Annotated in this window: 57 protein-coding genes (1 of these 57 cut by a window edge); 26 read left to right on the top strand and 31 right to left on the bottom strand. The window is 63.7% G+C overall.

The features are described from left to right. Window positions 1-245: the end of an exodeoxyribonuclease VII large subunit gene (xseA, locus tag FHR70_RS10315; protein ID WP_183449723.1), read on the top strand. 1,330 nt of this gene lie to the left of the window's left edge; 245 of the gene's 1,575 nt are visible here — the last part of the coding sequence; its start codon lies off the left edge, out of view; it ends in the stop codon at window positions 243-245. Between the two features lie 119 nt (window positions 246-364). Then, window positions 365-586: a DUF2093 domain-containing protein gene (locus FHR70_RS10310; RefSeq protein WP_183449721.1), complete on the top strand. Its 222-nt coding sequence runs from the start codon at window positions 365-367 to the stop codon at window positions 584-586. Window positions 587-594: 8 nt separating this feature from the next. Here FHR70_RS10310 and lpxK read toward each other — a convergent pair whose 3' ends face one another. The 7 genes from lpxK to FHR70_RS10275 all read right to left on the bottom strand — a co-directional run bounded on the left by lpxK (window position 595) and on the right by FHR70_RS10275 (window position 6,278). Further along, window positions 595-1,602, bottom strand: coding sequence for a tetraacyldisaccharide 4'-kinase (gene lpxK / locus FHR70_RS10305; RefSeq protein WP_183449719.1), 1,008 nt, complete (start codon window positions 1,600-1,602; stop codon window positions 595-597). After that, window positions 1,602-2,891, bottom strand: coding sequence for a 3-deoxy-D-manno-octulosonic acid transferase (locus FHR70_RS10300; RefSeq protein WP_183449717.1), 1,290 nt, complete (start codon window positions 2,889-2,891; stop codon window positions 1,602-1,604). Before FHR70_RS10300 ends, lpxK begins: the two co-directional genes overlap by 1 nt. Further along, entirely contained in the window at window positions 2,888-3,622 is a 735-nt protein-coding gene (locus FHR70_RS10295) for a lysophospholipid acyltransferase family protein (protein ID WP_183449715.1), read from the bottom strand. The genes FHR70_RS10300 and FHR70_RS10295 overlap by 4 nt, the downstream gene beginning before the upstream one ends. Before the next feature lie 10 nt (window positions 3,623-3,632). Then, window positions 3,633-3,866, bottom strand: a complete 234-nt coding sequence (locus tag FHR70_RS10290) for a DUF4170 domain-containing protein (protein ID WP_183449713.1) — start codon at window positions 3,864-3,866, stop codon at window positions 3,633-3,635. A gap of 60 nt (window positions 3,867-3,926) precedes the next feature. Beyond that, window positions 3,927-4,733, bottom strand: coding sequence for an inositol monophosphatase family protein (locus FHR70_RS10285; RefSeq protein WP_183449711.1), 807 nt, complete (start codon window positions 4,731-4,733; stop codon window positions 3,927-3,929). 87 nt (window positions 4,734-4,820) lie between these two features. Then, window positions 4,821-5,768, bottom strand: a complete 948-nt coding sequence (gene ubiA, locus FHR70_RS10280) for a 4-hydroxybenzoate octaprenyltransferase (RefSeq protein WP_183449709.1) — start codon at window positions 5,766-5,768, stop codon at window positions 4,821-4,823. 18 nt (window positions 5,769-5,786) lie between these two features. After that, the gene (locus FHR70_RS10275) at window positions 5,787-6,278 is read right to left on the bottom strand and encodes a hypothetical protein (protein WP_183449707.1); all 492 of its coding nucleotides are present in this window, start codon (window positions 6,276-6,278) and stop codon (window positions 5,787-5,789) included. A gap of 206 nt (window positions 6,279-6,484) precedes the next feature. On the opposite strand from FHR70_RS10275, the gene FHR70_RS10270 reads away from it, so the two are divergent. The 3 genes from FHR70_RS10270 to FHR70_RS10260 all read left to right on the top strand — a co-directional run bounded on the left by FHR70_RS10270 (window position 6,485) and on the right by FHR70_RS10260 (window position 10,064). Further along, window positions 6,485-7,231 (top strand): 16S rRNA (uracil(1498)-N(3))-methyltransferase, encoded by a 747-nt coding sequence (locus FHR70_RS10270; protein ID WP_183449705.1) that lies wholly within the window; start codon window positions 6,485-6,487, stop codon window positions 7,229-7,231. 171 nt (window positions 7,232-7,402) lie between these two features. Beyond that, window positions 7,403-8,542: a carboxylate-amine ligase gene (locus FHR70_RS10265; RefSeq protein ID WP_183449703.1), complete on the top strand. Its 1,140-nt coding sequence runs from the start codon at window positions 7,403-7,405 to the stop codon at window positions 8,540-8,542. 151 nt (window positions 8,543-8,693) lie between these two features. Continuing rightward, window positions 8,694-10,064, top strand: coding sequence for a glutamate--cysteine ligase (locus tag FHR70_RS10260; protein WP_183449701.1), 1,371 nt, complete (start codon window positions 8,694-8,696; stop codon window positions 10,062-10,064). A 14-nt stretch (window positions 10,065-10,078) separates the two neighbouring features. Here FHR70_RS10260 and FHR70_RS10255 read toward each other — a convergent pair whose 3' ends face one another. From FHR70_RS10255 to ilvD, 5 genes are all read right to left on the bottom strand, one after another. Beyond that, entirely contained in the window at window positions 10,079-11,572 is a 1,494-nt protein-coding gene (locus FHR70_RS10255) for a sensor domain-containing diguanylate cyclase (protein WP_183449699.1), read from the bottom strand. Between the two features lie 25 nt (window positions 11,573-11,597). Continuing rightward, window positions 11,598-11,915 carry a quaternary ammonium compound efflux SMR transporter SugE gene (sugE, locus tag FHR70_RS10250; protein WP_183449697.1) on the bottom strand — a complete coding sequence of 106 codons (318 nt, stop codon included), beginning with the start codon at window positions 11,913-11,915 and terminating at the stop codon, window positions 11,598-11,600. A gap of 140 nt (window positions 11,916-12,055) precedes the next feature. Next, complete coding sequence (locus tag FHR70_RS10245; RefSeq protein ID WP_183449695.1) at window positions 12,056-12,373, bottom strand: hypothetical protein; 318 nt, start codon at window positions 12,371-12,373, stop codon at window positions 12,056-12,058. A gap of 126 nt (window positions 12,374-12,499) precedes the next feature. Beyond that, on the bottom strand, window positions 12,500-15,208 hold the full coding sequence (locus FHR70_RS24505) for an autotransporter family protein (RefSeq protein WP_210277557.1): 2,709 nt from the start codon (window positions 15,206-15,208) through the stop codon (window positions 12,500-12,502). Window positions 15,209-15,586: 378 nt separating this feature from the next. Next, window positions 15,587-17,416: a dihydroxy-acid dehydratase gene (gene ilvD, locus FHR70_RS10235; RefSeq protein WP_183449691.1), complete on the bottom strand. Its 1,830-nt coding sequence runs from the start codon at window positions 17,414-17,416 to the stop codon at window positions 15,587-15,589. 303 nt (window positions 17,417-17,719) lie between these two features. Here ilvD and FHR70_RS10230 point away from each other — a divergent pair, with 303 nt between their 5' ends. Both FHR70_RS10230 and FHR70_RS10225 read left to right on the top strand, forming a co-directional pair. Next, window positions 17,720-18,322: a cation efflux transmembrane domain-containing protein gene (locus FHR70_RS10230; RefSeq protein ID WP_183449689.1), complete on the top strand. Its 603-nt coding sequence runs from the start codon at window positions 17,720-17,722 to the stop codon at window positions 18,320-18,322. Continuing rightward, window positions 18,319-18,603 carry a hypothetical protein gene (locus FHR70_RS10225; protein ID WP_183449687.1) on the top strand — a complete coding sequence of 95 codons (285 nt, stop codon included), beginning with the start codon at window positions 18,319-18,321 and terminating at the stop codon, window positions 18,601-18,603. The genes FHR70_RS10230 and FHR70_RS10225 overlap by 4 nt, the downstream gene beginning before the upstream one ends. A 105-nt stretch (window positions 18,604-18,708) precedes the next feature. Here the strand turns inward: FHR70_RS10225 and FHR70_RS10220 are convergent, their stop codons facing one another. Beyond that, window positions 18,709-19,146: a YqaA family protein gene (locus FHR70_RS10220; protein WP_183449685.1), complete on the bottom strand. Its 438-nt coding sequence runs from the start codon at window positions 19,144-19,146 to the stop codon at window positions 18,709-18,711. 157 nt (window positions 19,147-19,303) lie between these two features. Further along, window positions 19,304-19,777, bottom strand: a complete 474-nt coding sequence (locus FHR70_RS10215) for an aminoacyl-tRNA deacylase (RefSeq protein ID WP_183449683.1) — start codon at window positions 19,775-19,777, stop codon at window positions 19,304-19,306. 253 nt (window positions 19,778-20,030) lie between these two features. Between FHR70_RS10215 and FHR70_RS10210 the strand changes: the two genes are divergently transcribed. Further along, window positions 20,031-21,209, top strand: coding sequence for a BaiN/RdsA family NAD(P)/FAD-dependent oxidoreductase (locus tag FHR70_RS10210; protein WP_183449681.1), 1,179 nt, complete (start codon window positions 20,031-20,033; stop codon window positions 21,207-21,209). Between the two features lie 22 nt (window positions 21,210-21,231). Here FHR70_RS10210 and FHR70_RS10205 read toward each other — a convergent pair whose 3' ends face one another. Then, window positions 21,232-21,699, bottom strand: coding sequence for an AAC(3)-I family aminoglycoside N-acetyltransferase (locus FHR70_RS10205; RefSeq protein ID WP_183449679.1), 468 nt, complete (start codon window positions 21,697-21,699; stop codon window positions 21,232-21,234). Between the two features lie 209 nt (window positions 21,700-21,908). Here FHR70_RS10205 and FHR70_RS10200 point away from each other — a divergent pair, with 209 nt between their 5' ends. From FHR70_RS10200 to FHR70_RS10185, 4 genes are all read left to right on the top strand, one after another. After that, a complete protein-coding gene (locus tag FHR70_RS10200; RefSeq protein ID WP_183449677.1) occupies window positions 21,909-22,115 on the top strand; it encodes a hypothetical protein in 207 nt (68 codons plus the stop codon). Window positions 22,116-22,185: 70 nt separating this feature from the next. Further along, a complete protein-coding gene (locus FHR70_RS10195) occupies window positions 22,186-22,968 on the top strand; it encodes an ADYC domain-containing protein (protein ID WP_183449675.1) in 783 nt (260 codons plus the stop codon). A gap of 41 nt (window positions 22,969-23,009) precedes the next feature. Further along, window positions 23,010-23,294, top strand: coding sequence for a hypothetical protein (locus tag FHR70_RS10190; protein ID WP_183449673.1), 285 nt, complete (start codon window positions 23,010-23,012; stop codon window positions 23,292-23,294). A gap of 100 nt (window positions 23,295-23,394) precedes the next feature. Further along, window positions 23,395-24,375 (top strand): aldo/keto reductase, encoded by a 981-nt coding sequence (locus FHR70_RS10185; RefSeq protein WP_183449671.1) that lies wholly within the window; start codon window positions 23,395-23,397, stop codon window positions 24,373-24,375. A gap of 3 nt (window positions 24,376-24,378) precedes the next feature. Here FHR70_RS10185 and FHR70_RS10180 read toward each other — a convergent pair whose 3' ends face one another. Next, a complete protein-coding gene (locus FHR70_RS10180) occupies window positions 24,379-25,572 on the bottom strand; it encodes an aminotransferase class V-fold PLP-dependent enzyme (protein WP_183449669.1) in 1,194 nt (397 codons plus the stop codon). A gap of 17 nt (window positions 25,573-25,589) precedes the next feature. Further along, window positions 25,590-26,414 (bottom strand): tryptophan 2,3-dioxygenase, encoded by an 825-nt coding sequence (gene kynA, locus FHR70_RS10175; RefSeq protein ID WP_281381310.1) that lies wholly within the window; start codon window positions 26,412-26,414, stop codon window positions 25,590-25,592. 174 nt (window positions 26,415-26,588) lie between these two features. Between kynA and FHR70_RS10170 the strand changes: the two genes are divergently transcribed. Together FHR70_RS10170 and FHR70_RS10165 are read left to right on the top strand one after the other, a co-directional pair. Continuing rightward, window positions 26,589-26,825, top strand: a complete 237-nt coding sequence (locus tag FHR70_RS10170; RefSeq protein WP_183449667.1) for a DUF3297 family protein — start codon at window positions 26,589-26,591, stop codon at window positions 26,823-26,825. Window positions 26,826-26,943: 118 nt separating this feature from the next. After that, complete coding sequence (locus FHR70_RS10165) at window positions 26,944-27,234, top strand: hypothetical protein (RefSeq protein ID WP_183449666.1); 291 nt, start codon at window positions 26,944-26,946, stop codon at window positions 27,232-27,234. Window positions 27,235-27,626: 392 nt separating this feature from the next. Here FHR70_RS10165 and FHR70_RS10160 read toward each other — a convergent pair whose 3' ends face one another. From FHR70_RS10160 to FHR70_RS10140, 5 genes are all read right to left on the bottom strand, one after another. Beyond that, window positions 27,627-27,893 (bottom strand): DUF7696 family protein, encoded by a 267-nt coding sequence (locus tag FHR70_RS10160; RefSeq protein WP_183449665.1) that lies wholly within the window; start codon window positions 27,891-27,893, stop codon window positions 27,627-27,629. Between the two features lie 53 nt (window positions 27,894-27,946). Continuing rightward, complete coding sequence (locus FHR70_RS10155; RefSeq protein ID WP_183449664.1) at window positions 27,947-28,207, bottom strand: PilZ domain-containing protein; 261 nt, start codon at window positions 28,205-28,207, stop codon at window positions 27,947-27,949. A gap of 100 nt (window positions 28,208-28,307) precedes the next feature. Further along, window positions 28,308-29,078 (bottom strand): ABC transporter ATP-binding protein, encoded by a 771-nt coding sequence (locus tag FHR70_RS10150; protein ID WP_183449663.1) that lies wholly within the window; start codon window positions 29,076-29,078, stop codon window positions 28,308-28,310. Then, the gene (locus FHR70_RS10145; protein WP_183450227.1) at window positions 29,072-30,112 is read right to left on the bottom strand and encodes a FecCD family ABC transporter permease; all 1,041 of its coding nucleotides are present in this window, start codon (window positions 30,110-30,112) and stop codon (window positions 29,072-29,074) included. Before FHR70_RS10145 ends, FHR70_RS10150 begins: the two co-directional genes overlap by 7 nt. A 28-nt stretch (window positions 30,113-30,140) precedes the next feature. Next, a complete protein-coding gene (locus FHR70_RS10140) occupies window positions 30,141-31,262 on the bottom strand; it encodes an ABC transporter substrate-binding protein (RefSeq protein WP_246408067.1) in 1,122 nt (373 codons plus the stop codon). Between the two features lie 225 nt (window positions 31,263-31,487). Between FHR70_RS10140 and FHR70_RS10135 the strand changes: the two genes are divergently transcribed. Continuing rightward, complete coding sequence (locus tag FHR70_RS10135) at window positions 31,488-32,270, top strand: class I SAM-dependent methyltransferase (protein ID WP_183449662.1); 783 nt, start codon at window positions 31,488-31,490, stop codon at window positions 32,268-32,270. Window positions 32,271-32,329: 59 nt separating this feature from the next. Next, the gene (locus tag FHR70_RS10130) at window positions 32,330-32,998 is read left to right on the top strand and encodes a hypothetical protein (protein WP_183449660.1); all 669 of its coding nucleotides are present in this window, start codon (window positions 32,330-32,332) and stop codon (window positions 32,996-32,998) included. A 3-nt stretch (window positions 32,999-33,001) separates the two neighbouring features. On the opposite strand, the gene FHR70_RS10125 is transcribed toward FHR70_RS10130, so the two are convergent. After that, window positions 33,002-34,003 (bottom strand): threo-3-hydroxy-L-aspartate ammonia-lyase, encoded by a 1,002-nt coding sequence (locus FHR70_RS10125; protein WP_183449658.1) that lies wholly within the window; start codon window positions 34,001-34,003, stop codon window positions 33,002-33,004. Window positions 34,004-34,229: 226 nt separating this feature from the next. Here FHR70_RS10125 and FHR70_RS10120 point away from each other — a divergent pair, with 226 nt between their 5' ends. The 7 genes from FHR70_RS10120 to FHR70_RS10090 all read left to right on the top strand — a co-directional run bounded on the left by FHR70_RS10120 (window position 34,230) and on the right by FHR70_RS10090 (window position 43,156). Continuing rightward, window positions 34,230-35,288: a hemerythrin domain-containing protein gene (locus FHR70_RS10120; protein ID WP_183449656.1), complete on the top strand. Its 1,059-nt coding sequence runs from the start codon at window positions 34,230-34,232 to the stop codon at window positions 35,286-35,288. A gap of 512 nt (window positions 35,289-35,800) precedes the next feature. Next, on the top strand, window positions 35,801-37,660 hold the full coding sequence (locus tag FHR70_RS10115) for an Ig-like domain-containing protein (protein ID WP_183449654.1): 1,860 nt from the start codon (window positions 35,801-35,803) through the stop codon (window positions 37,658-37,660). 277 nt (window positions 37,661-37,937) lie between these two features. Beyond that, a complete protein-coding gene (gene minD / locus FHR70_RS10110) occupies window positions 37,938-38,747 on the top strand; it encodes a septum site-determining protein MinD (RefSeq protein ID WP_183449652.1) in 810 nt (269 codons plus the stop codon). Then, complete coding sequence (gene minE, locus FHR70_RS10105) at window positions 38,744-39,022, top strand: cell division topological specificity factor MinE (protein WP_183449650.1); 279 nt, start codon at window positions 38,744-38,746, stop codon at window positions 39,020-39,022. Before minD ends, minE begins: the two co-directional genes overlap by 4 nt. A gap of 87 nt (window positions 39,023-39,109) precedes the next feature. Further along, the gene (locus tag FHR70_RS10100) at window positions 39,110-40,045 is read left to right on the top strand and encodes a DUF5996 family protein (protein ID WP_183449648.1); all 936 of its coding nucleotides are present in this window, start codon (window positions 39,110-39,112) and stop codon (window positions 40,043-40,045) included. A gap of 228 nt (window positions 40,046-40,273) precedes the next feature. Continuing rightward, complete coding sequence (locus FHR70_RS23965; protein ID WP_246407997.1) at window positions 40,274-40,972, top strand: ComEA family DNA-binding protein; 699 nt, start codon at window positions 40,274-40,276, stop codon at window positions 40,970-40,972. 363 nt (window positions 40,973-41,335) lie between these two features. Further along, window positions 41,336-43,156, top strand: a complete 1,821-nt coding sequence (locus tag FHR70_RS10090) for a PAS domain-containing sensor histidine kinase (RefSeq protein ID WP_183449646.1) — start codon at window positions 41,336-41,338, stop codon at window positions 43,154-43,156. A gap of 12 nt (window positions 43,157-43,168) precedes the next feature. On the opposite strand, the gene FHR70_RS10085 is transcribed toward FHR70_RS10090, so the two are convergent. The 5 genes from FHR70_RS10085 to kce all read right to left on the bottom strand — a co-directional run bounded on the left by FHR70_RS10085 (window position 43,169) and on the right by kce (window position 48,040). Continuing rightward, window positions 43,169-43,561: a GFA family protein gene (locus FHR70_RS10085; RefSeq protein WP_183449644.1), complete on the bottom strand. Its 393-nt coding sequence runs from the start codon at window positions 43,559-43,561 to the stop codon at window positions 43,169-43,171. 84 nt (window positions 43,562-43,645) lie between these two features. Next, a complete protein-coding gene (locus FHR70_RS10080) occupies window positions 43,646-44,818 on the bottom strand; it encodes an ABC transporter substrate-binding protein (protein ID WP_183449642.1) in 1,173 nt (390 codons plus the stop codon). Window positions 44,819-44,942: 124 nt separating this feature from the next. Next, complete coding sequence (locus tag FHR70_RS10075; RefSeq protein WP_183449641.1) at window positions 44,943-45,719, bottom strand: SDR family oxidoreductase; 777 nt, start codon at window positions 45,717-45,719, stop codon at window positions 44,943-44,945. 75 nt (window positions 45,720-45,794) lie between these two features. After that, window positions 45,795-46,994 (bottom strand): ABC transporter substrate-binding protein, encoded by a 1,200-nt coding sequence (locus FHR70_RS10070; protein WP_183449639.1) that lies wholly within the window; start codon window positions 46,992-46,994, stop codon window positions 45,795-45,797. A 113-nt stretch (window positions 46,995-47,107) separates the two neighbouring features. Continuing rightward, the gene (gene kce, locus FHR70_RS10065) at window positions 47,108-48,040 is read right to left on the bottom strand and encodes a 3,5-dioxohexanoate:acetyl-CoA acetone transferase (protein ID WP_183449637.1); all 933 of its coding nucleotides are present in this window, start codon (window positions 48,038-48,040) and stop codon (window positions 47,108-47,110) included. A gap of 281 nt (window positions 48,041-48,321) precedes the next feature. On the opposite strand from kce, the gene FHR70_RS10060 reads away from it, so the two are divergent. From FHR70_RS10060 to FHR70_RS10050, 3 genes are all read left to right on the top strand, one after another. Then, window positions 48,322-50,004, top strand: coding sequence for a methyl-accepting chemotaxis protein (locus tag FHR70_RS10060; protein WP_343058776.1), 1,683 nt, complete (start codon window positions 48,322-48,324; stop codon window positions 50,002-50,004). A gap of 165 nt (window positions 50,005-50,169) precedes the next feature. Next, a complete protein-coding gene (gene pepT, locus FHR70_RS10055) occupies window positions 50,170-51,405 on the top strand; it encodes a peptidase T (RefSeq protein ID WP_183449635.1) in 1,236 nt (411 codons plus the stop codon). A gap of 155 nt (window positions 51,406-51,560) precedes the next feature. After that, window positions 51,561-51,797, top strand: a complete 237-nt coding sequence (locus FHR70_RS10050; protein WP_183449634.1) for a hypothetical protein — start codon at window positions 51,561-51,563, stop codon at window positions 51,795-51,797. A gap of 32 nt (window positions 51,798-51,829) precedes the next feature. On the opposite strand, the gene FHR70_RS10045 is transcribed toward FHR70_RS10050, so the two are convergent. The 3 genes from FHR70_RS10045 to FHR70_RS10035 form a co-directional block, all read right to left on the bottom strand. Further along, a complete protein-coding gene (locus FHR70_RS10045; RefSeq protein WP_183449632.1) occupies window positions 51,830-53,320 on the bottom strand; it encodes a TrkH family potassium uptake protein in 1,491 nt (496 codons plus the stop codon). A gap of 3 nt (window positions 53,321-53,323) precedes the next feature. Beyond that, on the bottom strand, window positions 53,324-54,715 hold the full coding sequence (trkA, locus tag FHR70_RS10040; protein ID WP_183449630.1) for a Trk system potassium transporter TrkA: 1,392 nt from the start codon (window positions 54,713-54,715) through the stop codon (window positions 53,324-53,326). A gap of 120 nt (window positions 54,716-54,835) precedes the next feature. Continuing rightward, window positions 54,836-54,982, bottom strand: coding sequence for a hypothetical protein (locus FHR70_RS10035; protein ID WP_183449628.1), 147 nt, complete (start codon window positions 54,980-54,982; stop codon window positions 54,836-54,838). Window positions 54,983-55,374: the final 392 nt, after the last annotated feature.

The raw sequence follows: 55,374 nt of genomic DNA, 5'->3' as shown, positions 1-55,374 counted from the left end.
TCGAAGCCGTCTCGAAGCTCTTCGACAGCCTGAGCTACAAATCCGTGCTCAGGCGCGGCTTCGCCCTCGTGCGCGATGCGGACGGGCGGCCCATGAACTCCGCCGAGGCCGTGCATGACGGCCAGGCGCTGGTGCTCGAATTCGCCGATGGGAAGGCAGATGCTACCGGCGGGCGCATCGGCTCTCGGCCGAAACCGGCGAAGCCGAGGGTTATGGCGGTGGAGGAGCAGGGCGCCCTGTTCTGAGCCAGGGTTGGGCGAGGGTTGGGCGAGGGTTGGGCGAGGGTTGGGAATGTGCGGGTGGCAATCCGCCGGCTCAGCCCTTATGTGTGGGATCAGCGCAACGCATTCCGTCGATGTCCTTCATGTTGAACAAGTTCGAACGCAGCGGCGGCGAAGCCGTGGTGCAATATCTCGACAGCAATCTCCGGGTGGTGAAGCCCGGAGCCTATGTGCGCTGCGCGGTAACGGGAGCCGAGATCCCCCTGGACGAGCTGAAGTACTGGAGCGTCGAGCATCAGGAAGCCTATGCTTCGCCCGAGGCGGTGATGATGCGCATCACCGGGAAAGCCCTGCCCAAGACATAGGCGGCGGTTCAAACGATCCGCAGGCGCCGCTCGTTGATGCGCCGCATGAGCAGGTTGCGAAGGCCTGTCTCGTTCTCGATCCGGAGCCGCACCGGCAGGGCCGTCAGGTCGGGCCAGGCCGCCGAAGCGTCGGGAATCCGCACAAGATCCTTTTCCGTCGTGACAGGCAGGAGTCCGAGACTTTCAGCCTCCTGCCGCAGGGCTGCCACTTCCTGGGGCTTGAAGGAATGGTGGTCGGGGAAGGCATGGGTCACATCCACGATGGCCCCGCAGGCGTGCAGGGTATCGAAGAATTTCTCCGGCCGCCCGATGCCGGCAAAGGCCATGACCCTCCGGCCCCTGAGTGCCTCGGCCGCCTCCGGCGCCGGTTCCAGCGATGCCGTGAAGGCGCGTTTGCCGTGTTCGTCCGCTGCCAGAGCGATCCGCCGTCCCGGCTCACCGTCACCGATCACCACAACCGCGTCGACCAGGGGCCATTGAGTCACCATAGGCGCCCGCAGCGGCCCGGCCGGCAGAGGCAGGCCGTTGCCGATGCCGGTAGTGCCATCGACCACCGCGATGGCGCAATCCTTGATGAGTGACGGATTCTGAAGTCCGTCATCCATGATGACGACCGTGGCGCCGATCTCGTACGCGAGCCGCGCTCCGGCAGGGCGGGAGCGGGACACGATGGTGCGGGCGGTGCGGGACAGGAGAACAGGCTCGTCGCCGACATCGGCAGCCCCGTGCTGCGGCTGGACCCTGATGGGACCCGCGAGACGGCCGCCGTAGCCCCGGGACAGAAAGATCGGATTCTCACCGGCCGCATCCAGGATCGCGGCAATCGCCATGGCGGTGGGCGTCTTGCCGGCTCCACCGGCCGTGAAGTTGCCGATGCATATGATGGGCAGTTCCACCTGCTCGCCGCGCCGCTTCATCCGCAATGCCGCAACGGAACCATAGGCCAAGCCGACCGGGCGCAGCAGGGTTGCCTGGAGCGAGGCAGAGGGTTGCCACCAGAAGCGTGGCGCGCGCATCAGCGACGCGCTCCGAGCTTGGCCTGCACGATGAAGGGCTCGACGGATTGCATCGTGCGGTCCACAGCACCGCCCAGCGCCTGAACGGCATCTCCGGCGGCGCGGGCCATGTCCCGGGTCAGGCTGGCGTTGCTCAGCATCTCGCTCACCGCCCGCGCGAGGGTGCTGCTGTCCTTCACCATCAGGGCACCGCGGGATCGGTCGAGCGCGTCGTAGATCTCGACGGCTGCGTGAACGTGAGGCCCATGCAGGATGGCGGCTCCCAGCTTGGCGGGTTCGATGGGGTTGTGCCCGCCGACCGGCACAAGGGTACCGCCCATGAGCACGATCGGGGATAGTCGATAAAACAATCCCATCTCGCCCACCGTGTCGACCACGTAGATGTCGGTCGCCCGGTCGGGATGGATGCCTTGTGAGCGACGTCCCGCCCGCAACCCGGCCTGCCCCGCCAGTGCGGCGACTTCAGGCCCTCTGTGTGGATGGCGGGGAGCGATGATGGTCAGGAGGTGCGGGTGACGTTTCGCCAAGGCACGGTGAACGGCGATGATGGCGCTTTCCTCACCCTGGTGGGTGCTGGCGGCAAGCCAGACGGGGCGTCCCGCGATCAGCCCGGAGAGCTGCGCCACCACACGGGGATCGGCCGGCGGCGGAGCCGCATCGAACTTGATATTGCCGGTCACGACCACACGAGGAGCCCCGAGGCGCGCGAGCCGCTCCGCATCCTCGGCGGTCTGGGTCAGGCAGAGGGCAAAGTGTTCGAGCAGTCCCTTGATGATGCCCGGCATCTTCTGCCAGCGCTGGTACGACCGATCTGACATGCGGCCATTCACCATGACGAGCGGGATGTCCCGCTCCGAGAGCGCCATGATCGTGTTGGGCCAGATTTCCGATTCAGCGATGAGGGCCAAGTCCGGCTGCCAATGGTCCAGGAAGCGCCTAATATAACGTGGCACGTCGAGCGGCACAAACTGATGGACGGCGCCGGGCGGGAGCCGCCGGGCGATCAGGGCAGCCGAGGTCTTGGTTCCCGAGGTCACCAGGACGGCGAGACCACGCTGGGTCATACGTTCCACGACTGGCAGGAGGGACAGGGTCTCGCCGATGCTGGCGCCATGGACCCAGATCAGGTGGCCCTTGGGCCTCTGCCGGCTGGGGTGGCCCTGGCGCTCGCCGAGCCGGGTCTTGTCCTCGCGGCCCTTGCGCTGACGCCAGTAGAGGAGGCCCAGAACGGCGGGTTCCAGGAGGGACACGACGGTCCGGTAGGTCCTGAAGGTGAATGGCAGCCTCATGCCCGGGAGCCTCCCGCAAGCATGGGGCTGGTCTTGGCCCCCGGGTCCCTGGAGCCGACCAGCGCATAGGCACGCTCGTGCACCCGGTCCAGCTCCCGCTCAACGGTCTGTCTCAGGCGTTCCAATGCAGGCTCGTCGGCATCTCTCGGCACCGAGACAGGCTCGCCCAGCACGATGGCGCCCCGACCGAATGGCAGGCCGATGCTGGCCCGGTCCCAGCTGTTGAAGTCGATGCGGCGGCTCGTGACGACTGCGACGGGTACGATCGGTCGTCCGGAGAGCTGCGCCAGGGTGACGATCCCTAAGCCGCACACGCGGGAGATCTTCGGGATGTCAGCGGTCATCACCACCATCTCGCCATCGCTCAAGGAGCGCAGCATGGCTCTCAGGGCCTGGGCGCCGCCCTTCTTGCGGATGTCGCGGCCGCGTGCGCCCGAGCCGCGGATCGCGCGGACTCCCAAGTGGCGCAAGGCGATGGCGTTGAACTCGCCGTCGCCCGAGCGGGAGACGAGACTCGCCGCCCGGTCCTGCGGCCGCTTGGCGAAGTGAATCATGAAATGCTGGCCGTGCCACATGGCGGCGATCACGGGCATCTCGATGCGGCCATAGGCATCCGCCGGCTCCATGACGAACCGGTTCGTGCGCTGCACGAGCTTCAGATAAGCCGCAACAAGAAAGCCCATGGCTTCCTGCACCGCACGGGAGCGGGTGATGCGCTTGACGAGACCCATCGCGTCCGGGTCAGCCCTGCTGCGGGTCCAGGAGGCGATGCAGGTGGACGATGAAATAACGCATCTGCGCGTTGTCCACGGTCGCCTGTGCCTTGGCTTTCCACGCGGCATGGGCCGAAGCGTAGTTCGGGAAGACTCCGACGATGTCGAGGTTGGACAAATCCTTGAACTCGGTGGCTTCGAGGCTGGTGAGCTCGCCGCCGAAAACCAGATGCAGGAGCTGCTTGCCAGGCGTGTCGGTCATGGTGATAGGGCTCTTCTGACGAGGGTTGTAACGGTTAAGGCTTGGGGAGCCGGTGATGTTTCAGGCTCTCATGGCTCCAATAGCACGAGGATGCAACCGTGACGAAACGGCAATCATCTCCTCGTGAGAAGGGGCCGGCTTGTTGTAGACCGGGGTCGAACCATCGAGCCCTGTCAGGCGACCTCCTGCCTCCTGGAGGATGAGATCGGCTGCGGCAATATCCCAGTCCTGGGCATGAGCCGAGACCAAGCCTACATCGATGGAGCCATCCGCCACCCGGGCAAGCCTGAGGGCCAGGGACGGGACCTTGGGCAGGCGCTCGACAGGCGTGATATGCCGCTCAAGCTGGTCGACGAGGGGCTTGGGACCTGCCACCCGGGCAGCGCCCGGGAAGGCCTCCATCTCCGGCAGTTGCAGCCTTAGGCCATTGCTCCACGCTCCTTCACCGAGCCTTGCTTCATAGAGACGGTCGTGGATTGGGGCATGCAGGATCCCGAGAACGGGCCTGCCGTCCCGCACCAGAGCAATGGAAATCGCCCAGTCCGGATGGCCGGAAGCGAAGGCTCGGGTGCCGTCGATGGGATCGACAATCCACACATAGCTTCGCCCCAGCCGCGCCGGATCGTCGATTGTTTCCTCGGAGAGCCAGCCTGCTTCGGGGAGCATTTCGGAGAGCTGGCCCTTCAGATAGGTGTCCAGAGCGATGTCCGCCTCGGTCACGGGGGAGCTATGACCCTTGTACCACAGCTTGGCGGCTGTCTGCGCGCCGGCCCGGAAATAGGGCACAGCCAGGTCACCCGCCCGGCGGGCGGCGTCGCGCACGCCGGAGGCGAGCGATGACAGGGAATGGGAGGAGGGGAGAAGCATCGAACCTGAGATGGGAACTCCTGGTGGGAGATACCATATCTCACCCCGCTCTTCCCGGTCTTTTCCAAGACCGATAGCCGCGATGTCTTAAAACAGCCTTGAGGGCTGGATCAGGCAATCCAGGGTCATGGCCGCGAACAGGATCAGGCCCGCATCCCGGTTCGAGCGGAAAAGCCGCAGCGCGCCCGCGCCATCGTTTCGATCCAGGCGCGCGACCTGCCACCCCAGGTGCAGGGCGAACAGGACAAGGCCAGCGAACGAGACGATCCCCGCTCCAGCCTGAAAAAATGCGGCAGCGATGAACGCGACGGTCAGGGCGTAGCAGATGCCGACCCCCGGCTTCACCTGCTCGCCAAAGAAGCGCGCGGAGGACTTGATCCCGACGACCTCGTCATCCTCGATGTCCTGAAGGGCATAGATCGTGTCGTAGCCCACCACCCAACTGATGCTGCCGAGATAGAGAAGGATCGGCGCCCAGGCCAGGGAGCCGAACGCGGCCGCCCAGCCCATCAGCGCCCCCCAGGCGAAGGCGAGGCCCAGCACGATCTGCGGCATCCAGAAGAAGCGCTTCATGAAGGGATAGAGGGCAACCACGCCCAGCGAGGCGAAGCCGGTGGCGATGGCGAAGCCGTTGAACTGGAGCAGAACCACAAGGCCGACGAGGCCCTGAAGGACGAGGAAGGCCAGGGCACCCTTGAGCGTGACCTGTCCCGAGGGGAGGGGGCGCTGGCGGGTCCGTTCGACCTTGGTGTCGAGATCCCGGTCGACGATGTCGTTGTAGGTGCACCCGGCCCCGCGCATGGCGATCGCGCCGATCAGGAAGAGCCCGCAATGGAGCGGGTTGGGCCAAGCTTGGCCGCCGTTGACAGCCGCAAGCGCCGCCGACCACCAGCAGGGGAGAAGCAACAGCCACCACCCGATGGGGCGCTCGATCCGGGCGAGGCGCAGGTATGGCTTGAGCGAGGGTGGCGCCCACCGCTCGGCCCAATGGCCCCTGACGGCATCAGGCAGGGAAGGCGCGGCAGGGCGCTGCATGGAGAATGAGTGCTAGGCTTAGAGAGCGCCCTTCGGAACGCTCAGCGTGCCGGTCAGGCCGCCGCCCATCTTGCCGGCCAGGCCACCCTGCTGGGCTTGCTGGGCCCGCTGCTTGGCGCGCTTTTCCATCTCGGCCATCTTGGCGGCGGCTCCGCAGGCTTGGCCCTTGATGGTCTGGATGCGCTTATGTTCCGCAGAGAAATCCTCAACGACCTTGTCAGGAACCTGACACCAGTCCTTGTTCTCGGTCATCCACTTCAAGCCGCTTTCGCCGTTGGCTGAGAATTTCGTGAAGAGGCTGCAGGCCGCGCGGGGATCCAGCTGCTTGTTCTTGCCGCCATTGCTGAGCTTCTGAAACTGCTCACCGAGGCTCCGCCGCTCGGCGATGATTTTCTGCCCTTGCTCACAGCCGCTTGCCTGGGCCAGGGCCGAGGACCCGATGGCATCGGCGCTGACGATGAGACCGGCAACGGCAAACGCAGCCAGAAGATGCGAACGGATATGCGTCATGCCTAAAATTCCCTCAAAAGCTTGCGACGTCTCGCGCGCCTGCCCTCTGTTAACAGCTGAAAGGCCCTTCGGCCAAGAGGCGAATGGTCGCCAGAGCCTCAAGCTGTGCCATAGGACACCTGAATTTCTCGTGACCAGAGCGGGCGCCCCTCTCCCTGGAGGCGCAGGAAATTGATACAGCATGGGCTGCTCAGTTCAAGGTTGCCATGGCCGGATACGATTTCAACGCTCCCCGCCTCTTCGTCGACGCACCCCTCCAGACCGGTGCCAGGATCGAGCTCGACCGGGGACAGGCCAACTATCTGCTGAATGTCCTGCGCCTGAAGAGCGAGGATTCGGTCCTGGTCTTCAACGGCCGGAACGGGGAGTGGAGAGCCGAGGTCTCGGTGGAGGGCCGCAAGGCCGCCGATCTCGTCTGTGTGGAGCAGACCCGCGAACAGAGCCCGGCACCCGACATCGTCTACGCCTTCGCGCCCCTCAAGCATGCCCGTCTCGACTACATGGTCCAGAAGGCGGTGGAGATGGGAGCGGGCGTTCTCCAGCCTGTCCTGACGCAGCGGACCCAGAGCTCCAGGGTCAACCTGGACCGGATGCGCAGCAATGCCGTCGAGGCCGCGGAGCAATGCGGCATCCTGTCGATTCCGGACGTGCGCGAGGAGCGTACTTTAGAGCGTTTTCTCAAGGACTTGGAGCCTGAGCGGCTGGTGATCTTCTGCGACGAGGATGCGCCTGTTTCGAACCCCGTCGAGGCTCTGGCCAAGCTTGGGAACAATCAAGATGGTCTGGTTGTTATCGTGGGACCCGAGGGAGGGTTTACCGATCAGGAGAGAGCGCTTGTCGCTGCCCGCGAAAGATGTGCTTGCGTATCGTTGGGACCGCGAATCCTGCGTGCCGACACAGCCGCTGTGGCCGCACTGGCAATCGTTCAGTCCGTGCTCGGCGATTGGAACTGATCTCATCGTCCGACGACGGCTCAAGCCAATCTGCCTCTAGCCTCAGAAGCTTAGCAGTTTTACGCCGATTCGCCCCATTCCGGCCCCATTGAGCCGGAGTTTGGGCTCGTCGCCGTAGGCCGGTCCGCACACGGATAAGATCATTTCTGCATAATAAGAGGACACAAGGAAATGAGCTGGGATTTCAAGTTCGGCATCGAGGAAGAGTACTTCGTCAACGATGCCCCCAGACGGGATGTCGCCAAAGGCAAGATCAAGGAGTTCTTCGCTGCCTGCCGGGATCAGGTCTCGGGCGATATCCAGCCCGAGATGCTCGAGCCGCAGATCGAAATCGCCACCAAGCCGTCCCTGGAGCTGGCCGAGGCCCGTGCCCAGCTGGCCGGTCTGAGAGCCTCCGTCGGTGCCGTGGCGCGCGACTTCAACCTGTCCATCATGGCCTCCGGCACCCATCCGCTCGCCGTCTGGTCGCGCGTGCGCCCGACCGCTCAGCCGCGTTACGGCAAGGTCATGCACGACCTGCAGATGCTCGGCAGCCGCAACGTGCTGTGCGGCATGCACGTGCACGTGGAGGTGCCCGATCTCGGGATGCGCGTCGACATCATGAACCGTATCCAGCCCTACCTGCCGCTTCTGCTGGCGCTCTCGACCTCCTCGCCGTTCTGGCAGGCGCAGCGCACAGGCCTTCTCGGCTACAGGCTGGCGGCCTATCGTGAGCTGCCGCGCACGGGCTTCCCGGACCTGTTCGAGAGCGAGCAGGACTACCAGCGCTACATCGATACGCTGGTGGCTGCCCGCGCCATCGAGAATTCCAGCTATGTCTGGTGGGTGATCCGGCCATCGCTGAAGCATCCGACCCTGGAGCTGCGCGTGGCCGACAGCTGCACGAGGGTGGATGACACCATCGCGATCGCCGCGCTCTATCGCTGCCTCGTGCGGCGCCTGAGCCTGGACACCACGCTCAATGCCGGCCAGACCGGCGCCTCGCGCGCGATCAACGACGAGAATGGCTGGCGCGCCCAGCGCTACGGCATCCACGGCAGCTTCGTCGATGAGAAGACCCGCACGGCCAAGCCGGTCCGCGAGCTTCTCGACGAGACCCTGGACCTCGTGGCCGAGGACGCCAGGGAGCTCGGCTGCCAGCGTGAGCTCGATCTCGCCCGCTGGATCGTCGCCCGCGGCACCAGTGCCGACCAGCAGCTGACCCTCTACACCGAGGCGGTCGGCCGCGGCCTGTCGAACCGGGATGCCCTGGCTGGCGTGGTCGACTGGCTCAGTGCGGAGACCATGGGAGAGCCGACCTTCCGGCATTGATGAGAGCGCATCGTGCGGCTTTACCCGCACGATGCGCGCTGCGCTCATCGTTTTGTGCACGGGTCCCGCATTGCACCTTGGCGTTAAGCCCCTTATTGAGTCCCGACTCTGAGTCGGCGCGCCTTGAACGCGCTTTTTGATGAGGTGATGCATGGCGCGGGACGTATCCGATACGACCCCCATTGGTGCGCGGTCGGAACTCGTGGAGTGGATCGCCTCCGGCGAGAAGCCGCGCGAGTCGTGGCGGCTCGGCACTGAGCACGAAAAGGTTCCCTTCTACAGAGCCGATCTGTCGCCCGTTCCCTATGATGGCGACCGGGGCATTCGGGCGCTGCTGGAGGGCATGCAGGAGCGCACCGGCTGGGCGCCGATCATGGAGAACGGCCACCCCATCGGCCTGGCCGATGACCGGGATGGCGGTGCGATTTCCCTGGAGCCCGGCGGCCAGTTCGAGCTGTCCGGCGCCCCGCTTGCCGACCTTCACGACACGGCCCGCGAGACGGCGCAGCATCTCGCCGACGTAAAGGCCGTGGGCGAAAAGCTCGGGATTGGGTTTCTCACGCTCGGCATGAGCCCGCTCTGGACCCGGGCTCAGACGCCCGTGATGCCGAAAGCCCGCTACCGCATCATGACCGACTACATGCCAAAGGTGGGCACCCTCGGGCTCGACATGATGTACCGCACCTCCACGGTGCAGGTGAACATGGACTATGCCTCCGAGGCCGACATGGTGAAGAAGCTGCGCGTCTCGCTGGCGCTGCAGCCGATCGCCACCGCGATTTTCGCCAACTCGCCCTTCACGGACGGCAAGCCCAATGGCTACCTCTCCATGCGGTCGAACATCTGGCTCGACACCGACCGGAACCGCACGGGCATGATGGCCTTCGCCTTCGAGGAAGGCTTCGGCTACGAGCAGTATGTGGATTGGGCACTCGACGTGCCGATGTATTTCGTCAAGCGCGACTCGACCTATCACGATGTGGCGGGAGCCTCCTTCCGCGACCTTTTCGCCGGCAAGCTCGCGCAGTTGCCCGGCGAGCGCGCCACGCGCTCCGATTGGGCCAACCATGTCTCGACCCTGTTCCCGGAGGTGCGTCTCAAGCGCTATCTCGAGATGCGCGGCGCGGATGTGGGCAATCTCGAACACATCATTGCGCTCTCAGCCTTCTGGACCGGCCTTCTCTACGACGAGACGGCCCTGGACGGGGCCTGGGAGCTGGTGAAGGCGTGGAGCGCCGAGCAGCGCGAGCAGCTGCGGGCGGATGTGCCGAAGCAGGCCCTTAAGGCAAGCATCGCCGGCCGCTCCGCTCAGGATGTGGCCCGGGACGCGCTGGCGCTGTCGCGCGCCGGCCTGCAGCGCCGCTCCTGTCGCGATGGCGCGGGTCAGGACGAGACCCGTCACCTCGCCTATGCGGAGGAGATCGTCGATTCAGGCCGTACGCAGGCAGAGCGGCTGCTGGAGCGGTACCATGGCGCGTGGGGTGGGTCGGTGAAGCCTGCCTTCACCGAATACGTGTTCTGATCAAGGAGATTTGATCAGGCGGCCTTCTCGCTGGCCACGCGGTTGCGCCCGTTCTGCTTGGCGCGATAGAGGGCGGCATCCGCCAGGGTGATCAGATCGTCCGGGCGGAGGCGGGAGCGATCCAGGCTCGGAATACGGGTCGCGCTGCCGATGCTGATCGTGAGAATGCAGCTCGGGGGATTGGCGTCGTGCCGCACGCGCAAGGACTCAACCTTCGCGCGCAGATCTTCCGCAATGGTTGCCGTAGCAGCTTCGTCTGCGTCCGGCAGGAGAATGGCAAGCTCTTCGCCGCCATAGCGCGCCGCCAGATCACCGGGCCGGCGGGCCGCTGCGGAGATGGTTTTCGCGATGGTCCGCAGGCATTCGTCTCCAGCCTGATGCCCATAGACGTCGTTGTACGCCTTGAACTGATCCACATCGATCAGGAGCAGGGACACCGGCGTTTTCTGGCGTGCGGCGCGAAGCCATTCCGTTTCGAGCTGCCTGTCGAAGGTTCGGCGGTTGGCGAGGCCCGTCAGGCCGTCGGTGGTGGCCAGGATGGCGAGTTCCGCCTCCGCATGTTCCCGTCGCCGAAGGGCTCCCGCGAGGATCCAGCCGAGTGAACCAATGACGAGAATGAGCAGGCCGATGATGCTGCTCCGGAACACAAACTCCTCGTTCCAGCGTGCGAGAGCTTCGTCGCGACCGACGGCCGCGATCACCCCGACGGGAAAAATGTGGTTGCGCTGATAGCCGCCGATGCGGAGCTGCTTGTCGATCGGAGAGGTGTAGTCGTAATTGCCGGAGCCTTTGGCATTCCTGAATTGCGGGTCGTCAAAGATATTGGATCCGATTGCACGCTCGATATAGGGATAGCGTGACAGGATCGTTCCGTTCTGGTGAAGCAGGGTGATCGAACCCTGCGAACCGACATCGAAGCGGCCGAAGAAATTTCCGAAATAGCGGGGCGGAATGCTCGCCTGGACAACGCCGCCGAAGCTTCCATCGGGCTTGTTGAAGCGTCGCGAGATGGTCAGCACCCAATCGCCGCCGAGCGGATCGCGGATCAAGGGGCCGACGAACCAGTCGCTGCTGGTTGAGGCTCTGTGCTGTTGAAACAGGGCAAGGGCGTTGACGTTTACGCGACCGCGGTGCCCGGGAAGCGAACTGCTCAGAAGATTGCCGTCCTCGCCGAAAATGGTCAGCGCCTTAATTCGCTGCAGCGATTGGACCCGCTCGACCAGGAAAATGTCCAGACGCGCGATGGTATCCGGCAGGAGCCCCCCAGTCTCGACCCGGTCCACGACATCCACCAGTAGCGCATCCGCAAGCTCGAAGGTGTCCTGGGCATGCTGGGTCAGAGACTTGGCCAGGTTCAGGGTCTCGGCCCGAATCCGCGTGATCTCATGATTCCGTTCATGCAGGTCGCGCCAACCCTCCAGGCCCAGGATGACAAGGCAGACCACCAGCACGAAGACCCGGAGGCCTCGCGCCGAGGATCTCGGCCTATCCTGAGCGAATGTGGTCATGACGCGTCTACCATACCGGCCCAAGCTAACCTGAGGCTAACTTCAGGCCGAGGATCCCGGAGACGATGAGGCCGATGCAGACCAGGCGCATCGCGGTGGCGGGTTCGCCGAAGAGATAGATGCCGAGCAGGGCGGTTCCAACGGTGCCGATCCCGGTCCAGACCGCATAGCCGGTTCCAACCGGCAAGGTCTTGAGCGCGATACCGAGAAGCACGACGCTGATCACCATGCTGATGCCGGTCAAAACGGATGGGACCAGCCGGGTGAAGCCTTCGGTATATTTCAGGCCGATGGCCCAGCCGATCTCGAACAAGCCGGCAAGTGTAAGCCAAGTCCATGCCATGACAGGACCTCCGTCATAGGCAGGGCCGTCCCTACCGTTTGTGTCATGAAGGCGAGGTCGTCCTCGACCTCCCTGGATATAGAGGGTCGGGAAAACCTTCTCAACAGAATCCGGGCGCGGCCAAAGGTCAGCCTGTGAAATTAGTTACCGGCTTCGTCGGCCGGCTGGGCGGGGGCGGCTGGTTGGGCAGGACGGCCCAGGGCGGCATAGGGGTCGAATGGGGCGTAGATCTGATGCTTCCACTCGTCGCCGCAATTGATGCAGATCGAGCGTACCATGTGATTGCTCCGCTCCAGGCGCCTGAGGAGCTTCTGCTGCCGCTCGATCGCCTCGTTAGCCTCAGGCTCGATCCCCGACGGGCGCACGGTGAGCCGGAGTGGCGTGTCTCCAGGCGTCACTTGAGCGAGGGCTGGACCCGTGAGCAAAAGGAGGCTGGCGGTCCATAGAAGGCGGTTCATCAGAAATCCTGCGGCTGATTTGGCACCTCCGACTGGACTCCAGGCGACACTGTTTCGTCAAGGCGGGATTGCTGCCCTGAGGCCTTTGGCTGCGGCGGCTTCCTTCGCCGCAGCCTGCCCGGATCGTCAGAACCGCACGCTCAGGCTCCCCCGCAGGGTATGCTCCTGGTCGCGCCGCCCGAGGGCACCGTCGTACATAAGGCCGACGGCGACCTTTTCGCTTACCTGCCAGTTCAAACCGGCCTCCACCACGAGGCTGTCGCGGTCGATGGGAGCGCCGACCACGAGAAACGGCGTGGGGAAGCCAGTGACGGTGAACCTGGCCTCGGGAGCCACGTCCCCGAAGGCATGGCGCCAGCCGAGCATGCCCTTGAAGGTGACGGTGCCGGCGCTTGTCGGCATGGTCGCAACAAGCCGCGCTCCCAGGGTGGAGTAGGTGGTGTCGAACGAGGCCACCTCGCCATTCGCCCGGAACGGGGAGGCGTTCTCCACCACGTCATGGCTGCTCACGTGCACATGGGCCAGACCCAGGAACGGCTCCAGGGTCACGCGCTCCGAGAGCAGGAACGTGTAGCCGACTTCCCCGAAGACCTGGACGGAATCGGCCGAGCTGTCCGTCTCGCCGCCCTGGAAGCGGCCGGCCACGGCGCCGCGGGCGAGGTCGATCTCGTGATGGGCATAGGCCACGCCGCCGCGCAGGGTCCAGGCTCCGAAAGCGGCCGACCCGTAGGCGCCGATATGGAAGCTGTCGATGTCGCCGGATGCCGCCGCCGCGTCGATGTCGAAGGACGTGGCGAGGTAGCCGGCCGCGACCCCGAGGCGATAGGGCGTGCCGAGGCCGCCATCCACGCCGACCACGATGCCGCCTGTGGTCCGCTCCATGGCGGCGGAGGTCGGCGTCGCGTCGGTCCGCCCGTAGGAGCCGAGGACCTTGCCCCACATGCCCCAGCCGGTTCCTTGCGAAGCGGGAGCAGCCACGGATGCGCCGCGCCCCGAAGCATCGGCCGGATCTTGAACCGGCACGGAATCGATCGCCACGAAGGACGGAACCGCCCCCATGGCATCGGAGGACGAGCAGCGCAGGCGGCAGAGGATCGCCGCGCGGAACAGGTTCTCGTGGTGCAGGATCGTGACCGGGGGCGTGGTCTCGGGCTGCAGCGGAGGGACAGGCCGCGGACGGGGATTGCCGGGATTGTCCGGATCCTGACCCGGACGAGGATCCGTTCCGGGGAAGACGGGGAGCAGCTCGAGATAGACGTTGTTGGCGTCCTTGGTGAGAAGCGGCTCGAAGAAGATCAGGTCGTCCACGCCACTGAACTGGCCTGTCACTCCCCGCTGCGCAGTCAGGATCGTCCAGCGCCCGGGCGAGTAGGTGGCTTGCTCCGCATGAACTTCCACCGTGCCGCCCCGGATGGTCGCCTGACCACCCGCCACGATCCGGTCGCTCTCGAAACGGTTGTTGAGATCGACCCGGTAGGTGGTGCCGGCGGCGATATTGACGTTACCCCGGACGTTCAGGGTGCGGATATCACCGACACCTGCGCGGCTTGTGGCACCGTCGACGCCGGGGGACAGGATGCTGCCCGGCAGTGCATCGATGCTGCCGACGGTGCCGGTGCCGCCGAGCGTGGCGCCGCGATGCACGGTCATGTCCGATCCGCCCATGCTGCCGGTCACGAGGAGCGTGCCTTCACGCACGGCCCAGGGCATGGCGGTGTTGTTGTCGTTTCTCGTGGTCCATGTCGAGGTGTCGACCTTCTCGAAGCGCTCGAAGTCGCGGTACTTGGCGTTCGCTCCGATCTCGCGCGCGTCGAAGGTGGCATTGGTCGAGCCTCCCAGCTTGAACGTATCGGTGCCTGTTCCCGCGCGGACGGTTCCCCGAATGTCGGAGCTGGCACCGATGAGAAGAGAGTCGTCGCCGGCACCCAGATCGATAGCGGCACCTCCCGATACTTCCGTGCGGATCAGGCCGAAATTTTCGATCATCTCGGATCCGAAGCGACCGCGTAAGCCGACGTCGTCGCGGCCGATGATCCGACCGTCCGCATGGTTGACGATCGTGTTGGTCTGGCCGGCATTGCTGATGACATAGAGGCCTTCGCCGTCATTGCCTAAGCCCTGAACGGTGCCGCGGTTGACGACGTCGTTGCCGTCACCCTCGATCTTGATGCCGCGTCCTTCGAGGCCCGAGGCTGTGATCGTGCCGTCATTGGTGATCGTGCCGTTGTTGCCGATCACGCGGATGCCGTCCGCGGTGAATCCGCTCGTCTCAATCGTGCCGCTGTTGGCGATCATGGCGTTCTCTGCCGGGCGCGTGGTGCCGCCGCCATCGGCCCGAATGCCTTCGCCACCGGCGCCTGTGGTGCGGATGACGCCCGTGTTGACGAAGGTGTTGTTGTTGCCCTCCGCGATCATGCCGCGGGCGGAGGAACCCGATGTCTCCAGCGTACCGCTGTTGCGCAGAATGTTGCTGTCGCCGCGTGCGATGATGGCTTCCGACGACGCTCCCAGGGTCGATACACGGCCCGTATTGGTGAGAATGTTCCTGCTGCCCGTGGCTTCCAGGCCGTCCACCGAGTTCTGATGCGTCGAGATCGAACCGTTGTTGGTGATCGTGCTGCCGTCATCTTCTGCGTAGATCGCATTGTAGGCCTGGTTCGCATTGCCGCCAGTCACGGTGACGGTTGCCCCATCGGCGATCGTCACCGTGCTGTTCCCCTCCACACGGATGGCAGCCTCGCTGGTGTTCATCGTGGTGCCGGTCTGCACCTCGACAGAGGAGGGCGTGTTCTCACGGGCCCAGTAATGATCGGTCGTCGTGCCTGAACACACCACGCGCGTCTGACCGCCCGAGGCACTCGTCGTGCAGGCTGCCTTCGCTGAGCCGGTGAAAGCCAGCGAAGCGAGGCTCAGGGCCAGCAGGCTCGTTGCAGACGGCCGATTGATAAAGGGAATAACCGGCTTGGCTGAGCAGGCCTTTGGCTGCTGCCGGCGGATTGAAGCAACGGACCCTGTGGCGCCTCGCCTCGACATGTCTCTTCCTCTCTGGCGTTATTGTGTAACTCTGCCAGCTAGGAAGAGAGAGGGGGCGGAGTACTGCCCGTTCAGAGAGGGAAAATGGTCCCGATCAAGGAAAATAGAGAGGGATGCGACGCCATGTGCGTTTTCGCACATCGACCTTGGAGGGCCCGGACAAAGCCGGGCCCTTGCCAATTAGATCTGCCGCACCGCGCCTTTGGCTGCGCTGGTGGCGAGCATGGCATAAGCCTTGAGGGCCGCCGACACCTTGCGCTTGCGTGGCTGGGCCGGCTGCCAGCCCCGGGCGTCCTGCTCGGCGCGCCGCCGCTGGAGTTCGGCCTCGTCCACGGCCAGGTGAATGCGGCGGTTGGGGATGTCGATCTCGATCCGGTCGCCGTCCTGCACGAGGCCGATGGTGCCGCCCTCGGCTGCTTCCGGCGAGGCGTGACCGATGGACAGACCCGATGTGCCGCCGGAGAAGCGGCCGTCGGTAATGAGCGCACAAGCCTTTCCGAGACCCTTCGATTTCAGATAGCTCGTGGGATAGAGCATCTCCTGCATGCCGGGGCCGCCGCGCGGTCCCTCGTAGCGGATGACCACCACGTCGCCGGCCTTGACCTTGCCGTTGAGGATGCCGCTCACCGCATCGTCCTGGCTCTCGAACACGATGGCGGGACCCGAGAATACCAGGATGCTCTCGTCGACACCGGCGGTCTTCACGATGCAGCCGTCGAGCGCCAGATTGCCGGAGAGGACCGCAAGGCCGCCATCCTTCGAGAAGGCATGCTCCGCGTCGCGGATCGTACCGGCGGCGCGGTCCGTATCGACGCTGTCGTAGCGGCTTTCCTGGCTGAATGCCGTCTGCGTCGGCACGCCGCCGGGCGCTGCGCGGAAGAAGTCGTGCACCGCATGGGAGTTGGTGCGCCGCACGTCCCAGCGGTCGAGCGCCGTCTTCATGGTCTCGGCATGAACGGTCGGCACGGAGGTGTCGAGGAGGCCTGCGCGATCGAGTTCGCCCAAGATGCCCATGATGCCCCCGGCGCGGTGTACGTCTTCCATGTGCACGTTGGCGACGGCGGGAGCCACCTTGCACAGAACCGGCACGCGGCGCGACAGGCGGTCGATGTCGGCCATGGTGAAATCGACCTCCGCTTCATGGGCGGCGGCCAGAAGGTGCAGCACCGTGTTGCTCGACCCGCCCATGGCGATGTCGAGGGTCATGGCGTTCTCGAAGGCCGCGAAGGAGGCGATGGAGCGCGGCAGCACGGTCTCGTCGTCCTGCTCGTAATAGCGGCGGGCGAGATCGACGATCAGGTGGCCGGCCTCGACGAAGAGGCGTTTGCGGTCGGCGTGGGTAGCGAGCGTCGAGCCGTTGCCCGGCAGCGACAGGCCGAGCGCTTCCGTGAGGCAGTTCATGGAATTGGCCGTGAACATGCCCGAGCACGAGCCGCAGGTGGGGCAGGCGGAGCGCTCGATGACCTTGATGTCCTCGTCGGCAATCTTGTCGTCGGCCGCCGCCACCATGGCGTCCACGAGGTCGAGCTTCTTGGTCACGCCGTTGAGCACGACCTTGCCGGCCTCCATGGGGCCGCCGGAGACGAAGACCACCGGGATGTTGAGGCGCATGGCGGCCATCAGCATGCCGGGGGTGATCTTGTCGCAGTTGGAGATGCACACCATGGCGTCGGCGCAATGGGCGTTGACCATGTACTCGACGCTGTCAGCGATCAGCTCCCGCGAGGGCAGGGAGTAGAGCATGCCGTCATGGCCCATGGCGATGCCGTCATCCACCGCGATGGTGTTGAATTCCTTGGCGACGCCGCCGGCCTTCTCGATCTCCCGCGCCACGAGCTGGCCCAGGTCCTTGAGGTGGACGTGGCCGGGCACGAACTGGGTGAAGGAGTTCACCACGGCGATGATCGGCTTGCCGAAGTCGGAATCCTTCATGCCCGTAGCCCGCCAGAGGCCGCGAGCGCCGGCCATGTTGCGGCCATGGGTGGTGGTGCGAGAACGATAGGCTGGCATGATTTCCCCTGCAGATTTGAGGCCTTGTTCGTCCGAAATTGCGAAACTTGCAAGAAAATTTGCCATTCCTTGTGGTCGCGCCTGCTTTGCCGCAATGGAATTGCCGATGACCTGGGCAGCGTATCCATCCCCGGGGAGCCGAAGGCGAGGGAAGGGGATCCACTCACACGCTCAGCGCTATATTCCCTTCCCCTGCGATGGCTGCGCCATCTCAGGCCGGGAATGACAAGGACCATTGGGCTCTTGAAGAGCGGGAGCCTCCGTGGCTATGGCGTGCTGCCCACATCGAGGAAAGAAGGCAGAATGGATCAGACAGCCTCCAAGCAGTCTTTTCGTCGGGTGGTGGCCCTCGTGGCAGCCCTCAATCTCGGCTATTTCGGGATCGAATTCGCCGTGGCGCTCACCATCGGATCGGTGTCGCTGTTCGCCGACAGTATCGACTTTCTCGAGGATGCCTCGATCAACCTGCTCATCCTCCTGGCTTTGGGCTTCACGGTGAAGATGAGGGCACGGGTGGGGATGGGGCTCGCGGGCATCATCCTCGTGCCGGGCCTCGCCACCCTCTGGATGGCCTGGGAGAAATTCTTGGCTCCTGTTCCGCCCGATCCGGTGCCGCTGTCGCTGGCCGGGGCAGGGGCTCTCGCGGTCAATCTCACCTGTGCGCTCCTGCTTGCCCGTTACCGCCACCACAGCGGCAGCCTCACCAAGGCGGCCTTCCTGTCCGCCCGCAACGATGCCTTCGCCAATATGGCCATCGTCGCCGCTGGGTTAGTCACGGCCGCCACGCTCTCCGCTTGGCCGGATCTGATCGTCGGTCTCGGCATCGCGGCGATCAATGCGGATGCGGCCCGGGAGGTCTGGGAAGAGGCCCGCGAGGAACACCGGGCTGAAACGCCTGAAGCTTGAGCCGCGTTGTCCTGCCTGAGCGCTTCTCAAGGCAGGACCGTATCATGCTGACCAAAGACGACCTGGATGCCCCGGCCCATCTGCAATACGAGCCCATCGGTACCGCCGGGCAAGGCCACCCGAGCGATGTGAGGGAGTTCAGTAGCCTGCGGGAGGCAGTGCACTGGGCCATGAACAACGAGCCGCCGGCCGGCATGGAGGCCGTGATCCGCGCCAATTCCGGCGCGGTGCTCGGGCCGCGGCACCTGGAAGAGATCTGGTCGAGCCTGCAGGGGCCTTAGCGCTTCGTGCGGAAAAGTGGATACGGTTTTCCGCACGATGCGCCAGCTAAGGGGTTGAGCATCGGATGGATCCTAAAAGTGGTGTCCACTTTTGGGTCCGATGCTCTAGATCCATCCCAGGCTCAAGGCCCCGACGGCGAGGTAACGACCGGTCTTGGCCAGCGCCACCAGCGGGATGAAGACCCGTAGGGGCTCTCGCAGCAGCCCCGCCACAATGGTGAGCGGGTCACCGATGACTGGGACCCAGCTCAGCAGCAGGCTCCACCGGCCATATTTGTGATACCAGGCCTCGGCCCTGGCCATCTGGTGGCGCTTGACGGGAAACCAGCGCCGATCCTCGAAATGGGCGAAGAAGCGGCCCAGGAACCAGTTCACGACCGAGCCGAGAATGTTGCCCACGCTCGCCACGAGAATGAGCACCCACCAGGTGTAATGCTCGGCCACGAGCATCGCGAAGAGCACGGCCTCCGACTGAAACGGGAAGATCGTGGCAGACAGGAAGGCTGCGGCGAACAGGGCGCCGTATTCGGCAAGATGCGGCATAAGGCGGGTGATCACACCGGACGGAGAATGGGGCAGGGCTCAAGGCCTGAATGAGGTGAGCCCTACCACAGTTCCGCTCTCCCGCCGAACCGACCTGCATGAAGCAGGCCTGTACAGCGCCTCGGATCGCTTACCGGGCAGTCCCCAGCCTGCGTGATCAGTACATGGGTTCGCTGAACGATCCGTGTTGCGCCTGGGGGTTGAGGCGCGCGAAGTCTTCCGCCTTCATGTGCACAAGCGTGGCGTGATCTCCGCCTTCGAAGTAGATGTCGCGCTGCCGGTCCATGTCGTTCTCGATGATGACATTGAGGCCATAGCAGGAGCCGACAGGCGGAATGGCGCCGCGATCGCAATCGCGGAACACCTCCACGATCTCGTCCTCCGACGCGAGGCGCATCTCCTGGCCCAGCTCCGTCTTGAGGTCGGACAGGCGCAGGTGATGGGACGCCGGCATCACGGCGAGCATGTAGCGCTGACCGTCGCTCAGCATGACGCCCTTTGCCATGCTGTCGCGGGGAATGTGACCGGCATGGGCCGTGCCCAGCGACGTCATGGCTGGCTCATGCTGTATCAGGTCGTATTGAATGCCCTTATCGGCCATGTAGCGTTGAAGGGTCGGGGAGATGGTCATCACAGCCTCCTATGAGACGAGAACGCTCGCGTATCAGGAGGGCGGCTTTACTGACACACCGTCGCTTCGGGATGCGCAGCTGCACGTAACCTGCAAATGGTACACCTCTGGGGGGTTGGCTTCAATCGAGAGAGCGACCGTGGCGTGGAATACTTGCGCCTCATGGCGAGGTTCTTTACCAACGCCCTGCTCACTTGCTGAACCCGAGCTTTGCTTGGCAGAGCACTGAAGTTCTCCTGTAGGAAAACCCCCTTTGGACCAGTTCGACGTAGTGGTGATTGGCGCGGGCGCCGCCGGGATGATGTGCGCGGCCGAGGCTGGCAAGCGCGGGCACTCCGTGCTGGTCATCGACCATGCGGCCAAGCCCGGCGAGAAGATCCGCATCTCAGGCGGCGGGCGCTGCAACTTCACCAATCTCAACGCCTCGCCGGCCAACTTCATCTCGCAGAACCCGAGCTTCGCCATTTCGGCGCTGCGCCGCTATACGCAGCGCGACTTCATCGCCCTCGTGGAGCGCTATGGCATCGCCTATCACGAGAAGACCTTGGGCCAGCTGTTCTGTGACGGCTCGTCGAAGCAGATCGTCGATCTGCTGCTCAACGAGATGCGGCAGGCCAATGTGGAGCTTCGCCTCTCCACCTCCGTGCAATCCGTCGAGAAGATGCCCGAGGGTTTTTCGCTCAGGCTCTCGCAGGGCGCGGTGCAGTGCCGTTCGCTCGTGGTGGCAAGCGGCGGCAAATCCATCCCGAAGATGGGCGCGACAGGTTTCGGCTACGATCTCGCGCAGCAATTCGGCCTGAAGGTCGTCGAGACGCGCCCGGCCCTCGTGCCGCTGACCCTGGAGCCGACCTTGCTGGAGCGGCTGACACCGCTTGCCGGTGTTGCCGTCGATGCGGTGGCAGCCTGCGGCAAGACACAGTTCGCCGAGGCGCTGCTCTTCACCCATCGCGGATTGAGCGGCCCCTCGATCCTGCAGATCTCCTCGTACTGGCGCGAAGGCGCCGAGATCACCCTGTCCATGCTGCCGGGCGTGAACCTGTTCGAGGAGTTGCGCGCGGCGCGTGCGCAGAACGGGCGGCAGGCGCTGCAGACCGCTCTGTCGGCTTTCCTGCCGAAGCGCTTGGCGCAGCTCATTGCCGAGACCGAGAAGGGACCGGCCAACCTGGCGGATTATTCCGACAAGCGCCTTCGCGCCGTCGAGGAGGCCGTGAACCGCTGGCGTTTCAAGCCGGCAGGATCGGAGGGCTACCGCACCGCCGAGGTGACGCTCGGCGGCGTCGACACCCGCGAACTCGATTCCCGCACCATGGAAGCCAAAACGGTGCCGGGGCTCTACTTTATTGGTGAGGTGGTGGACGTGACCGGCTGGCTCGGCGGCTACAATTTCCAGTGGGCATGGTCCTCGGGCTGGTGTGCCGGGCAGGCAGCCTGACGCCGGCTTTGGTTGTTCCAAATCAGCGGGATGCCGGTGCAGTCGCAATGTCGAAGTGCAGCACTTCCTCACGCGTCCCGAGTTTTTCATAGAGCGCGATGGCCGGGTCGTCCCCGTAATCCGCCTGAACATAGATCACCCAGGCGCCGCGCTCCGCGACGATCCCGCGCAAGTGTTCGATGAGAGCGCTCGCGACGCCTTGCCGCCGATGCGCCTCGCTGACGGCGAGATCATAGATATACACCTCGCGCCGCGCCCGCTCGAACTTGTCGAGCTCATAGGCCACGAGCCCGCCCAGGACCTCCTCGCCGGCCAGCGCCACCACGGCGAAGATGTGCTCCTTCGCGAGCAACCCCTCCAGATAGGCATCGTCAGGCTGCGCCCCCGTGTAGGTCTCAGGGTCCGCGAAGGCCTTTCCGAACAGGACGTTCAGGCGACGAAGCAGCGGGACGTCTCCTGGCTGGAGACGCCGGAGTCTGATGGACGGCATGGGCATCCCTCAAGGATAGCACAGTCGTGGCCGCAGTTCAGGCCTCTGAAGCCTCGCGCCTTTGCATGTGCGCCAGGACACAAAGCGCTTACGCCAGGAAAGTTTTCAACTCAAGGTTCATTGAGCTCGGTCCATCTATAATCGATATAAAGTTTCATAAGAAGAGCCGGCAAGGTCATGTTCAATCAGAGGGGCTTTAGGTGAACAGAATGATCAAGTCTCTAACTGTCCTCACGGCAGCCCTGACGGCTGGGCTCCTTGTCGCTTCGGAGGCCAATGCCGGTTTGTCGTTCAACGGTCGTGGACTGAATGGCCGGGGTCTCAATGGTGTTGCCCGTGAGGGCGCCGTCGCCGGCCAGGGCGCGCAGGCCACGAGCATCATCCTGAAAGATGGTGCTCGCGTGACGCTCAAGTAAGTCCGAGCCAGAGAACCCTCGTTGCTTCCCTGCGAGGGTTCTCCTGGCACCCGTCTCCGGGTGGTATGTCATGCATGCGCGTTTGCCGATTGCTATCAGCGCTGTTCTGATCCTGGCCTCTTCCGGTGCAGGGCAGGCCATGGACGGCCACCTGGAGACGGACAAGGGCGAATTCAGGCTATACCTCGATGATGGAGAGGTGATGGAGCGGGAGGCACTGGCTGGAGCCCGCATCGTCATGCAGAGCGGCGGGCGGACGCTTCATGTCCTGATCGATGCCGTCGAGACGGAGGACGATGTGCCCGGCGGCCCGGTCGTGCTCTACCGGCTTCTGTTCGAGGATCCTGTCAGGCGGACATTCCAGAACGCATGCACGCCCGATGCGCGTGGCCGGCAACTGGGCCTTCCTCTCCAGAAGGAGACAGGCGTCGACCTTACCTGCACCAGCGGCGCCGAGGGAAAGTGCATCCTCATGGGCTATCGTCCCTGGGATGATCGAGCAGATGTTCCGATGCAGGATCTGCATGCTGCCTGCGTCCACATGATGCGTGCCGATTACGGAGGCGATGATCGCCCTTCAACGCGCGATGGCACGCTCGTCGATGTCTACGACCGTTTTGGCATCCAGAAGCCCGAGAGTGTCGATCCTCTGCCTTTCGAGGCTGCCTGGGGAAAGGATGGCGCCGTCTGTGTGGCCCATCCCCGCATTGCCGACGCTGTGACGCTCGACGGATTGGCGAAAGCCTATCTGAAACTTCGCTCCTTCCTGGGGCCCGACGCCTGCACGGAAGACGCCATGCGCCATCGTCCCGAGGCGCTTCTCTTCAACCGCTCGGCTTCGACTGCTCGCTAACGGCGAGCCCTGTTCGTTGGGCCTCTGGCGCGAGCCGTGCTATGCTCAACTATGTCGGGGCTTACATCGGGGAGGGTCTCATGCAATCGGGCATGGTCCTCGTCTGGGTCGGTGCGCTGCTCATCATCGCCGGGATCGTACTGGCGGCGGGTCAAGTGCTCTGGAAAGGGCGCTTGAGCGATGCGCACCGGACGGGCCCCACGGGCGCAAGCGCGACGCTCGAGCCGCAGGGGCGGGTGCGCGCGTTCCATCCCAAGCACCACTGGCCCAGCATCATTCTTGTGGCCTTCGGCATCGTTCTGATGCTGGCCGAAGCGGCTGTCTGACGATCATCGCACTTGAAACCGGGCAGGGCGATTCCAGTTGATGCACCAACGGCTGCCATGATCGCGGCCGCATTCTCACATTCAAGCACCGGAGATCCCCATGCAGCAGCGTCGGCTTGGCCAATTGCAGGTGTCCGCCCTCGGTCTCGGCTGCATGGGCATGTCGGAGTTCTACGGCAACGGTGACGAGGCGGAGTCCATCGCCACCATCCATCGCGCCATCGAACTCGGTGTGACCTTCCTCGACACGGCCGACATGTATGGCGTCGGCCGCAACGAGGAGCTGGTCGGCCGCGCCATCGCGGACCGGCGCGACAAGGTGGTGCTTGCCACCAAGTTCGGCAACGTGCGCGGCCCCAATGGCGAGCGTCTCGGCATCAGCGGCAAGCCCGACTACGTGCGCCAGGCCTGCGAGGCGAGCCTGAGGCGGCTGAAGGTCGACGTGATCGACCTCTACTACCAGCATCGCGTCGATCCCGAGACGCCGATCGAGGACACGGTCGGGGCCATGGCGGAGCTCGTGCGCCAGGGCAAGGTGCGCTATCTCGGACTTTCGGAGGCGGGTCCACAGACCATCCGTCGCGCCCATGCGGTTCACCCCATTGCGGCGCTGCAAACGGAATACTCGCTCTGGAGCCGCGATCCGGAGGATGAGCTTCTGACCACCGTGCGCGAGCTCGGCATCGGCTTCGTGCCTTACTCCCCGCTGGGGCGCGGGTTTCTCACCGGGCAGATAAAAAGCGTGGACGATCTGGCAGAAGACGATTTCCGCCGCAACTCGCCGCGTTTCCAAGGCGAGAACTTCCAGAAGAACCTCGACCTCGTGCGTGAGATCGAAGCCATGGCGCGTGAGAAAGGCTGCACGGCGTCCCAGCTTGCGCTCGCCTGGGTGCTGGCGCAGGGCGAGGACATCGTGCCGATCCCCGGCACCAAGCGCCGCAAGTACCTGGAGGAGAACGTGGGTGCGCTCGGCGTGAGCCTCACGCGCGACGATCTCGAACGTATTGACCGCATCATCCCGCCGGGGGCCGCCGCCGGCACGCGCTACCCGGAGCCGGGCATGAAGATGGTGGGGCTGTAAGTCTTACGCAGCCGACGAGGCACTGGCGGGCAGGGACTCAAGCGCGCCTGCCTCGTCGATGCGGCGCACCAGATCGTCCACCTCTTCCTCGGTCTGGTAGATGCCGAAGCCGAGGCGCAGGCGCTGGCCGCGCACGTCGGTCACCACACGCAGCTCCTTGAGGTCGTTGTGGATCGCCTGTGCCTGCGGCGTCTGGAAGGTGAGGAAGTTGCCGCGTCGCATCTCATCCGCCGGCACCACAGGTGTGGCACCCGCGAAGAGGGCAGAGCTGCCGACCCGGCGCAGGAAATGCTGCTGCAGCGCCTTCGCATGGGCGTGAATGATGGCGGGCGTGATGCCCTCGTCCGCGAGCCAGCGCATCACCGCATTGAAGCGATAGAGGCCTGATGGATCGAAGGTGGAGCCCATGAAACGCCAGCCATCCTGGCTGTAGCCTACCTGACCGCTCTGCGCGTTCGTGAGGTTGCCGAAGGCGGCATACCAGCCCGTGTCGCGCGGGCGAAGGCCCCAGCCGGGCGGGCAGTGCATGAAGCACGCGCCTTCGCCCGCCATGGCATATTTGTAGCCGCCGGCGACGTAGAACACGCGGTTCGCGATGCTGGCGAGATCGGTCGGCCGCGCCATGAAGCCATGATAGCCGTCGATCACGATCATCGCGCCATCGCGGCTGCACTCCGCGAGATGGCGGCCGTCCAGGGCAAAACCGGAATTGAAGAACACCTGGCTGACGAAGACGAGATCGTAGCCGACCTGTGCAGCGGCGTGGAAACGGTCCTCGAAGGTCGCGAAGGGCTCCGCCGGCACGCGCGTCACATCCACGAGACGCTCTTCCTCCAACCGGGCGATCTGGCGCGTGAAGGAATGGAACTCGCCGTCCGAGGTCAGAATGCGAACCGGGCGATCCGCAGGAAAACAGGAGAGGATGCGCTTGAGGAATTCATGCGTGTTCGGCGCCACCGCGATGGTTGAAGGATCCGGGAGGCTCAGATGCGCTGCCACATGGCCGCGGAACTCGTCGAGCACCGGGCCCAGGATGTGCTCCCACTTGTCGTCCATGAGGCGGGCGGCATCGTCCCAGGCCTGCATTTGCGCCTCGCGCGTCACATCCGGCCAGGGGTGGTGGCTGTGAGCTGCAAAATGCAGGCGGTCGGGCTCTGAGCCGAGGAAGCGGGAGAACTGGGAGCGAAGATCAAGCATGATGCTCTTAAACCTGATTAAAGCTTGCCGCGCACGGACCAGAGTTCAGGAAAGAAGTATTTTTCCAGGGCCTTGCGCAGGTAGCTGACGCCGCTGCTGCCGCCGGTGCCGGAGCGCATGCCGATGATGCGCTCCACCGTCTTCATGTGCCGGAAGCGCCATTGCTGGAACGCGTCCTCCAGATCGACCAGCTCCTCGGCAAGCTCATAGAGGTCGAAGTGCTCGCCCGCGTGGCGGTAGATCTCCTCCCAGATCGCCTCGACGCCGGGATGCGCCGTGTAGGGCTGGGTCACGTCCCGATCGAGAACCTCCGCGGGAACGGCATAGCCGCGGCGGGCCAGCAGGCGTAAGGATTCGTCATAGAGGCTCGGCGCCCGATAAGCGACTTCAAGCTGCTCGGCGAGGTCGCTTCGGTGCCGGTGCGGCGCCATCTTCACCGCATCCTTCGCGCCGAGCTTGAACTCGACGAGCCGGTACTGCCAGGACTGGAACCCGGAGGACTTGCCGAGCGCCGGGCGGAAGCTGAGATAGTCCGACGGTGTCATGGTGGAGAGCACGGTCCAAGCCTGGATCAGCTGCTCCTGGATCCTGTTGATGCGGGCCGTGCACTTGAAGGCCGGCTGGAGCTCGTCGGCCCGGATATGGGCAAGCGCCGTGTCGAGCTCCCGGTTCAGGAGCTTGAGCCACAGCTCCATCACCTGATGGATGGTGATGAAGAGAAGCTCGTCGTGCTCGGAGGTCAGGGGAGTTTGGGCGGAGAGGAGGGTGTCGAGCCGGAGATAGTCTCCATAGCTCATGCCTTCGGAAAAATCGGTGTGGATCCCGTCTGTCGCTGCCGACAAGTCTTTGCCTCCCTGATCGCTTCCGCTTGCCGCGGATTATCGTCCTGCCGTTGGGTCGTACAACGAAAGTAGGACATTGCGGGAGGCTTGTCACGTCGACTAGCCGGAATTGGCTTTCTGCTCCCGAGGCGGTAGGTTGCCGCCCCTGAACGAACCCATTGGAGAGACCCGCGCATGACCGACACGCTTCCCGACCGCCTGGCTTCGAACCCGGACAGCCCGTTCTACAACGAGGAACTGCTGGCGAAGGGGATCGGCATCCGCTTCAACGGAGCCGAGAAGACCAATGTGGACGAGTATTGCGTCAGCGAGGGCTGGGTTCGGGTCACGGCCGGGAATGCCAAGGACCGTTTCGGCAATCCGATGACGATCAAGCTCAAGGGCAAGGTCGAGCCTTACCTCAAGACCTAGGAATAAGCCTCCGCGGAGAGGTCATGCCCAGGGCAGGGCTGGACGGGCCATGGGACGCATTCCAAGATGAGAGGCAAGCTCACTGATCGAGGCCGGAGCCTCGGAAAGGCTTGTCTCAATGGCCTCTATGAAGGCTCTGGCCTTGGTTGCGATGTCCTGCCTGTTCGCCATGCCGGCCATCGCCCATGACTGGTATCCCGCCTGGTGCTGCGACGAGCACGACTGCCGGGAGCTCATCGAGTCTCGGGGCGAGACAGTGACGGAAACCGCAGAAGGATGGCGGCTCTGGGACGGGCGCCTTGTCGGCCGCGAGCATTCCAGAATGTCGCCTGACGCCAAGTTCCACCTCTGCGAGGAGCCGACCACCCGGGCCATCATCTGCTTTTTCGCCCCGCAGGGTGCTTCGTAGCGGTTCTCTGTGACCGAGAAGTCTGGCGCCGATCTGCGTCTCGCAGGGTCACGAATCAGGCTCGTCCCACAAAAAAGAAGCGCCCGCTCATGGAGGGGCGCCTCAAGGTCCGACCCGTAGGGGCAAATGAAGGTCGTGAACCTCCTTATTCATAGAGTAATTGGGCTAAAATGGGGCAATTCGTGGCGACAATGAAGCGTGTCAAGAGAATTAATGCGCTATTCTGACGCAAATGATCGTTTATTTGAGAACTATTAGCCTTGATTGAGCTGCCAGGATGGTTTATCCCGCATTAACCGTAGGGGCAAATACGGTCACAAGGGTCGCGAACACAGCCAAATATTCAGGGCTGGGCGCGACCCTTTTCTTTTTATTGCTAGGAATAGGGTCCGTTACTTTGACGAGCTGCGGATTGCCTGCAGCCGCTCCAGTGTCGCCTTGATCTCCTCCGCGGCTTTGAGGCCCCGGATGCCGATCACCCCGCGATCAACTGTTTTCCCGTCCACATCCTTCCTGCCGTTGAAGAAGGCGTCCCTCTGCTCCTTTGACATCTTCAGGAGGGTGCGGGCCTCAGTCTCGATCCGCCATTCCTCGGACCAGGTGCTGACGGGCTGGCCGGTGAGCTCGGAGGTGGCTTTGGTATCGCGGGAATAGGTCATGCGGGACAGCATGGCATGAAGGGGTGAAGAGAGGGTTGATCGGACCTGCTCCCTCAACTTGTAAATCGCGCTCCGTAATGGGTTCCATCCGTCCACACCAGCCTTGTCATGGCTGCTGCACCGGCATCGGGGATCTCAAGCTCGAATTCGAGGGGAACATCGACCGGGTCGGAGATAATCAGGCGCACGCCGGATTGCGACAGATCCCACACGGAGCACTCGATTCGTGTCTTGTTCTTCGGGTCCCGGATCCACCCGTTTAGCACAGTGGAGAAGCGCTCTTCGGATCGACGCTCAGGCAGTCCAGGGCTCATGTACGGGATTCCATGATTCGACAGGATCCCGTTATAGGCAGGCGGGCTGGCGCGAAGCTATCCAGTGTCCGCCTGTTCCACCAATCAATGCGGTGACATCTCACGCAGCTTCGAGCGGCCCATCGATGATCACGTGCGGGCACAGGCGCGAGCAGCGCTCGATCCGGCCATCCACTCGATAGATGTTCTGCAGGAGGGTGGGGGTGATCACCGACTCCACGGGTCCGCAGGTCACCATGGTGCCGGCATCGATCACCATCACCCGGTCAGCGACGCGCAGTACTTGGTTCAGATCGTGGATGGCCAGCACCACGCAGATCTCCCGTTCCCGGGCGAGCGAGCGGATGAGCGCCAGAACCTCCACCTGCCGGTGCAGGTCGAGAGCGCTCGTCGGTTCGTCCAGCAGAAGAATCTTCGGCTCGCGCACCAGGACCTGAGCCAGCGACACCAACTGCCGCTGACCGCCGCTGAGCTCGTTCAGACCCTTGAACGCAATCTCCTCGATCCGCAGGCTGAAGAGGATGCGGTCCACTTCCTGAAGGTCCTCGTCGGTGACCTTGCGCGGCGCGCCCTGCTTGCGGGCGAGCAGCACCGATTCATAGACCGTCAGCACCGTATTTACCGAGGTGTCCTGCGGCATGTAGCAGACATTGCTCGAAGCGTGTCTGAGCGCCGCATCGTCGATGCGGATGTCGCCCGGGCCGTCGAGGAGACCGGCGATACGCCGGAACAGACTCGACTTGCCGGCGGCATTCGGTCCGATCACGGCCGTCACCTCGCCGCCCTTCAGCACCGGAGTGGTGACGCCGGAGAGCACCTCCTGCTTGCCATAGCGGACGCCGACTTGGTCAAGTTGCAGGGTCGCTACCATGCGCGCCTCCGGGTGGACATGATCAGGCTGAAGAGGAACGGCACACCCACGAGAGCCGTGATGATGCCGATGGGAAAGATCGTTCCGGGCACGATGGACTTGCTGATGACCGAGGTCAGCGAGAGGATCGCCGCGCCTGACAGGACCGAAGCCGGCAGGAAGTAGCGCTGATCCTCACCCACCAGCATGCGGGCAATGTGCGGGCCCACAAGTCCGATGAAGCCGATGGTGCCCACGAAGGCCACAGGCACGGCAGCGAGCAGGCTGATGATCATCATGGTCTCGAGCCTGAGCCAGCGCACGTTGACGCCGAAGCTCGCTGCCTTGTCGTCACCAAGCCGCAGCGCGGTGAGCGCCCAGGCACGGCGCATGAAGAGAGGAAGAGAGACCGCGACCACCGCCGTTGTGATGGCAAGCTTCGGCCATGTGGCGCGCGTGAGGCTGCCCATGGTCCAGAACACGACGGCGGACAGGGCCTGCTCCGAGGCGAGATACTGCACCAGGGCAAGAAGCGCGTTGAATGTGAAGACGAGCGTGATGCCGAGCAGAACGATTGTCTCTACAGTGACGCCGCGCCGCTGGCTCATGAAATGGATGAACAGGGCCGCGGCCATCGCCATGACCAGCGCGTTGATCGACACCACGTAGTCGATGGCCCAGGGCAGGAAGCCGACGCCGAACACGAGAGCGACCGATGCGCCGAAGCTCGCCGCTGCCGAGATGCCCAGCGTGAATGGGCTGGCGAGCGGGTTGTTGAGGATCGTCTGCATCTGCGCGCCTGCGGCCGAGAGCGCCGCACCGACCACGACGGCCATGAGCGCCACCGGCATGCGGATGTCCCAGATCACGACGCTGATCTGCTCCGAAACCTCCGGCGATCCCATCAGCGCCAGCACGACCTCGTGCATGGAATAGCGCGCGGGGCCCAAGCCTAGATCTGCGATCACGGACAGGATGAGAATAACGGCAAGCGCAAGAAGCACGAGCTTCTTGCGCTGCACGAGGACGTGGTAGGCACCGCGTCCTTTGACCATGGCAATGGCAGGAGAGTGGGCCAAGAGCCTATTCCTTGTCGGTCAGGGAAACCCAGTAGCCGGTCTTGTAGGGCACGGGCAGGAAGCGCTCGTAGAGTGTCTTCATGGTCGCTTCAGGATTGACATCCTTGAACAGCTCCGGATGCAGCCACTTGGCCATCGCCTGGATGGCGACGAACTGATAGGGGCTGTTGTAGAACTGGTGCCAGATCGCGTGGACCTTGCTGTCCTTCACAGCCTTCACGCCGGTATAGGCCGGGCGCTTCATAAGGCCGGCGAGCTTGTCGCGGGCCTTAGCCTTGTCCGCGCCCGAGCCGACGCCGACCCAGGCGCCGCCGGGCACATAGAGTTCCCAGTTCGAACCGGTGACGATCACGTGGTCGGGATTGGCCGCGATGATCTGTTCGGGGTTCACGACACCGAAGGTGCCGGGAATGATCTTGGCAGCCATGTTCTGGCCGCCCGCGACCTCGACGAACTTGCCGAAATTCTCGTTGCCGAAGGACATGCAGCAATCGTCCGAATAGCCGCCGGCACGCTCCACCATCACCAGGGGCTTGGCCGGATTGGCCTTGGCGAGGCGCTCGGTCACGAGATCGATCTGCGCTTTCCGGAAGGCGATGAACTCTTCGGCACGCGCCTCCTTGCCGAACAGCTTGCCGATGAGGCGCATGCTCGGATCGGTGTTCTCGAAAGGCTTCTCTCGGAAGTCGACGAACACCACCGGGATGTCGATCTTGGCGAGTTTTTCGATGAGTTTGGCGTCGTCCGTGGCGGTCTTCGCCTCGATGTTGAGGAGGATCACGTCGGGTTTGAGCGAGACGGCCTGCTCGACGTCGAAGGTGCCTTCCTTGAAGCCGCCGAAGGTCGGGATCTTCTCGATCTGCGGGTACTTGGCGAGATAGTCCTTATAGCCGTCGAGATCCGCCTTCTGCAGGTCGTCGCGCCAGCCGACCACGCGCTTGAACGGCTGATCCGTGTCGAGGGTGGCGACGAAATACATCTGCCGGCCTTCGCCGAGGATCACCTTCTCGACCGGCGCCTTCACCTCGACTTTGCGGCCAGTGATGTCCGTCACGGTGATCTTGTCGGCGGCATGGGAGGGGGCGGGCAGGAGCCCGACGAGCGCCAGGGCGGCGCCGAATACCATTTTGGAGAGTTGCATCATGCGCCTCGCAGCGGTTGAGAAAGCGGGCCTCTCCTAGGTTCGATCAAATAGTCATGCAAGAAATATCTTTTAGAATTACTCTAGTTAAAAACAGTAGAAGCGTAGTTTAAAACAGTTCTATTCTACAGTTTACAACGATTCCAGTTTGACGTCTTTTGAATTTGCCCATAGAGGAACGCCGGAATTCATCTTCACCACGAGCTTCTCATGAATGCGAACTATACGCTCCGGGACGAGATCCGCGATTACTGGTCGGCACGCGCGGCAACCTTCGACGAGCAGGTAGGGCACGAGATTTTTTCGGAGGCAGAGCGGGATGCATGGCGCGACCTGTTCCTGCGCCATCTCGGACCGGGCGAGGGTCGCCGGGCGCTCGATCTCGCAAGCGGCACCGGGGTGATCTCTCATCTGCTGCATGGCCTCGGCTTCAGCGTCACCGGTCTCGACTGGTCGGAGGCGATGCTGAACCAGGCGCGTGCGAAGGCAGCCCGACGCGGCGCGGATATCCGCTTCGTCATGGGCGACGCCGAGCGCACCCTGGAGCAGCCAGGAAGCTACGACGTGCTCGTCACGCGGCATCTGGTGTGGACGCTGGTGGACCCCAAAGCCGCCTTCCGGGAGTGGCATTCCCTGCTGAAGCCGGGCGGGCGCCTCCTCATCGTCGACGGAGACTTCGTGTCGGATACCCTGATCAAGCGCATGATCCGCCTCGTCGAGAAACTCGTGCCGGGGCTGGCCGGAGCCCCGCACGCACCCAATGCCATGCGCGAAACCCATGAACGCATTCTGAGGCGGGTGTATTTCTCGAAGGGCGCACGGGCCCAGGAGGTCGCGAGTCTGCTGCGGGAAACCGGCTTTGCTCAAGTCGCCATCGACCGCAACCTCAAGCCGATCCACCGGGAGCAGGCGAAGAACCTGCCGTTCTTCAAGGGCCTCGAGCGTGCAACGCAGCATCGCTACGCGGTTGTTGCGGTAAAGGCCTCCACCTGAAGACCATGGCCAACGGAGCCTGATCGTGCTCTCCTGATGCGGAGCTTCAGGAGAGGCACATGAGGCGGATCCGTTTATGCCTTCTCATCCTCTGCACCCTGCTGGCGCCGCCATGGGTCCAAGCGCAGCAGGCCGTGGATATGGCAACCCCCGAGGGGCTTCCCGCCATCGGCAAATGGATGCTGACGGCCAAAGGCGTTCCGTCCGATTGGCTCGGCGAGATTGACCGCGGCAAGAACCTGCGCGAGCCCATCAACGTCATCATCATCGATGAGGGAGCCTCGGACGCGGAGGACGCGAAGGCACGCCTGCTGGCCGCCGCCGCTCGCGCCGGCTATCCCATCCGCTTCGGTCATTCAACAGGCTATCAGGGCTTCATTGGCGGACAGCTCCATGCGCAGCTGCCGCAGGGCCGGGATGATGCCTTCTCCAACGACCTCTTCGAGGTCAGCAACAATCACGGCCGCATTTTTGGGCCGCATGCTTTCGGGCAGGCCTATCTGTTCACCGGCGCCTTCAGCCGCGAGGAGGTCGACCCGTTCCGCGATCCGCCGCACCAATACGGCTCATTCAACCGGGCGCGGGACGATTTTACGCAAAGGCTCGATCGCAGCACGTCGTACAAGGTGAGCGGCTTCGTCAGTCTCGGCAACGCGCTGATCGACGACCCGAAGCTGACCACGGGCGACCACGACGGCATGGCCGTCGTGGTGCGCGCCGGCCGCTAAGGGTCAGCCGGCGAGAAAACCCGCCAGCGCCTTTGGGTCCACATTGCCGCCGCTGATGATGATGCCGACGCGCTTGTCCTTGCACGGCCCGAGTCCGTTCAGGGCCGCAGCCGCCGCCAGGCAGCCCGTGGGCTCCACCACGATCTTCATGCGCTCGACGAAGAACCGCATGGTGTCGACGAGCTGCGCGTCGGAGACGGTGAGGATGTCGTCGACGAGGGCCCGCATGATCGGGAAGGTCTTGGATCCGACATAGGTCGTCTGTGCCCCGTCGGCGATGGTGACGGGGACCGGGATCTTCACGATGGAGCCTGAGCGGAACGATTGTTGCGCGTCATTGCCGGCCTCCGGTTCGACACCATAGACGCGACACTCGGGCGAGAGCGCCTTGGTCGCAAGCGCCGATCCTGCCAGCAGTCCACCGCCACCGGTGCAGACGAAGAGCATGTCCAGGGGGCCGACTTCCTCGAACAGTTCTTTGGCGGCCGTGCCCTGGCCGGCGATCACGTCCTCATGGTCGTAGGGCGGGATAAGCGTGAGACCGCGCTCCTCCGAAAGCCTGCGCCCGATGGCTTCGCGGTCCTCCGTGTAGCGGTCATACGTGACCACTTCGCCGCCATAGCCCTTCGTGGCCGCCACCTTCATGGCCGGCGCGTCCTGCGGCATGATGATGACGGTCGGCACACCCTGCAGCTGCCCGGCATAGGCGATGGCTTGGGCGTGGTTGCCGGACGAGAAGGCCACCACGCCGCGCTTCTTCGCCTCGGGAGACAGCCGCGCAATGGCATTGTAGGCGCCGCGGAACTTGAAGGCTCCCGCGCGCTGGAAATTCTCCGCCTTGAAGAACAGCCTTCCGCCCGTACGTTCGTCGGCGGTGCGGGAGGTGAGGACCGGCGTGCGATGGGCTACCCCCTCGATGCGCCCGGCGGCCGCCACCACGTCATCATAGGAGGGAAGTCCCGACGGGATGGAGCGAAGGGTGTCCTGCTGTGCTTGTGCGTTCATCAATTCCCATGCTCCTTGGCGTTTTTCGCGCGCGGCATCACGCCATGAAATAGACCGACCCGGCCCAGGTCTCTCCATAGCAATTTCGTCGGAGGCTTGTCAGTAAGGGATTGCAGGCCAGCGGCACCCTCGTGGCGATTTCGCCTAAAGGAGCGTTCCTGCCGGAACAGCCGTGCACCCAAGCCGTTCATCCTGATCGAGGCACAGGCTCAAGAGGAGGCTTCCCATGGACCTATGGCAAATGGTCGTGTCGGATCACGCGAATATCGAGGAGCTCTGCCGCGAGGTGCTGAGGGCCACGGGCACCGGGCCGAACAGCCGCGCCGAACTCTTTGCCGATCTACAGGACGAACTGGAGCGGCACATCGCGGCGCAGCAGAACGTGCTTTACCCCGCCCTGTCCCACCACGAACGCACCGCCAGCTACGTGGCCGATCTCGAGCGCAAGCAGGACGAGATCCTGCGCCAGGTCGACGAACTGGCCGCAAGGCGCAACAAGGACAGCCATGACTGGGCCATGGACTTCAAGGACCTGACCGGCTCCATCCGTCATGCCTTCATGCTTGAAGAGAACGGCGTGATGATTGTCGCCCGCGGGGTCTTCCCCCCGAGCGAGCTCAAGAGCCTGCAGCGGGATTATGAGCGCGAGCGGATTGCTGCTTACGAATCCAGCCGCTGGCACATGCCGCAGGCGATGATGCCGAGCCGCTACGGCCTGCCCACCGGCACCGTTTTCGGCGTGCTCGCCGGTGTCATGGCCGTCGGCGCCGGAGCTCTGCTGTGGAGCATGAACCGGACAGGCTCCATGGGCTCGCGGCGGAGCCAGCCCATGCGGCCGGCGCCCCGCCGTCCCGAAGCGCCATTCCCGCTGGAGGGCGGCGTGATCGACCGCAGCCTCGAAGGCTCTCGCCGCGGCGGCATGGGGCAGGGCACCTCCGGGGTGCGAACCTATGCCGGAGCCGGCGCAGCATCGGCAGCCGGGGCCGCTTCGAACTCCTCCAGCCGGATGAGCGGCCAGACAGGGCAGGGAGCCTCGCAGGCCGATGACGCCCTGCTGCATGGGGCAGGCGGCGGAACCTCGCCGACGGCCGGCGGCAGTCCCTCGGACGACAATTGGTTCTCATCGGCCAACCCGCCGCGCGCACCCTCGGGCCTCTCGACACCGCTGCAGCCGGGTGGAACTCTTCCCGCTGGCGGTCCGGCCTCCTCTGCCGGTACCGTCGGCACCGGCGGTGCACAGACGGGTGGTGTGGATTCAGGCGGAATGAAGAGGGGCGGTGTGTAAAGCAAACCTGGGGAAGCGCAGGAGGCAGCTTTTCCCCAGTCGTTCTTTTGGCGAAGCAGCGTTACTTCGAGAAGCCCGCGTCCCCCAAGGATGCGGGTTTTTCGCGTCAGGTTTGGCGCTTGCTCTTGGTGAGGTACCGGATGGGGTCGTTCGACACCTTATGAACGCTCGCTTCCTATCCAGTCATCAGGCCGCCTATGGGTCTGGCATGCGCAAGTCGCAGAGGACCGGTGATGAATGCGCCATGCGACATTGAGCGCTATGTCATAGGAATGCTTGTGAAAAGCATGGGAATCTTTGTATGGATGGGGCAAGGGTGTCCCTGATGAGGAGCACACCAGACCCATCCTCATGATCCCTGTCTTTGCCGGTGCGGACAGGCTGCTCCCTGGAGGCCTCCGATGTCCGTAACCGCCACTGTAAACTCCGAGGGTGTTCTCGTTCTGCAAGGAAGCACATCGGATCTGCTGACTGTCAGATTCACCTCTCAAACCACGGTAGAAGTGGTCCTGATGGTTGGTCGGACGTCCACACCCATCACTGTGGTCAATGCAAACATTCCGGTCCTGTCGATTGATGCTGGAGGCTTGTTCGTCAGTGCAACTGGCACGCTTTCGGTGGAGGGCACGGCGGTCGGCGATGTCATGAAGATCACGCCAGCGTCCGGTTTCCCGACGCAGGTTCGTGGACTGGGAGGGCCGAATTCCCTTGTCATCATCGATGATGGCGACGCCATCGCCAATGAAGTCTATGCGCGAGACTTCTCCACGCTGACGGGCAGTGCCGGTGTCGACGTGGTGAGTGTCTCTCCCAGCGGTTCATCGTTGACGGTGACCGGAGGCGTGGAAACGCTGAACCTCAATGGTCTCCTGAGCGACGTCGTCCTCGGAGTCGGGGACGACACGATCACGATCAACTCGATCTCCGGCAGCATGGCTTATAGGCTCGACGGGGGCACAGGGCTGAATAGGGTCACGTTTGGCGATCTCGACATCAATCATCGCATTCGCAATGTCGAATTCGTCATTGCGGGTGCCGGCAATGATGGGATCAGGGTTGAAACCGAGGCTGATGTCTTCGGTGGCGCAGGGACGGACAGCATCACAGGCTCTACCGGCAAGGACACCCTCAATGGCGGCGCGGGAAGCGATACGCTCGCTGGGGGCGGCGGACAGGATCTTTTCAGGGGCACGGCGAGCGAGTTGAGCGGCGATACCATCACCGATCTCGCCGTCAACGAGAGCATCCTTGTCGTCGATGGGATTACCGGTGCCATGACGGCACTTCTCGTGGGCAACCGCCTGCTCATCGATCCTGATGGCATGAGTGGCGCTGCACCCATGGTCGAGGTCAATCTCGACAATGCGCCGGCCGGACGAGTCGGGATCAGCGGACAGACGATCACGCTTCATGCCGACATGACGCCACCCTCCGTGACAATTGCTGCGTCTGCGCCGCTGGTCGCAGGTCAGCCCAGCGCCTTGACGTTCACCTTCAGCGAAGCGGTCCAAGGCTTCTCGCTTGCCGATGTAACGGTTGTGAACGGGAGCTTGTCCTCCCTGACACGGGTGAACGCCAAGACCTACGCGGCAACCTTTGTGCCGGCGGGGGCGGGATCCGCCGGATTGCTCGTCGCAGCCGGATCCTATGAGGATATGACCAACTTTGCCGGAGCGGGCGCTTCGCTCGTCGTGGACGTCAGCCCACCGCCGCCGGTGCTGACTCAGACCGGGTCCGCCGCGGCTGATCGGGTGATTGGCGCAGCCTGGACCGAAACATTGTTTGGCCTTGATGGTCATGACACGATCAGTGCCGGTGAGGGCCAGGATACGATTTGGGGCGGTGCCGGTGGCGACGCTCTCACCGGAGACCTGGGCGACGATGTGCTTTGGGGCGAAGCCGGCAGTGATACGATCGATGGAGGCTGGGGAGATGACCTGCTCTCCGGCGCCACCGAGAAGGACAGGCTCTACGGCGGTCTAGGCAACGATACGCTCTGGGGCGGCGCGGGCAGCGATACCTTGAGAGGTGACGACGGCAAGGATGTGTTCGTCTTCGACACCAAACCGAACAAGAGCACAAACCGAGACGTTATCGTCGACTTCGCGGTCAAGGACGACTCGATCTGGCTCGACAACGTGATCTTCGCCAAGCTCGGAAAACTCGGAACAGAGGCGAAGCCTGCGCTACTGAAGAAAGACTTCTTCACCATCGGCTCCAAGGCGAAGGACAAGAACGACTACGTGATCTACGACAAGGCCAAGGGCGTGCTGCTCTACGATGCCGATGGCTCGGGCAAAGGTAAGGCGGTGGAGTTCGCCACTCTCTCCAAAGGCCTTGCCATGACCTACAAGGACTTCTTCGTCATCTAAGACAGCTCGACCACTTCTAAGCATCGGCTTCCGGTCGAAGGTTCCTGCGCCCCGATTGGAAGCTAAAAATCCTTGTTTTCCACCAAAAATCCTGCCTTCAGCCCGAAATCTTAACTGTCCGGTAACCATAACGGGCGCCGAATAGATTTCATTCCGTTGCGTAAGAAATCGCGACAGCTCGATCCGCCTCCGCTCTCCGAACAAGTTCTGCGGTTCCCCGGAGAACCTGCTGGTGATGCCGTCGCAACAATGATCCTGAAGGGTAGGAGAACCAAGGATGGCGAAAGTTCTTGTGGTGACATCGGGCAAGGGGGGCGTCGGCAAGACGACTTCCACAGCGGCCCTCGGCGCGGCGCTGGCCCAGTCGGGACAGAAAGTGGCGATGATCGACTTCGATGTCGGCTTGCGCAACTTGGATCTGATCATGGGCGCCGAGCGCCGAGTGGTGTACGACCTGATCAACGTCATCAAGGGCGATGCGAAGATCGAGCAGGCGCTAATCAAGGACAAACGCATCGAGACGCTACACCTGCTGCCTGCTTCCCAAACCCGCGATAAGGACAACCTCACGGAAGAGGGCGTGGAGCGCGTCATCAACGGGTTGCGCGAAAAGTTCGACTGGATCATCTGCGACAGCCCGGCAGGTATCGAGCGCGGCGCAACGCTCGCCATGCGTCATGCCGATGTCGCCGTCGTGGTGACCAACCCGGAAGTCTCCTCCATCCGCGATTCCGACCGCATCATCGGCATGCTCGATTCAAAGACCGAGAAGGCGGAGAAGGGCGAGCAGGTAGAGAAGCACCTGCTGCTCACCCGCTACGATGCGGCCCGTGCGCAGCGCGGCGAGATCCTGAAAGTGGAGGATGTGCTCGAGATCCTGTCGATCCCGCTGCTCGCCATCATCCCGGAAAGCACCGAGGTGCTGCGCTCCTCCAATCTCGGTGCGCCGGTGACGCTCGGCAGCCCGAACTCCGCGCCGGCCCGCGCCTATCTCGACGCCGTGCGCAAGCTGCAGGGCGAGACTCTCGTCGAAGTGCAGAAGCAGCGTGGCCTGTTCAGCAAACTCTTCTCACGGAGGGCCGCATGAGCCTCTTCAACTTCTTCAAGCGCAACACAACATCCGCGCCCGTCGCCCGCGAGCGTCTCCAGGTTCTGCTGGCACATGAGCGCACCATAGTCGGGGGCGGCGAGTCCGATCTCGTGGCCATCCTGCGCGAGGAGATCATGGCAGTGATCGCCAAGCACATGGCGGTGCCGCAGGACAAGGTGCAGATCAAGATGGACCGGGGCGCCTCCGTGTCGACCCTCGAGGTCGACATCGAGATCCCGGCGACCGTTGCGGGCCTGCGCCCGGCCGCCTGAATGTTCCGATCGCAGGCTGCGCTGTGCAGCCTGCGATCCTTCTTCTATACTCGTCATCCGCGATCCCGCCCCACCCGGAGGTGCCTCATGGATGACAATGGCTGGCCCGAACTCTCGTATCCGGCCTGGCGCGACACGGCCACGACCCTGCAGCTCTGGACCCAGATCGTCGGCAAGATCCGGCTGGCGCTGACGCCTTGGCTCAATCACGGCTGGCATGTGCCACTCTATGTCTCCGCACGTGGCCTGACCACTTCGCCTGTGCCCATCGGCCGCGAGATTCTGGAAATCGAGTTCGACTTCATCGCTCATCGCCTGCTTGTGCGCACCAGCCGCGGTGATGAACGCATGCTGCCGCTCCGGCCGCAGAGCGTCGCCGCGTTCCATGCCGATCTCCTCGGCCTCCTCGATGAGATAGGCATCACGGTCTCGATCAACGAGATGCCGAACGAGGTGCCGAACCCGGTCCGCTTTTCGCATGATCACGAGCATGCGTCCTACGATGCCGATGCGGCTTATCGCTTCTGGCGCGTGCTGGTGCAGGCCGATCGGGTGTTCAAGCTCTTCCGCAGCGGCTTCCTGGGCAAGGTCTCGCCGGTGCATTTCTTCTGGGGCAGCTTCGATCTTGCCGTCACGCGCTTTTCCGGACGCGACGCCGCGCCTCATCCCGGCGGCGTGCCGGGGCTGCCCGATGCGGTCACCCGCGAAGCCTATTCCCATGAGGTCTCGAGCGCCGGCTTCTGGCCCGGCAGCGACGCCTATCCTCAGGCCGCCTTCTATTCCTACGCCTACCCCGAGCCGCCGGGTTTCCGCGACGCGGCCGCCTCGGCAGGCGCAGAGTTCGATCCTGCTTTAGGGGAGTTCATCCTGCGCTATGACGTCCTGCGCCAAGCGCCCGATCCTGATGCGATGCTGCTCGATTTCCTGTCCTCCACCTATGCGGCGGCGGCCGATGCAGGGCAATGGGATCGTGCAGCTCTCGAATGTCCCTTCGGCGCACCTGCGCGCGTGCGCAATGTCTGAAATCATCGCTTCGAAAGGTGATGACGTTGCCAAAGCCGGCGTCATCCGGCAAAAACCGCGGATCTATCCCGAATTGCCGTTGATCCGGTGAAATCCCGGCAGATTGCCACGTCTGTGCCACATCCCGCCTCTAGCCCTAGACCTGCATGTGAAGAGACGGCCCTCGTTTCCTGCATGCACGCTCATCAAGAGTGGAGCATCCACCACGAGTAAAGGTGCGAGGACCCCATGCAGATCGGCGACTTGTCTCGAACCCGCCATTCTCACGAACAGGGTGAGAATGCAGCCTTTCAGGCACTGCGCATTCTCCTGGTGATCGGCTTCATGACTGGCGGATTGCTGGCCCTGTGGCTGTCCGCAGGCAGCAGCGCTTCCACGGGCGGCATGGTCGCCGCCGCACCGCCGCAGATCTTGGCGGGCGAACAGCAGATTGCGGAACTGCCAAAGCGCGCCGAGCGCGTGCAGGTGGCCGATGCGGGTCCTGCCGAAACCCTCGCATTCTCAGGCTCGCCGGCGGAAGCGGGTTATAGGCCAGCGTCCGGCTCGCAGGCCTCTGTCCCTGCGCCCACAACCGATCCTTCGCCGGCCGCCGGTGAAAAGACATCCGCCGCTCTGACGTCTGTTGGGGAAGCCTTCGGCAAACCCGAACAGACAGTAGCCGTTTCGCCCAGCGACATCGACATGACGGGTGCTGTGGCCAGGCAAGCAGGCCTCGCGGAGCCCCTGCGCCCTCAGAGCCCGGCCGGTGATCGGGTCGATCTCAACCGAGCCTCCTTCGAGCAGCTGAACGCCCTTAGAGGTGCGGGCCTCCTCGGCCGTGCGATCGTCAGGGGGCGGCCTTACAGGTCCGTCGATGATCTGGTGAAGAAAAAGGTCATGCGCCGCGCGGTCTTCGAGAAGATCAAGGATCAGGTGACAGTGCAGTAAAGGTTAGGAGTGGCTGCGCCTCCCGGCACTTCCACTATGTCGAAAGCGCCTCCCCCTGACATGTGCTCCATGCGCCTGGGCCGGAGAACGACGCCTGCGTCAAGGAGGTGCCGCTAGCCCCATTGTCACCGGCGAGGAGGGCGCTACAAAACATCAAAGCGTCGCCATTCCCAGCATAGACAGAGCCCATGCCTTTTCGATCCGTTCCGGACCTGTCCTTCATGCCAGGGCTTGCCGCACTCATCATCATGAAGGGAGGGGCTGTCTCCCATTGCCGCTCCAGTCAGGTCGCGCTCCACGAGGATTGTCTCCCGCGCGAGCGATTTCCCGGCAACGGGCCTGTTCGGAACGAAGTTCGAGGCGATGGACAGTAGAACCCCATCATACCCCGATTTCCTCCGGGACGGTGGCGAGGCGGGGGCGCTGATCCGCAGCCATGACTGGGCGAGCACGCCCATTGGGCCGATTTCCGGCTGGCCCCAGAGCCTGAAGACCACCGTTGGCCTGATGCTGCGTTCCCCGATCCCGATGGTCCTGCTGTGGGGCGAGCATGGGGTGATGATCTACAACGATCCCTACTCGCTCTTCGCTGGGGGGCGCCACCCGCGGCTTCTCGGCTCGAACGTGCTGGAGGGCTGGCCGGAGGTCGCCGATTTCAATGCTCGCGTGATGAAGGTCGGCATGGCGGGAGGAACCCTCTCATTCCGGGATCAGGAACTGACCCTGTACCGGAACGGGGTACCCGAGCAGGTGTGGATGAACCTCGACTACTCTCCCGTGATCGACGAGAGCGGCCAGCCGGGGGGCGTGCTCGCCATCGTGGTGGAAACCACCGCCCGGGTGAGCATGGAGGCGGCCCTGCGCGACAGCGAGACACGCCTGCGCGGCGTGCTCGACGGCATGGGGGAGAGCTTGGCGCTCATGGATAGGGATTTCCGCATCGTCGACATGAATGCGGAGGCCTTGCGTCTCGAGGCACGGCCGCGTGAGGAGGTGATCGGCAAGACCCACTGGGAAGCTCACCCAACGGCCGATCCGGCTCTCGGCGAGATGTTCAAACAGGCCATGGCGACCAAGAAGCCTGTCGAAATGAAACATCGCTATGTCTGGCCGCATGGCCGGGTGAGCTGGATCTCGATGCACGCCTATCCTGTCGGTGAGGGCCTCGCGGTGTTCTACGGCGACGTCACCCAGCAGGTGGAGGCCGAAGAACGTTTGCGGGAGAGCGAGGAGCGCCTGCGGCTCATGGCCGATGCCGTGCCGCAGATCGTCTGGGTCACCGATGCCGAAGGAAACGCCGAGTTCTTCAACCGTCAATGGTTTGAATACACCGGCTCGGCCGACAATCCCGCCGGCGCGGCCCAAGTCTCGGCGGATTTTGTGCATCCGGATGATCAGGCTGCCACAATGCAGGCTTTCGAAGAGGCCCGGAGCACAGGCGGCATCTTTGAGGTCGAGCATCGCATCCGCTCGAAGGAGGGGAACTATCGCTGGTTCCTCGTGAGGGCAGAGCCCTACCGCGCTCCTCGCAATGGTGAGATCGTGCGCTGGTTCGGCGTTTCCATTGATATCCACGACCGCTGGGTCGCGCAGGAGCATCAGCAGCTCCTCATCAATGAGCTGAACCACCGGGTGAAGAACACGCTGGCCACCGTGCAGTCGGTGGCATCGCAGACGCTGCGCAATGCGGAGTCCACGGAACAGGCCAAGGAGGCTCTGGAGGCCCGCCTCTTCGCCCTGTCCCGCGCTCATGACGTCCTGACCCGCGAGAACTGGGAGGGCGCGGACCTGTATGACATCGTCGAACAGGCGGTGGCGCCTTATTCGAGCCGTGGCGAGGATCGCCTGCACCTCGAAGGCGCAAGGGTTCGCGTGCCGCCCCGGATGGCCCTGGCACTCGCCATGGCGCTGCAGGAGCTGGCGACCAATGCGGTAAAGTACGGTGCCCTGTCGAACGAGACAGGCGTGATCAGGATCACCTGGAGCGTGCAGCCGGACGATTCCAGGCCGCGTCTGCATCTCACATGGGAGGAAAGCGGAGGCCCTGCCGTCCGGCCGCCGTCGCGGCGGGGATTCGGCTCGCGGCTAATTGAGCGAAGCTTATCGCAGGATCTCGACGGCACGGCCCAGATTGCCTTCCCGGCTACAGGCGTGATCTGCATCGTGGATGCGCCGCTGGCCTAGTGTGAGCGCGACTTAATCTTCGAAGCGGCTCGTGGCGTCACGATTACGGTCGTATCGTCTTTTGACCGGAAAGGGCGGCAGCCAGGACTCGCGACGCACGGTCCAGAGTTCATAACTGGGCATCAGCTGGTCAGGAGCATCCAGGGAGCCCAGGTTCACTTCGATTTCATCAGCAGATCGTGCGAAAACGGATGACCCGCAGCGGGGACAGAAAAACCGCCCCGCATAATCGCGTGTTTCGCCCTGGATCGTCACCGCAGCTTCAGGGAAAATCGCGGAGGCGTGGAACAGAGCCCCATGATGTTTGCGGCAGTCGAGGCAGTGACAAATGCCGACCCGGTATGGAGCGCCCGACGCGACAATGCGGACATCTCCGCACAGGCAGCCACCGGTGAAACGGTCCATGTGCGTCTCCTGAAGGTTCACGCAAACGTTTGTGCGTGAAAGACGCCGCATGGGAGCGCGGCGCCTCTCTTGCTGTTGCCGTGATCAATTGGCCTTGGCGGCCTTGACCGGGTCCTTGACGTTCGGGATCGTGGCGAACTCTACGTTGTAGAGCTCCCCGTTCACCCGCTCGACTTTCCGCACATAGATGTTCTGGATGATGTCGCGGGTCTGCGGGTCGATCGACACCGGCCCGCGCGGGCTGGTCCAGCTCATGCCCTTCATGGCGTCGATCAGCGCCTGGCCGCCCTGACCGTTGGTCTTCTTCAGACCCTCGTAGATCAGGTGCATGCCGTCATAGCCGCCCACCGCCATGAAGTTCGGCCGCGTCCCGTTGCTGGCCCTCTTGAACGCTTCCACGAACGCCTTGTTCTCAGGGCTGTCGTGGGCCACCGAGTAATGGTGCGTGGTGATCGCGCCCAGTGCCACATCGCCCATGTTATTGAGCACTTCGTCATCGGTGACGTCGCCGGGGCCGATCAGCTTGATGCCGCTCTTGTCGAAGCCGCGCTCCACGAACTGCTTCATGAATTGCGCGCCCTGACCTGCGGGCACGAACACGAACAGCGCGTCGGGCTTGGCGTCGGCGACCTTCTGCAGGAAGGGCGAGAAGTCGGGATTGGCCAGCGGCACCCGCAGGTTCTCAACCTGACCGCCCGCCTTGGTGAACACACCCGAGAAGGCTTTCTCGGAATCGATGCCGGGGCCGTAATCGGAGACCAGGGTCACGACCTTCTTGATGCCGTTCTTGAAGGCCCAATCTCCCATGGGCTCGGTGGCCTGCGGCAGGGTGAAGCTGGTGCGTACGATGAACGGCGAGGCTTCCGTGATCGTCGCCGTGCCTGCCGCCATGACGACTTGAGGCACCTTCGCCTGAGTGGCCAGTGGCGCAGTGGCGAGCGCCAGCGGCGTGAGGCCGAAGCCCGCGAGCACATTCACCTTCTCATTGACGATGAGATCCTGGGCGATGCGCTTCGTCGTGTCGGCGACACTGCCGTCATCCTTGACCACGAGCTCGATCGTCTGCCCCGCGACCGTATTGCCCTTCTGCTGCATGTAGAGCCTGGCACCCATCTCGACCTGGCGACCGATGGCGGTGAAGGGTCCTGTCAGCGGCAGGATCAGGCCGATTTTAACCGTCTGCTGCGCCTGCGCGCCCGAGACGGCTGCCATGAGCGCAGCGGCGCCTGCGGCGAGAATGAGGGTTCTGCGGTGCATCGTTGTTCCTCCCTGTATGTTGTTCCCGTTTTGGTACAGGATGAACAACGATATCTTGTCAGCCAATGGATAAAGCAAGCACGAGATTAGACGAATCGAACATCCCGGGCGCTTCCGGTCACGGTCATGCGAGGGATTGGGTGTCCCCGTCGATGGCGATGGCCTGACCCGAGATCGTCCGCCCGCGGGGCGAGCACAGGAACACGATCTGGTCGGCAATCTGCTGCGGCGTCACGGCCTTTCGCAAGGAAACATTGCGCAGAAGCTCGTTCTCCATGTCCTCGTAGCTGATCCCGCGGGCCTCAGCCTTGCTGCCGATCACGCGGCGGATCCGGTCTCCTTCCACGACTCCAGGAAGGATCGCGTTGACCCGGATCCCGAGCGGCCCCAGCTCCATGGCGAGAGTCTTCGTGAACCCCACGGCTGCCCATTTCGCCGCCGAGTAGGGAGAGCGCAGGGGAAAGCCGAAACGGCCTGCCGCCGACGAAAGATTGATAATGGAGGCATTGTCGCTCTTCTGCAGGTGCCGGACGGCCAGACGGGCGCAGTTGAACTGCCCCGTGATGTTGACCGCAAGAGTCCGGTCCCAATCCTCGGGATCGACCTCATCCACCCGCGCGGTCGGGCCGGCGATGCCCGCATTGTTGACGAGAACATCGAGGCCGCCGAGAACTTGGAGAGCCTCGTCGAAAAGACGGGCCACATCCGAACGCTTGGCGACGTCGGCACGGGAGCGGGTGACATCCGGATCGCTCGCCGCCAGAGAGGCGAGCGCCGCGTCGTCGACATCACAGACATGCACCTTGGCGCCCTCGCGGACGAAGCTTCTGGCGATCTCCAGGCCAATGCCTGCGGCACCGGCCGTTACGAGAACGCGCAAACCTTTTATGGCCAGATCCATGGCATCCTCTTTCGTCACGGAAGCGCAAAAGCAATAGGGCCAGGATCAACCCGGCCCTATTTCTGTTGGTTATAATCAGCCTTTCACGAGCGGGCAGCCGCCTTCGTTGAGAGGCCGGAAGGCCTGATCGGCCGGGATCGTGGCGAGCTGCTTGTAGAGATCCCAGGGACCTTTCGACTCGGCCGGCTTCTTGACCTCGAACAGGTACATGTCGTGGATCTTGCGCCCGTCCTGACGGATCTTGCCCTTGCCGAACAGCGGATCGTCGGTGGGCATCTCCTTCATCTTGGCCATCACCTGAGCGGTGTCCTTGCCTTTGAGGGCCTCGACGGCTTTGAGGTAATGCAGCGCGCCGGCATAGACGCCCGCATGGACCATGGTGGGCATCTTGCCGCCGTTCTTCTCGGCGAAGCGCTTCGACCAGGCGCGGGTCTGATCGTTCTGGTCCCAGTAGAAGGCCTCGGTCATCACGAGGCCCTGGGCCACCTGAAGGCCGAGGGAGTGAACGTCGGTGATGAACACCAGGAGCCCTGCGAGGCTCTGGCCGCCCTGGACGATCCCGAACTCCGCCGCCTGCTTCATCGCATTGGTGAAATCACCACCCGCATTCGCAAGGCCGATCACCTTGGCTCCCGACGACTGCGCCTGCAGCAGGAACGATGCGAAGTCCTGGCCTGGGAACGGATGCCGAACCGTGCCGAGGATCTTGCCACCCGCCTTCGTCACCAGGGCCGACGTATCACGCTCCAGGGCATGACCGAAGGCATAGTCTGCCGTGACGAAGAACCATGTGTCTCCGCCGCGCTTCACCATCGCGCCGCCGGTCCCGTTGGCGAGCGCCCAGGTGTCGTAGGTCCAATGCACGGTGTTGGGCGAGCATTGCGAGCCCGTGAGATCCGAGGTGCCGCCGCCTGAGTTGATCAGGATCTTGTTCTTCTCGCGGGCGATCCCGTTCACGGCAAGCGCCACCGAGGAGGTTGGAACGTCGAGAATCACGTCGACGCCCTCCTGGTCGTACCATTGCCGGGCGATGCTGGCGCCGATATCCGGCTTGTTCTGGTGGTCTGCCGCCACGACATCGACCTTGATGCCCTTCTCGGCCGCCTTGAAGTCCTCGGCGGCCATGCGGGCCGCTATCGCTGAGCCTTCGCCGGTGAGGTCGGAATAAACGCCGGACCGGTCGTTCAGCACACCCAGCTTGACCGAGATCTGCGCCTGCGCGGCTCCTGTCATGGCCATGGCCATCAAAGCGCTGAGAACATAACGCGTCTTCATTGTTTCCTCCCTTTTAGGACAGCCATCTTAGGCATGCCTGCGCAGGATTGGAAAGCCGCCGACGATCATGCAAAAGTGGGAGCCCGTCAGCGGGCGTGGCTCTCCCACATCGTTCAGAAGCCTGTGTTCTGCGGTCCTTTCGTCTGAAGCATGCGGCGTGCGTCGTCCGGGGTCGCAATGGTGAGGGACAGCTCCTCCAGGATGCGGCGGATCTTGCGCACCTGTTCGGCGTTGGACGGCGCGAGCTCGCCCTTGCCCAGATAGAGGTTGTCCTCGAGGCCTACGCGCACATGCCCGCCGAGGATGGCTCCCATGGTGACGAATGGCAGCTGATGACGGCCGGCGGCGAGAATGGAGAGATAGTAGTCGTTCCCGAACAGCCGGTCGGCCGTTGCTTTCATGTGCATGAGGTTCTCGGGCTCCGGGCCGATGCCCCCGAGAATCCCGAAAATGGCCTGCACGAAAAAGGGCGGCTGCACGATCCCGCGATCGGCGAAGTGGGCGAGGTTGTAGAGATGGCCGACATCATAGCACTCGAACTCGAAGCGGGTGCCGAGCGCACCGAGCTCGGTCATGCCCCGTTCGATCTGCGCGAAGGTGTTGGACAGGATGAAGTCCTTGGTCATGTCCAGGTAGGGCTTCTCCCAATCGTTCTTGAACGATGCGATGCGTCCGCCGGCGCCGGAGATGTTGAAATTGAAGGATCCCATGTTCATGGAGGCGATTTCGGGCTGCGCCCATTTCGCTGCGGCGAGGCGCTCGTCGAGGCTCATGCCGAGCCCGCCGCCGGTGGTGATGTTCACGATGGCGTTGCTGCGCTCCTTGATGGCCGGCAGGAACTGCTTGAACACCTCGGGGTTCTGCGTCGGGCGGCCGGTCTGCGGGTCCCGGGCGTGCAGGTGAAGGATCGCGGCACCTGCCTCCGCCGCCCCGACAGCGCTCTCGGCGATCTGCTGCGGCGTCACCGGCAGGTAGGGCGACATGCTGGGCGTATGGATCGACCCGGTGATCGCGCAGCTGATGATGACTTTGTCCGCTCGCTTCATCGAAACCTCCAGGGCTGTGAGACCGCCTCATCCATAGGGAACAATCCCCAGGCTAGGCGAAACGGTCGGTGCGGGTCCATAGAGCGGCAGGATCGGCGCGTGATTTTCGCTTGAAATGCCGACAGTTCAGCGCCGCATCAACCGCTTTTTAACCAGAAACAATAACTTATAGCTTTCTCTGCTCCCGCAAGAATTCAGCTGAAGCTGACGGAAGGTTGTTCCGTGTCGGATTGGGCAGAACATCATCACAAACAAAAGAATTGCAGATTCTGGGGGACTGCATGCGCATGAAATTCGGTATCGGGACGAAAATCCACTCCATCACATTGACCGCTCTGGTCGGCATCGCGGCGATCATCGCCGTTACATTGTTTTATCTGCGTGAGGAGATCACCCAGGCGCAAATGGTCAAGACCCAGCATGTGGTCGAATCGGCCTATGGCATTCTCTCGCACTATGAGGCCGAGGAACGTGCCGGTCGCCTGACCCGCGAGGCCGCCCAGAAAGCGGCCGCCGATGCGATCAGGGTTCTGCGCTACGACACCCAGGAATACTTCTGGATCAACGACATGCATCCCAAGATGGTGATGCATCCGATCAAGCCCGAGCTCGTCGGCGCCGACTTGAGGGAGAACAAGGATCCCACGGGCCTGCGCCTGTTCGTCGCCTTCGTCGACAAGGTGAAGGAGAGCGGCGCCGGGTTCGTGCCGTATCTGTGGCCCAAGCCCGGTGCGCAGGAGCCCGTCGGCAAGATCTCCTACGTGAAGGGTTTCAAGCCTTGGGGATGGATCATCGGCTCGGGCGTCTACACGGATGACACTGCCGCGAAGGTGTGGAGCACGGCCCTGAAGCTCCTGTCCGGCGTGGCCATCATCGTCCTCCTCATTGGTGTGGTGGCAACCTTCATCGGTCGGAGCGTCACCAAGCCCGTCCTGGCTCTCGGACAGGTCATGCGCTCCCTTGCCGAAGGAGAGCGGCAGATCGATGTGCCGGCGCGCAACCGCAACGACGAACTGGGCGCCATGGCTCATGCGGTCGAGGTGTTCAGGGACACGCTGATCGCCAAGGACGAGGCGGATAAGATCTACGCGGGCGATGCCGATGCGCAGGCCCGCCGCGCGCAACGCCTCGACCAGCTGACGCGCCAGTTCGAGGCCAATGTCGCGGCCCTCACCCGGACCCTCTCGACCGCAGCGTCCGAGATGGAGGGCACGGCCCAGACCATGGCGGCCACCGCCGAGCAGACCAACGTGCAGTCCCGGACCGTTGCGACGGCGGCCGAGCAGGCATCCGTGAACGTGCAGACCGTGGCTGCGGCCACCGAGGAGCTGTCGATCTCGACCCGCGAGATCGCGGCCCAGATCTCCCAGTCGGCGAAGGTCGCAGGCGCGGCCGTCGAGGAGACGCGGCGCACGGACGTGACCGTTCAGGCGCTTGCCAGCACGGCGGAGAAGATCGGCGCCGTCATCGCGCTCATCAACACCATCGCGGGCCAGACCAACCTGCTGGCGCTCAACGCCACCATCGAGGCGGCCCGCGCCGGCGAGGCCGGCAAGGGCTTTGCCGTGGTGGCGAGCGAGGTGAAGGAACTGGCGAACCAGACCACCAAGGCCACGGAGGAGATCTCGGCGCAGATCGTCGAGATCCAGCAGGCGACCCGGGAGGCGGTGAGCGCGATCCAGAACATCGGCAGCACCATTGGCCAGATGTCCGAGACCTCAGTGGCGATCGCTGCCGCCATCGAGGAGCAGGGCGCTGCCACCGGCGAGATCGCCCGCAACGTGCAGGAGGCGGCGCGCGGCACCGCATCGGTCAGCGGCAGCATCCTCGACGTGAGACAGGGGGCTGAGCTGACCGGCACGGCCGCAAGCCGCGTGCTTGGAGCCGCGCAGGAACTGGCGCGCCACTCCAGCGATCTCAGCCGCGAGGTGCAGAGCTTCCTCACGGACGTGAAGGCCGCTTAAGGATCGGGAGACCGCAGGTCGAATGAACGGTTCGACCTGCGGGCTCCTTCCACATACAGGCTTCAGACGGAGCGCCTCCGGAAAGGATTTTCTCCCTCAAGGCATTCCCGTGACGGTTTTTCCCGGCTAAAAGTCCATCGTCTCCTCGCGAATTGGATTAAGTTCATGGCCGTCAGCGTTACCGACCGTTTCCTCCGTTACGTCGTCATCGATACCCAGTCCGACGCCTCTTCGAAAACCCAGCCTTCCACTGAAAAGCAGAAGAATTTGGGTCGCCTGCTGGTCGATGAACTCCTGTCGATCGGGGTCTCAGACGCGCATCTCGACGAGCACGGCTACGTCTACGGGACCATTCCGTCGAACACCCCGAAAAACAGCGTGCCGGTCATCTGCATCTGCGCGCACATGGATACGGCGCCGGACTTCTCCGGCACGAACGTCAAGCCGCAGATCGTCAGGAACTACCAGGGCGGCGACATCCGGCTGCCGGCCGATTCCTCCCGGGTCATCCGCGTCGCCGACCATCCGGTCCTGAAGGACATGATCGGCCACGACATCATCACCTCGGACGGCACCACGCTTCTTGGCGCGGACGACAAGGCCGGCATCGCCGAGATCGTGGCGGCCGCCGAGTTCCTGATCAACAACCCGGACATCAAGCACGGCACGCTCCGCATCCTCTTCACCACGGACGAGGAGATCGGCCGCGGCGTCGACAAGGTCGACCTGAAGAAGCTCGGGGCCGATTTCGGCTACACCATGGATGGCGGAGCCGCCGGCAGCATCGAGGACGAAACCTTCTCGGCCGATGCGGTGGACATCGCCATCACGGGCGTGGCGATTCACCCGGGCCAAGCCTACGGCCGTATGGAAAACGCCATCAGGATCGCGGGCGACATCATCGCGCGACTGCCGCGGGACATGGCGCCCGAGACCACGAAGGGGCGCGATGGATTCATCCATCCGACGGGCCTGTTGGGCGTGATGGAAAAGGCGAATCTGAGCTTCATCATCCGCGACTTCACGGAGGAGGGGCTCAAGACGAAAGAGGCATTGCTGGAAAAGATCACGCGGGACGTGATGGAGAACTATCAAGGCTCCAGCTACACCTTCACGGTCAAGGAGCAGTACCGCAACATGAAGGAGGTGCTCGACCGGCACCCGGAGATCGTCGAGCATGCCGTGGAGGCGATCAAGCGCGCCGGCATGGAGCCTCGACGCGACAGCATCCGCGGCGGCACGGACGGCTCACGCCTCTCCTTCATGGGCCTGCCCTGCGCCAACATCTTCGCCGGCGGCCATGCCTTCCACTCCCCGCTGGAATTCGTCTCGAGCCAGGACATGGACAAGGCGGTGAAGACCATCGTCGAATTGGCGAAAGTTTGGGAGGAGCGCGCCTAAAGCGCCTCCTTGGCCGGGCCGGGCTGCTTTCCCGCTGGGGAAGTGCCCGGCGGGCGGTGCGCACATCGAACCGGAGGCGTGGATGGAACGCCTTGGCAGGACGGGAATTGCCTTGGGGAGGCGGCCATGAAGCCGTCCCTGGAGGAGTTCGCCCGATGCCCAATCGCATGCAGGATGGTCAACAGCCCGAGGCTCTGCGTTCCTTGAAATCGGCCGCCAAGGCGGGCAGCCGGAAGCCTGACGGCCAGGGTCTGGAAGCCCGCGGCGACACCGCGCCGGTTCCGGCTTCCCCGGAGCAGGAGCAGGACGCTGCCGCGAAAGTGCTGAAGGAGGGGGTGAAGAAGAACCCGCGCGGCATGGAGGAAGCCGCCAAGAAGGCTCCTCGGCGCTGATCGTCCGAACCTGTTGCTGTCGACGCTCGGTCCTACCCGCGCCAGAACTGGGGAAAGAACAGGATCAGCAGGGTGAACAGCTCCAGCCGGCCCAGGAGCATGCCGAAGCACAGAAGCCACTTGGACGCATTCGGGAGCTCTGCGAAGTTGCCGGCCGGGCCGATGATCGGACCCAGGCCTGGGCCGATGTTCGACAAGGCTGACACGGCGGCACTGGCGCTCGTCAGGAAATCGAGGTCGAACGCCATCAGGGCGACCGTGAGCGCGCTGTAGCAGATGAAGTAGAGCGAGAAGAACACCACCACCGAGCCGATCACATCGTCGGGCAGCAGCCGGCCCGCATAGACACGCGGAAACACGCCCCGCGGATAGAGCAGGCGTAGGAACTGGCTCTGCAGCATGCGGATCATCACCTGGAAGCGAAAGATCTTCATGCCACCTGAGGTCGAACCTGTGCAGCCGCCCACGAACATGAGGCCGAAGAACAGACCGACCATCAGGTTGCCCCAGAGCGTGTAATCCGCCGTGGCATAACCGGTCGTCGTCACCACGGACACCACATTGAAGGCGGAAAGCCGCAGGGCCTCGGCAACGCTGTGACCGGCCATCAGGATCAACCATGCCGCAACCGCGATGATGAGAGCCGCCAGGAGAGTGACCAGAAACCAGACCTGACTGTCGCGCAGGGCATCGCGCTGGCCCTGGACCAGCCGCAGGTACAGCACGAACGGCACGGCGCCCGAGAGCATGAACAGGGTCGCGATCCAATGCAGAGCGGGGTTGTCCCAGCGCGCCATTGAAATGTCGGAGGTCGAAAACCCGGCAGTCGAGACGGTGGTCAGCGCATGAGCGACCGCATCGAACGGTGTCATCGCCACCAGCCAGTAAGCCAGCGCGCAGGCCACCGTGAGGGCCGTATAGATCAGCATGATACCGGTTGCGATCTCCCGCACGCGCGGCATGACCTTCTCGGATCGGTCGGAGGATTCTGTGCGGAACAGCTGCATGCCGCCGACACCAAGGGCGGGCAGGATCGAGATGGCGACTCCGATGATGCCGATGCCGCCCAGCCATTGCAGGAGCGCCCGCCACAGAAGAATGCCCTTGGGCGCGTCGTCGAGCCCGACGATCACCGTGGCGCCGGTCGTCGTCAGGCCGGAGACGGATTCGAAGAACGCGTTGGTGAAGTGATCCCTCAGTTGAGCGTAATCGGAAATGTAGAGGGGGATGGCTCCGAACAGGGCAATGGTCGTCCATGCGACCGGCGTGAGGAGAAAGGCTTGGCGCAGGGTCAGTCCGCCGGATAGCCGGCAGCGGGTCACGTGCATCAGGGTGATCGCACAGGCGAAGGTGATGACGCTGCCGATGAGAAAGGCTCTCCAGTCCGGATCGCCCGTGAAGGCATCAACTCCCGCGGGCAGGAGCATGGCTGCGGCCAGCGCAAGGAGCATCCGTCCCGTCAGGTGGAAAACCGGACGGAAATAGGGTGGGGCCCATGCGCTCGGAAACGATCTTTCGCGCATCGGTCAGCCCTGGCTCCCTGTTTCGACCGATGGGCCAGCCAGGATCGCCTCAGCCTTGCGCAGGGCTCGATAGGCCACCACGGCGATGATGCTGTCGCCGGGATGCACCCGCGTCGAGCTTGTTGGAATGATCACCTCGCCATTGCGGACGATGGCTCCGATCAGCATGCCTTCCGGCATTCCAGCCTCGCGCAGGGTGCCCTTCACCAGTCGCGAGCCCTCCTGGGCCGTCGCCTGGATCACCTCGCCGAAATCCTCCCGTAGCGTATAGAGGGCGGAGACCGAGCGATGGCGCACGTGGCGCAGAATGGTCGAGATCGTGATGGCGCTGGGGCTGACGACCGCGTCGATGCCCAGCGCCGGCAAGACATGCTCGTAGGAGGTCTTGTTCACCAGGGTGATGGCCCGCGTGCAGCCCTCGCGCTTGGCCAGTACCGAGGCGAAGATGTTGGTCTCGTCGTCGTTCGTGACCGCGATGATCGTATCGGCGCTCTGGACGTTGGCCTCGAGCAGCACTTCCTTGTCGAGGGCGTCGCCCTGGATCACCACGGCGGAATCTCTCAGTTCCCGGGAGATGTACTCGGCTCGCTCCCGCGAATGCTCGACGAGTTTGAGCGAGACATAGGGAGCATGTCGGGCGATCCTGGTTGCCAGGTTGAGGCCGACATTGCCGCCGCCCACGATCACGATGCGGCGGGCGACCTGCTCCTCGTGGCCAAGGTATGCCATGACCTGGTCCACGCGAGCCGTCTCGGTGATGACGTAGACATCGTCACCCTGCTGGACCTGATCCTCGGCCCTCGGCACGAAGGCATGGCCGTTGCGCACGATGACGCCGACGACGATGCCGGAGCCGCCCGACGTGGAGAGTTCCTTCATTCGGCGCCCGACCAGGGAGCATCCGCCCGTGTTGCAATGAACCCCGAGAAGGTGAACCCGACCGTCGGCCAGTGCCACGGTGTCGAAGGCGCCGGGTGTCTTAAGACGCCGGACGATTCCGTTGGCGACCTCGACCTCGGGCGAGATGATCACATCGATGGGCAACTGGTCGGAGGCGTAGAGCCCCTGCCAGATCGGCTCCAGGTAGCCGTGATGGCGGACACGGGCGATGCGCCGGCGGACGTTGAACAGGGAGTAGGCCACCTGACAGGCGACCATGTTGACCTCGTCGGAGCGGGTGACGGCGATGAGCATGTCCGCATCCTGCGCGCCCGCCCGCTCGAGAACCTCGGGATGAGCGGCATGGCCGACCATTCCGCGAACGTCGTAGCTCTCGTCCGCCCGCCTGGCCTGCTCGGGTGAGAGATCCACCACCGTCACATCGATGCCCTCGGAGGCGAGGTGGCGGGCGATGGTCGAGCCCACCTGTCCGGCACCACAGACGATCACTCTCACGGCGAACTCACTCCCCGATACGCTTGGTTTCGGGGTAATGTAGGGCACAGGCCCATGGAATTCACAGGCCTGCCTTTTCAGGGTCTATGGGCGGTCCGCTTGCGCCTCGGAGCTAGGCGATCAGCCGATCATCTCGAGGACGATCTGGCGGATTTCCTCCCGCGACAGGCCGGAGGGTTGCGGCTTGGGCGTAGCCTTGGTCTGCAGACGGACCTTGGTCTGTTGAGGGGTATTTTTGGCGTTCTGGGCCTGAATGGCAGTCGACATGATAATCCTATGGCCGCATGGGACGGGGCCCTGACGGCTTCTTCTGTGAATGAGACGGTCGGTGCGCTGCGCACCGACGGGAAATCCGCCCGAAAGGGCTGGATGTGACAAACGATGGGAACGGTAAGCGGGCTCGGCGGCTCAATCACGAGCTAGGGAGAGCAGGCCGAACATCTCGGTTGGATGAAATCCATATGGGGCATCCGCCGGCTCATGGCAAGATAAAACTTTTCGGAATCGGATGAAATGCCTTCGCCGAGGAAAGTAAATCCATGGCTCAAGCCGCGATGAGCGCATGGTTTTTCCAGAAAAATGAGCCTGCCTGGAAGAACAATGCTCTGATGGAGGCCGTCACTTTCTCAAAACGGTGTCTTGTATTTGGGGCGGGAGCA

It is taken from the genome of Microvirga lupini (assembly GCF_014191055.1).
Lineage (GTDB): Bacteria > Pseudomonadota > Alphaproteobacteria > Rhizobiales > Beijerinckiaceae > Microvirga > Microvirga lupini_A.
This window is presented reverse-complemented; position numbering and strand designations above follow the sequence as displayed.

Coding starts and splice junctions, on each gene's coding strand:
- FHR70_RS10140 (WP_246408067.1), bottom strand. CDS start 31,262: ATGGTATTCGGCGCCGCCCTGGCGCTCGTCGGGCTCCTGCCCGCCCCC.
- FHR70_RS23965 (WP_246407997.1), top strand. CDS start 40,274: ATGCAGATCGGCGACTTGTCTCGAACCCGCCATTCTCACGAACAGGGT.
- FHR70_RS10150 (WP_183449663.1), bottom strand. CDS start 29,078: ATGGTAGCGACCCTGCAACTTGACCAAGTCGGCGTCCGCTATGGCAAG.
- FHR70_RS10145 (WP_183450227.1), bottom strand. CDS start 30,112: ATGGTCAAAGGACGCGGTGCCTACCACGTCCTCGTGCAGCGCAAGAAG.
- FHR70_RS10155 (WP_183449664.1), bottom strand. CDS start 28,207: ATGAGCCCTGGACTGCCTGAGCGTCGATCCGAAGAGCGCTTCTCCACT.
- FHR70_RS10170 (WP_183449667.1), top strand. CDS start 26,589: ATGACCGACACGCTTCCCGACCGCCTGGCTTCGAACCCGGACAGCCCG.
- FHR70_RS10310 (WP_183449721.1), top strand. CDS start 365: ATGTTGAACAAGTTCGAACGCAGCGGCGGCGAAGCCGTGGTGCAATAT.
- FHR70_RS10300 (WP_183449717.1), bottom strand. CDS start 2,891: ATGAGGCTGCCATTCACCTTCAGGACCTACCGGACCGTCGTGTCCCTC.
- ilvD (WP_183449691.1), bottom strand. CDS start 17,416: ATGCCAGCCTATCGTTCTCGCACCACCACCCATGGCCGCAACATGGCC.
- FHR70_RS10045 (WP_183449632.1), bottom strand. CDS start 53,320: ATGCGCGAAAGATCGTTTCCGAGCGCATGGGCCCCACCCTATTTCCGT.
- FHR70_RS10180 (WP_183449669.1), bottom strand. CDS start 25,572: ATGCTTGATCTTCGCTCCCAGTTCTCCCGCTTCCTCGGCTCAGAGCCC.
- FHR70_RS10220 (WP_183449685.1), bottom strand. CDS start 19,146: ATGCCGCATCTTGCCGAATACGGCGCCCTGTTCGCCGCAGCCTTCCTG.
- FHR70_RS10070 (WP_183449639.1), bottom strand. CDS start 46,994: ATGAAGACGCGTTATGTTCTCAGCGCTTTGATGGCCATGGCCATGACA.
- FHR70_RS10275 (WP_183449707.1), bottom strand. CDS start 6,278: ATGACGCATATCCGTTCGCATCTTCTGGCTGCGTTTGCCGTTGCCGGT.
- ubiA (WP_183449709.1), bottom strand. CDS start 5,768: ATGCAGCGCCCTGCCGCGCCTTCCCTGCCTGATGCCGTCAGGGGCCAT.
- kce (WP_183449637.1), bottom strand. CDS start 48,040: ATGAAGCGAGCGGACAAAGTCATCATCAGCTGCGCGATCACCGGGTCG.
- FHR70_RS10050 (WP_183449634.1), top strand. CDS start 51,561: ATGCCCAATCGCATGCAGGATGGTCAACAGCCCGAGGCTCTGCGTTCC.
- FHR70_RS10120 (WP_183449656.1), top strand. CDS start 34,230: ATGGACCTATGGCAAATGGTCGTGTCGGATCACGCGAATATCGAGGAG.
- FHR70_RS10190 (WP_183449673.1), top strand. CDS start 23,010: ATGCTCAACTATGTCGGGGCTTACATCGGGGAGGGTCTCATGCAATCG.
- FHR70_RS10075 (WP_183449641.1), bottom strand. CDS start 45,719: ATGGATCTGGCCATAAAAGGTTTGCGCGTTCTCGTAACGGCCGGTGCC.
- FHR70_RS10245 (WP_183449695.1), bottom strand. CDS start 12,373: ATGAACCGCCTTCTATGGACCGCCAGCCTCCTTTTGCTCACGGGTCCA.
- FHR70_RS10130 (WP_183449660.1), top strand. CDS start 32,330: ATGAGGCGGATCCGTTTATGCCTTCTCATCCTCTGCACCCTGCTGGCG.
- FHR70_RS10125 (WP_183449658.1), bottom strand. CDS start 34,003: ATGAACGCACAAGCACAGCAGGACACCCTTCGCTCCATCCCGTCGGGA.
- FHR70_RS10165 (WP_183449666.1), top strand. CDS start 26,944: ATGGCCTCTATGAAGGCTCTGGCCTTGGTTGCGATGTCCTGCCTGTTC.
- FHR70_RS10255 (WP_183449699.1), bottom strand. CDS start 11,572: ATGACCACATTCGCTCAGGATAGGCCGAGATCCTCGGCGCGAGGCCTC.
- FHR70_RS10215 (WP_183449683.1), bottom strand. CDS start 19,777: ATGACCATCTCCCCGACCCTTCAACGCTACATGGCCGATAAGGGCATT.
- FHR70_RS10260 (WP_183449701.1), top strand. CDS start 8,694: ATGGCGCGGGACGTATCCGATACGACCCCCATTGGTGCGCGGTCGGAA.
- FHR70_RS10160 (WP_183449665.1), bottom strand. CDS start 27,893: ATGACCTATTCCCGCGATACCAAAGCCACCTCCGAGCTCACCGGCCAG.
- FHR70_RS10185 (WP_183449671.1), top strand. CDS start 23,395: ATGCAGCAGCGTCGGCTTGGCCAATTGCAGGTGTCCGCCCTCGGTCTC.
- FHR70_RS10060 (WP_343058776.1), top strand. CDS start 48,322: ATGCGCATGAAATTCGGTATCGGGACGAAAATCCACTCCATCACATTG.
- FHR70_RS10035 (WP_183449628.1), bottom strand. CDS start 54,982: ATGTCGACTGCCATTCAGGCCCAGAACGCCAAAAATACCCCTCAACAG.
- minD (WP_183449652.1), top strand. CDS start 37,938: ATGGCGAAAGTTCTTGTGGTGACATCGGGCAAGGGGGGCGTCGGCAAG.
- pepT (WP_183449635.1), top strand. CDS start 50,170: ATGGCCGTCAGCGTTACCGACCGTTTCCTCCGTTACGTCGTCATCGAT.
- FHR70_RS10270 (WP_183449705.1), top strand. CDS start 6,485: ATGGCCGGATACGATTTCAACGCTCCCCGCCTCTTCGTCGACGCACCC.
- FHR70_RS10265 (WP_183449703.1), top strand. CDS start 7,403: ATGAGCTGGGATTTCAAGTTCGGCATCGAGGAAGAGTACTTCGTCAAC.
- FHR70_RS10085 (WP_183449644.1), bottom strand. CDS start 43,561: ATGGACCGTTTCACCGGTGGCTGCCTGTGCGGAGATGTCCGCATTGTC.
- FHR70_RS10195 (WP_183449675.1), top strand. CDS start 22,186: ATGCATGCGCGTTTGCCGATTGCTATCAGCGCTGTTCTGATCCTGGCC.
- FHR70_RS10290 (WP_183449713.1), bottom strand. CDS start 3,866: ATGACCGACACGCCTGGCAAGCAGCTCCTGCATCTGGTTTTCGGCGGC.
- FHR70_RS10230 (WP_183449689.1), top strand. CDS start 17,720: ATGGATCAGACAGCCTCCAAGCAGTCTTTTCGTCGGGTGGTGGCCCTC.
- FHR70_RS10295 (WP_183449715.1), bottom strand. CDS start 3,622: ATGGGTCTCGTCAAGCGCATCACCCGCTCCCGTGCGGTGCAGGAAGCC.
- lpxK (WP_183449719.1), bottom strand. CDS start 1,602: ATGCGCGCGCCACGCTTCTGGTGGCAACCCTCTGCCTCGCTCCAGGCA.
- FHR70_RS10205 (WP_183449679.1), bottom strand. CDS start 21,699: ATGCCGTCCATCAGACTCCGGCGTCTCCAGCCAGGAGACGTCCCGCTG.
- FHR70_RS10135 (WP_183449662.1), top strand. CDS start 31,488: ATGAATGCGAACTATACGCTCCGGGACGAGATCCGCGATTACTGGTCG.
- FHR70_RS10090 (WP_183449646.1), top strand. CDS start 41,336: ATGGACAGTAGAACCCCATCATACCCCGATTTCCTCCGGGACGGTGGC.
- sugE (WP_183449697.1), bottom strand. CDS start 11,915: ATGGCATGGACTTGGCTTACACTTGCCGGCTTGTTCGAGATCGGCTGG.
- FHR70_RS10115 (WP_183449654.1), top strand. CDS start 35,801: ATGGTTGGTCGGACGTCCACACCCATCACTGTGGTCAATGCAAACATT.
- FHR70_RS10285 (WP_183449711.1), bottom strand. CDS start 4,733: ATGCTTCTCCCCTCCTCCCATTCCCTGTCATCGCTCGCCTCCGGCGTG.
- FHR70_RS10100 (WP_183449648.1), top strand. CDS start 39,110: ATGGATGACAATGGCTGGCCCGAACTCTCGTATCCGGCCTGGCGCGAC.
- FHR70_RS10200 (WP_183449677.1), top strand. CDS start 21,909: ATGATCAAGTCTCTAACTGTCCTCACGGCAGCCCTGACGGCTGGGCTC.
- FHR70_RS10080 (WP_183449642.1), bottom strand. CDS start 44,818: ATGCACCGCAGAACCCTCATTCTCGCCGCAGGCGCCGCTGCGCTCATG.
- minE (WP_183449650.1), top strand. CDS start 38,744: ATGAGCCTCTTCAACTTCTTCAAGCGCAACACAACATCCGCGCCCGTC.